At 60.2% G+C, this 57,671-nt stretch carries 51 protein-coding genes, 2 tRNA genes and 1 riboswitch (2 of these 54 running past the window's edge); of the genes, 13 read left to right on the forward strand and 40 right to left on the reverse strand.

Going from position 1 to position 57,671, the window contains the following annotated elements; all coding sequences use genetic code 11:
- On the reverse strand, window positions 1-194 hold the beginning of the coding sequence (gene hflX, locus AC1EJ1_RS06135; RefSeq protein WP_480295537.1) for a GTPase HflX. Its footprint begins 1,345 nt before the window's first position; the window shows 194 of its 1,539 coding nt (coding positions 1-194); its start codon is at window positions 192-194; the stop codon falls past the left edge of the window.
- A gap of 84 nt (window positions 195-278) precedes the next feature.
- On the opposite strand from hflX, the gene AC1EJ1_RS06140 reads away from it, so the two are divergent.
- Window positions 279-893, forward strand: coding sequence for a class I SAM-dependent methyltransferase (locus AC1EJ1_RS06140; RefSeq protein ID WP_092648462.1), 615 nt, complete (start codon window positions 279-281; stop codon window positions 891-893).
- A gap of 23 nt (window positions 894-916) precedes the next feature.
- Here AC1EJ1_RS06140 and miaA read toward each other — a convergent pair whose 3' ends face one another.
- The 21 genes from miaA to rpsO all read right to left on the reverse strand — a co-directional run bounded on the left by miaA (window position 917) and on the right by rpsO (window position 26,672).
- Entirely contained in the window at window positions 917-1,894 is a 978-nt protein-coding gene (gene miaA, locus AC1EJ1_RS06145; protein ID WP_285014603.1) for a tRNA (adenosine(37)-N6)-dimethylallyltransferase MiaA, read from the reverse strand.
- Window positions 1,891-3,039, reverse strand: coding sequence for a hypothetical protein (locus AC1EJ1_RS06150; RefSeq protein WP_058236447.1), 1,149 nt, complete (start codon window positions 3,037-3,039; stop codon window positions 1,891-1,893). Before AC1EJ1_RS06150 ends, miaA begins: the two co-directional genes overlap by 4 nt.
- A gap of 4 nt (window positions 3,040-3,043) precedes the next feature.
- Window positions 3,044-4,597 (reverse strand): tRNA (N6-isopentenyl adenosine(37)-C2)-methylthiotransferase MiaB, encoded by a 1,554-nt coding sequence (miaB, locus tag AC1EJ1_RS06155; protein ID WP_285014601.1) that lies wholly within the window; start codon window positions 4,595-4,597, stop codon window positions 3,044-3,046.
- Window positions 4,598-4,624: 27 nt separating this feature from the next.
- Window positions 4,625-5,131 (reverse strand): CinA family protein, encoded by a 507-nt coding sequence (locus AC1EJ1_RS06160; RefSeq protein ID WP_480295538.1) that lies wholly within the window; start codon window positions 5,129-5,131, stop codon window positions 4,625-4,627.
- Window positions 5,121-5,747: a regulatory protein RecX gene (locus AC1EJ1_RS06165; RefSeq protein ID WP_480294006.1), complete on the reverse strand. Its 627-nt coding sequence runs from the start codon at window positions 5,745-5,747 to the stop codon at window positions 5,121-5,123. Before AC1EJ1_RS06165 ends, AC1EJ1_RS06160 begins: the two co-directional genes overlap by 11 nt.
- A gap of 11 nt (window positions 5,748-5,758) precedes the next feature.
- On the reverse strand, window positions 5,759-6,868 hold the full coding sequence (gene recA / locus AC1EJ1_RS06170; protein WP_058236443.1) for a recombinase RecA: 1,110 nt from the start codon (window positions 6,866-6,868) through the stop codon (window positions 5,759-5,761).
- A gap of 271 nt (window positions 6,869-7,139) precedes the next feature.
- Entirely contained in the window at window positions 7,140-7,361 is a 222-nt protein-coding gene (locus AC1EJ1_RS06175; RefSeq protein WP_480295539.1) for a DUF3046 domain-containing protein, read from the reverse strand.
- Window positions 7,362-7,375: 14 nt separating this feature from the next.
- Window positions 7,376-7,687 (reverse strand): helix-turn-helix domain-containing protein, encoded by a 312-nt coding sequence (locus AC1EJ1_RS06180; protein WP_058236441.1) that lies wholly within the window; start codon window positions 7,685-7,687, stop codon window positions 7,376-7,378.
- 208 nt (window positions 7,688-7,895) lie between these two features.
- On the reverse strand, window positions 7,896-9,680 hold the full coding sequence (locus tag AC1EJ1_RS06185; RefSeq protein WP_480295540.1) for an ABC transporter ATP-binding protein: 1,785 nt from the start codon (window positions 9,678-9,680) through the stop codon (window positions 7,896-7,898).
- 14 nt (window positions 9,681-9,694) lie between these two features.
- Entirely contained in the window at window positions 9,695-10,303 is a 609-nt protein-coding gene (pgsA, locus tag AC1EJ1_RS06190; protein WP_480295541.1) for a CDP-diacylglycerol--glycerol-3-phosphate 3-phosphatidyltransferase, read from the reverse strand.
- Window positions 10,304-10,320: 17 nt separating this feature from the next.
- Window positions 10,321-13,020: a DNA translocase FtsK gene (locus tag AC1EJ1_RS06195; protein ID WP_480295542.1), complete on the reverse strand. Its 2,700-nt coding sequence runs from the start codon at window positions 13,018-13,020 to the stop codon at window positions 10,321-10,323.
- 69 nt (window positions 13,021-13,089) lie between these two features.
- Entirely contained in the window at window positions 13,090-14,034 is a 945-nt protein-coding gene (locus AC1EJ1_RS06200; protein ID WP_285014595.1) for a PfkB family carbohydrate kinase, read from the reverse strand.
- Window positions 14,031-17,417, reverse strand: coding sequence for a bifunctional lysylphosphatidylglycerol synthetase/lysine--tRNA ligase LysX (gene lysX / locus AC1EJ1_RS06205; RefSeq protein ID WP_480295543.1), 3,387 nt, complete (start codon window positions 17,415-17,417; stop codon window positions 14,031-14,033). Before lysX ends, AC1EJ1_RS06200 begins: the two co-directional genes overlap by 4 nt.
- On the reverse strand, window positions 17,414-19,105 hold the full coding sequence (locus AC1EJ1_RS06210; RefSeq protein ID WP_070725933.1) for a ribonuclease J: 1,692 nt from the start codon (window positions 19,103-19,105) through the stop codon (window positions 17,414-17,416). Before AC1EJ1_RS06210 ends, lysX begins: the two co-directional genes overlap by 4 nt.
- A gap of 71 nt (window positions 19,106-19,176) precedes the next feature.
- Window positions 19,177-20,073 carry a 4-hydroxy-tetrahydrodipicolinate synthase gene (gene dapA / locus AC1EJ1_RS06215; RefSeq protein ID WP_480295544.1) on the reverse strand — a complete coding sequence of 299 codons (897 nt, stop codon included), beginning with the start codon at window positions 20,071-20,073 and terminating at the stop codon, window positions 19,177-19,179.
- A 43-nt stretch (window positions 20,074-20,116) separates the two neighbouring features.
- Complete coding sequence (locus AC1EJ1_RS06220; RefSeq protein ID WP_480295545.1) at window positions 20,117-20,773, reverse strand: N-acetyltransferase family protein; 657 nt, start codon at window positions 20,771-20,773, stop codon at window positions 20,117-20,119.
- Window positions 20,770-21,516 (reverse strand): 4-hydroxy-tetrahydrodipicolinate reductase, encoded by a 747-nt coding sequence (dapB, locus tag AC1EJ1_RS06225; RefSeq protein ID WP_480295546.1) that lies wholly within the window; start codon window positions 21,514-21,516, stop codon window positions 20,770-20,772. Before dapB ends, AC1EJ1_RS06220 begins: the two co-directional genes overlap by 4 nt.
- Before the next feature lie 34 nt (window positions 21,517-21,550).
- The gene (locus tag AC1EJ1_RS06230) at window positions 21,551-22,876 is read right to left on the reverse strand and encodes a M16 family metallopeptidase (protein WP_480295613.1); all 1,326 of its coding nucleotides are present in this window, start codon (window positions 22,874-22,876) and stop codon (window positions 21,551-21,553) included.
- A 14-nt stretch (window positions 22,877-22,890) separates the two neighbouring features.
- Window positions 22,891-23,583 carry a hypothetical protein gene (locus tag AC1EJ1_RS06235; protein ID WP_092648454.1) on the reverse strand — a complete coding sequence of 231 codons (693 nt, stop codon included), beginning with the start codon at window positions 23,581-23,583 and terminating at the stop codon, window positions 22,891-22,893.
- A 209-nt stretch (window positions 23,584-23,792) separates the two neighbouring features.
- Complete coding sequence (locus tag AC1EJ1_RS06240) at window positions 23,793-26,213, reverse strand: polyribonucleotide nucleotidyltransferase (protein ID WP_480295547.1); 2,421 nt, start codon at window positions 26,211-26,213, stop codon at window positions 23,793-23,795.
- Between the two features lie 189 nt (window positions 26,214-26,402).
- Entirely contained in the window at window positions 26,403-26,672 is a 270-nt protein-coding gene (gene rpsO / locus AC1EJ1_RS06245; RefSeq protein WP_058236431.1) for a 30S ribosomal protein S15, read from the reverse strand.
- A 230-nt stretch (window positions 26,673-26,902) separates the two neighbouring features.
- On the opposite strand from rpsO, the gene AC1EJ1_RS06250 reads away from it, so the two are divergent.
- The 3 genes from AC1EJ1_RS06250 to AC1EJ1_RS06260 all read left to right on the forward strand — a co-directional run bounded on the left by AC1EJ1_RS06250 (window position 26,903) and on the right by AC1EJ1_RS06260 (window position 30,145).
- Window positions 26,903-27,475 carry a YbaK/EbsC family protein gene (locus AC1EJ1_RS06250; RefSeq protein WP_285014591.1) on the forward strand — a complete coding sequence of 191 codons (573 nt, stop codon included), beginning with the start codon at window positions 26,903-26,905 and terminating at the stop codon, window positions 27,473-27,475.
- Window positions 27,476-27,545: 70 nt separating this feature from the next.
- On the forward strand, window positions 27,546-28,850 hold the full coding sequence (locus AC1EJ1_RS06255; RefSeq protein WP_058236429.1) for a glycoside hydrolase family 1 protein: 1,305 nt from the start codon (window positions 27,546-27,548) through the stop codon (window positions 28,848-28,850).
- Window positions 28,847-30,145, forward strand: coding sequence for an MFS transporter (locus tag AC1EJ1_RS06260; protein ID WP_058236428.1), 1,299 nt, complete (start codon window positions 28,847-28,849; stop codon window positions 30,143-30,145). The genes AC1EJ1_RS06255 and AC1EJ1_RS06260 overlap by 4 nt, the downstream gene beginning before the upstream one ends.
- Window positions 30,146-30,182: 37 nt before the next feature.
- Here AC1EJ1_RS06260 and AC1EJ1_RS06265 read toward each other — a convergent pair whose 3' ends face one another.
- Genes AC1EJ1_RS06265 through rbfA form a run of 3 tightly spaced genes read right to left on the reverse strand, consistent with a single transcriptional unit; the run spans window position 30,183 to window position 32,653 of the window.
- A complete protein-coding gene (locus AC1EJ1_RS06265; RefSeq protein WP_058236427.1) occupies window positions 30,183-31,172 on the reverse strand; it encodes a bifunctional riboflavin kinase/FAD synthetase in 990 nt (329 codons plus the stop codon).
- Between the two features lie 3 nt (window positions 31,173-31,175).
- Window positions 31,176-32,123 (reverse strand): tRNA pseudouridine(55) synthase TruB, encoded by a 948-nt coding sequence (gene truB, locus AC1EJ1_RS06270; RefSeq protein WP_285014585.1) that lies wholly within the window; start codon window positions 32,121-32,123, stop codon window positions 31,176-31,178.
- Window positions 32,124-32,137: 14 nt separating this feature from the next.
- The gene (gene rbfA, locus AC1EJ1_RS06275; RefSeq protein ID WP_092648451.1) at window positions 32,138-32,653 is read right to left on the reverse strand and encodes a 30S ribosome-binding factor RbfA; all 516 of its coding nucleotides are present in this window, start codon (window positions 32,651-32,653) and stop codon (window positions 32,138-32,140) included.
- Between the two features lie 133 nt (window positions 32,654-32,786).
- Here rbfA and AC1EJ1_RS06280 point away from each other — a divergent pair, with 133 nt between their 5' ends.
- The 4 genes from AC1EJ1_RS06280 (at window position 32,787) to AC1EJ1_RS06295 (ending at window position 36,903) form a co-directional block, all read left to right on the forward strand.
- Complete coding sequence (locus tag AC1EJ1_RS06280; RefSeq protein ID WP_285014582.1) at window positions 32,787-34,466, forward strand: class I adenylate-forming enzyme family protein; 1,680 nt, start codon at window positions 32,787-32,789, stop codon at window positions 34,464-34,466.
- Window positions 34,467-34,716: 250 nt separating this feature from the next.
- A complete protein-coding gene (locus AC1EJ1_RS06285; RefSeq protein WP_058236423.1) occupies window positions 34,717-35,061 on the forward strand; it encodes a YbaB/EbfC family nucleoid-associated protein in 345 nt (114 codons plus the stop codon).
- The gene (locus AC1EJ1_RS06290) at window positions 35,058-35,393 is read left to right on the forward strand and encodes a hypothetical protein (RefSeq protein ID WP_058236422.1); all 336 of its coding nucleotides are present in this window, start codon (window positions 35,058-35,060) and stop codon (window positions 35,391-35,393) included. The genes AC1EJ1_RS06285 and AC1EJ1_RS06290 overlap by 4 nt, the downstream gene beginning before the upstream one ends.
- On the forward strand, window positions 35,386-36,903 hold the full coding sequence (locus AC1EJ1_RS06295) for a collagen-like triple helix repeat-containing protein (protein WP_480295548.1): 1,518 nt from the start codon (window positions 35,386-35,388) through the stop codon (window positions 36,901-36,903). The genes AC1EJ1_RS06290 and AC1EJ1_RS06295 overlap by 8 nt, the downstream gene beginning before the upstream one ends.
- 83 nt (window positions 36,904-36,986) lie before the next feature.
- Here the strand turns inward: AC1EJ1_RS06295 and lipA are convergent, their stop codons facing one another.
- Both lipA and lipB read right to left on the reverse strand, forming a co-directional pair.
- On the reverse strand, window positions 36,987-38,102 hold the full coding sequence (gene lipA, locus AC1EJ1_RS06300; protein ID WP_480295549.1) for a lipoyl synthase: 1,116 nt from the start codon (window positions 38,100-38,102) through the stop codon (window positions 36,987-36,989).
- 9 nt (window positions 38,103-38,111) lie between these two features.
- Entirely contained in the window at window positions 38,112-38,777 is a 666-nt protein-coding gene (gene lipB / locus AC1EJ1_RS06305; RefSeq protein WP_480295550.1) for a lipoyl(octanoyl) transferase LipB, read from the reverse strand.
- A 104-nt stretch (window positions 38,778-38,881) separates the two neighbouring features.
- Between lipB and nadE the strand changes: the two genes are divergently transcribed.
- The 3 genes from nadE (at window position 38,882) to AC1EJ1_RS06320 (ending at window position 42,980) form a co-directional block, all read left to right on the forward strand.
- On the forward strand, window positions 38,882-39,721 hold the full coding sequence (gene nadE / locus AC1EJ1_RS06310) for an ammonia-dependent NAD(+) synthetase (RefSeq protein WP_058236854.1): 840 nt from the start codon (window positions 38,882-38,884) through the stop codon (window positions 39,719-39,721).
- Window positions 39,721-40,254: a hypothetical protein gene (locus tag AC1EJ1_RS06315; protein WP_480295551.1), complete on the forward strand. Its 534-nt coding sequence runs from the start codon at window positions 39,721-39,723 to the stop codon at window positions 40,252-40,254. Before nadE ends, AC1EJ1_RS06315 begins: the two co-directional genes overlap by 1 nt.
- Window positions 40,255-40,352: 98 nt before the next feature.
- A complete protein-coding gene (locus tag AC1EJ1_RS06320) occupies window positions 40,353-42,980 on the forward strand; it encodes a choice-of-anchor M domain-containing protein (RefSeq protein WP_480295552.1) in 2,628 nt (875 codons plus the stop codon).
- Here the strand turns inward: AC1EJ1_RS06320 and AC1EJ1_RS06325 are convergent.
- From AC1EJ1_RS06325 to AC1EJ1_RS06370, 10 genes are all read right to left on the reverse strand, one after another.
- On the reverse strand, window positions 42,977-44,704 hold the full coding sequence (locus AC1EJ1_RS06325; protein ID WP_285014569.1) for an FAD-dependent oxidoreductase: 1,728 nt from the start codon (window positions 44,702-44,704) through the stop codon (window positions 42,977-42,979). The genes AC1EJ1_RS06320 and AC1EJ1_RS06325 overlap by 4 nt on opposite strands.
- A gap of 368 nt (window positions 44,705-45,072) precedes the next feature.
- Complete coding sequence (locus AC1EJ1_RS06330) at window positions 45,073-45,981, reverse strand: ABC transporter substrate-binding protein (RefSeq protein ID WP_092648444.1); 909 nt, start codon at window positions 45,979-45,981, stop codon at window positions 45,073-45,075.
- A 2-nt stretch (window positions 45,982-45,983) separates the two neighbouring features.
- Window positions 45,984-46,724 (reverse strand): ABC transporter ATP-binding protein, encoded by a 741-nt coding sequence (locus AC1EJ1_RS06335; RefSeq protein WP_480295553.1) that lies wholly within the window; start codon window positions 46,722-46,724, stop codon window positions 45,984-45,986.
- Window positions 46,708-47,520, reverse strand: coding sequence for an ABC transporter permease (locus tag AC1EJ1_RS06340; RefSeq protein WP_058236414.1), 813 nt, complete (start codon window positions 47,518-47,520; stop codon window positions 46,708-46,710). The genes AC1EJ1_RS06335 and AC1EJ1_RS06340 overlap by 17 nt, the downstream gene beginning before the upstream one ends.
- Before the next feature lie 3 nt (window positions 47,521-47,523).
- Window positions 47,524-48,591 carry an ABC transporter substrate-binding protein gene (locus AC1EJ1_RS06345; RefSeq protein ID WP_083314392.1) on the reverse strand — a complete coding sequence of 356 codons (1,068 nt, stop codon included), beginning with the start codon at window positions 48,589-48,591 and terminating at the stop codon, window positions 47,524-47,526.
- The gene (locus AC1EJ1_RS06350) at window positions 48,588-49,742 is read right to left on the reverse strand and encodes a phosphotransferase enzyme family protein (protein ID WP_480295554.1); all 1,155 of its coding nucleotides are present in this window, start codon (window positions 49,740-49,742) and stop codon (window positions 48,588-48,590) included. Before AC1EJ1_RS06350 ends, AC1EJ1_RS06345 begins: the two co-directional genes overlap by 4 nt.
- Before the next feature lie 24 nt (window positions 49,743-49,766).
- Window positions 49,767-49,872: riboswitch (TPP riboswitch) on the reverse strand.
- Window positions 49,873-49,970: 98 nt separating this feature from the next.
- Complete coding sequence (gene infB, locus AC1EJ1_RS06355) at window positions 49,971-52,868, reverse strand: translation initiation factor IF-2 (RefSeq protein WP_480295555.1); 2,898 nt, start codon at window positions 52,866-52,868, stop codon at window positions 49,971-49,973.
- Window positions 52,869-52,978: 110 nt separating this feature from the next.
- A complete protein-coding gene (locus AC1EJ1_RS06360; RefSeq protein WP_074026152.1) occupies window positions 52,979-53,293 on the reverse strand; it encodes a YlxR family protein in 315 nt (104 codons plus the stop codon).
- Window positions 53,294-53,313: 20 nt separating this feature from the next.
- Window positions 53,314-54,465: a transcription termination factor NusA gene (gene nusA, locus AC1EJ1_RS06365; RefSeq protein ID WP_480294023.1), complete on the reverse strand. Its 1,152-nt coding sequence runs from the start codon at window positions 54,463-54,465 to the stop codon at window positions 53,314-53,316.
- Window positions 54,466-54,471: 6 nt separating this feature from the next.
- Window positions 54,472-54,975, reverse strand: coding sequence for a ribosome maturation factor RimP (locus AC1EJ1_RS06370; RefSeq protein WP_285014555.1), 504 nt, complete (start codon window positions 54,973-54,975; stop codon window positions 54,472-54,474).
- A 69-nt stretch (window positions 54,976-55,044) separates the two neighbouring features.
- On the opposite strand from AC1EJ1_RS06370, the gene AC1EJ1_RS06375 reads away from it, so the two are divergent.
- Window positions 55,045-56,175, forward strand: a complete 1,131-nt coding sequence (locus tag AC1EJ1_RS06375; RefSeq protein WP_480295556.1) for a hypothetical protein — start codon at window positions 55,045-55,047, stop codon at window positions 56,173-56,175.
- Window positions 56,176-56,315: 140 nt separating this feature from the next.
- On the opposite strand, the gene AC1EJ1_RS06380 is transcribed toward AC1EJ1_RS06375, so the two are convergent.
- Window positions 56,316-56,389: transfer RNA gene (locus tag AC1EJ1_RS06380), tRNA-Ile, on the reverse strand.
- A gap of 148 nt (window positions 56,390-56,537) precedes the next feature.
- Here AC1EJ1_RS06380 and AC1EJ1_RS06385 point away from each other — a divergent pair.
- Window positions 56,538-56,921: a hypothetical protein gene (locus tag AC1EJ1_RS06385; RefSeq protein ID WP_480294025.1), complete on the forward strand. Its 384-nt coding sequence runs from the start codon at window positions 56,538-56,540 to the stop codon at window positions 56,919-56,921.
- A gap of 113 nt (window positions 56,922-57,034) precedes the next feature.
- Here AC1EJ1_RS06385 and AC1EJ1_RS06390 read toward each other — a convergent pair.
- Both AC1EJ1_RS06390 and AC1EJ1_RS06395 read right to left on the reverse strand, forming a co-directional pair.
- A tRNA-Asn gene (locus AC1EJ1_RS06390) sits at window positions 57,035-57,106 on the reverse strand.
- 170 nt (window positions 57,107-57,276) lie between these two features.
- Window positions 57,277-57,671: the 3' portion of a hypothetical protein gene (locus AC1EJ1_RS06395; RefSeq protein ID WP_480295557.1), read on the reverse strand. The gene runs 109 nt beyond the window's last position; only the last 395 of its 504 coding nucleotides appear in the window; its start codon lies off the right edge, out of view; the stop codon is at window positions 57,277-57,279.

Consider the following 57,671-nt stretch of genomic DNA (forward strand, 5'->3'; position numbering starts at 1 on the left):
ATACCGGCGCGCGCCTCCCGTTCCAGGTCGCCAGCATCGTGCGTCGTGTCCTGAAAGCGCGTGGATGCCAGTGCTGTGCCCTGGCGGGCGAGGATACGCGCCACGACGTCTTCTGCTGCTTTGAACGATTCGTCGTCATGCGCTGAGGTTGAATCACGTGAGTCGGCCACTGATCTCCTTCGTTGCGGGTTCATCCTAGTGTGCCACGAGCAGACCCACCCGCGCAGATGAGACAGCGATGGGTGTGGACACCTGAGTGATCCACTAGGCTGGACATCATGACTGACCAGTACTTCACCAACGCTGCTCCTGCCGAAGAATCTGAACTGCGCCGCATTGACGTGGCGCTGCGCGGACACGATTTTCGCGCCTGGGTCAGTGATCATGTTTTTTCTGCCAACCGTCTGGACCTGGGGACACGCCAGCTTTTGGCAGAAGCTCCCACGCCGCCTTCGTCAGGAACGTTTGTGGATGTCGGGTGCGGATGGGGGCCGATCGCGCTGGCGATGGCGCTGGAGTCGCCCGAGGCTCAGGTGTGGGCAGTCGATGTGACAGACAGGGCGCTCGATTTGACGCGCCGCAACGCCACAGCCGCGGGAGTGTCCAATATCACGGCGTACCGTGCGCCCGCTGCCCTGGCCAAAGCTCACTCCGAGAACGTGCGTTTCGACCTGATCTGGTCAAACCCTCCGGTGCGTATCGGGAAAAAAGCATTGCGTGAATTGCTGACTCAATGGCTCAACCTGCTGGCCGATGAGGGTGAGGCGTACCTGGTGGTACAGCGCAACCTTGGCGCAGATTCCCTGATCTCCTGGCTGTGCGAGCAAGGCTGGGATGCCGGCAAGATTGCATCCAAGAAGGGCTACCGCATTATTCGGGTCGCGCGCCGCTAGATCGCGATTCAGGCTGCGCAGCGCTAGAACGATTCGGGCTGTGCATCACTGAGTGCGCGCTCGATCAACTTCAACGCGTTCGCGCGCAGTGCCGCCTCATCGCACCCGTCTGCATCGATCCACATGATGCGTGGGTCCCGTCTGAACCATTTGATCTGTCGCCGTGCAAGCTGACGGGTGGCCAGTGCAACCGACTCAATCGCCTCATCACGACTCATATGACCGTCAAGCACGGACAGAGCCTGCGCATATCCCGTTGCCCGGGATGCCGTCTTGCCCTCGCGCAATCCGAGAGGAATCAGGTGGGCAACCTCGTCAAGCAGGCCCTCGTCAAACATGGCGTGCGTTCTGACCGCGATGCGCTCATCGAGGCGGGCAGGCTCACGCCTCATTCCGAGCATGACCGCCGGCTGGGCGAACTCGTAGCGCGGCAGGCGCGCTGAGAACGGCTCTCCCGTCAGTTCAATCACTTCAAGTGCGCGCACAATTCGGCGCGCGTTATGCGGGTCGATTCGGGACGCAGCAATCGGGTCACGCTCACAGAGCTTGTCCCACAGCCCTTGGACGCCCAGTGGCCCGTCGCCCTCAGCTTCAATGCGGGCGCGTATGTCCGGATCTGTGCCAGGAAAGTCGATGACGTCAAGGAGCGCGCGAACGTACAGTCCCGATCCGCCGGCAACCACGGCGATGCCCGCACGACGATGAATATCCGCGATGTCGCGTCGTCCTTCGCGCTGATAGGCGGCAACACTGGCCTCGTCTGTCACATCCAGGACGTCGATCTGGTGGTGTGTGATCCCTCGGCGTTCCTCCAGTGGTGTTTTGGCCGTGCCGATATCCATTCCTCGGTACAGCTGCATCGCGTCCGCGCTGACCAATTCGGCCTCACCGGATGTTCCCAGCAATGCCGGCAGATCCTGCGCAATGGTAAGGGCGAGGTCGGACTTTCCTGAGGCTGTGGGGCCGACGACGGCGATAATCGGAGTGTGGTCAGAGGTCACAGGTTCTGATCACCCAGCGGTTTGTACCAGTCCACGTCAATGGCAACGGCGCGAGCGTCAAAGTTGCGGTTGAGCGCCAATACTGCGCGGTTGGTCACGGCATTCGATGTCACGATGTGACAGATGTCGGGGCGTTCACGTTCCAGTGCCTGAGCATTGACAAGCTTGATCCACGCTGACAGTTTCCTGCCCCGGTATTGCGGGTCGATCAGCGTTGTTTCCTGGTAAGCGTAGCCGGATGTGTCGTCACGATACGTCAGCGTTGTCCAACCAACCAGTGGTCCTCCGGCTGGTCGAATTGCGGTCGTCATCCACTTGGTGCCGGCGCGGTAGAGTCCGTCCTCCATCAGTCGGATACGCTGTTCGTCCCAGATTGCGCTTTGATCAGTGGGTAGCGCGCCTGAAGGGATGTCACGCGCGCACATTTCGTAGAGGCGCACCATCTGCCTGGCGAGCGCGGGCCGAGTGAAGGGTCCTGTCCACGTCACTGTTTCAAAACCGTCAGGCGCGACCGGTGCGGCTTCACGGATACGTTGGGCAGGAAGAACATTCACCCATTCACCGCACACAGGCTCATAGCCCCCGGCTCGCAGTGCCCGAGTGTCGGCATCCTCATCAAAATTGACGAGGGTGTCCGGCCGATCCGGGTGATATCCACTGACGTCAGCGATAGCTTCGGAATCCTCGATCTTGTGCCACGAGGTCGACACAACCCATGTGTCGATACCGGTGCGCCCATAGCGCCGCGCTTTTTCTTCACATCGGGCGCGAAGTGCCTGAGCAATCGCCTCATTGTGGGAATCTGCCAGATAGATGTCATACGTTGCCAGATGGGTGTTCTCCAGCAGCGGTAGCTCCAGATAGGCAAAGCCGATCACGCTGGCTCGATCGACGTCGACGGGCTGGGAACCTGCGCAGGCAACGATAAAGAGCTGAGCGCACGAATGACGAGCCGTGGAGAGCTGTTGGGCGGTCAGCGCCCACACAGATGTGCCAAAGATTCGCTGCGAATGTTGCTCCGTGAGAGCCGCCAACCGGCAGTAGAGATCAGCGTGCGGGTGTTCATTGTTGAACGGACGGCTGATTTGGGGGCGCACCTCAATAAGCGTGACGTCCTGGACGGCGTCAACGTCGCTTTGCTTCATGCATTCATGATCTCACGCGCAGCGTCGGCATTCCAAGAGTTACGCGTGGATCGGATGCCTCGTTGTGTGCACGCTGAACCTCCTGCCATGCGTCCCCTGCACGGGTACGGCGAACGTCGAAAAGTCCCCCGGTCAGGGCCGAGTCAGCGAGCAGATGGTGAGGCGCACCGTGCGTGACCGTTGCGCGCACCATATCGCCGGGTCGTGGCCTGTCCGCTTCTACAAGAGTGTCGGGCAGGGCGACATGTACCAGTCGGTTATCACGCGCACGCCCCGTGATGCGTTGAGTGGCACCGTCTTTGCGGCCTTGTCCTTCGCTGACGAGGACTTCGACGGCAGTGTCTTCGAGCTTCTCATTGTCCTGCGCGCAGATCTTATCTTGCAGGGCGATAAGACGGCTGTAGCGTTCGGAGGCGACCGCGGGGTCAACCTGGTCGTCGCGATCGGCTGCGGGCGTGCCGGGGCGCGGTGAGTACAGGAAGGTGAAAGCAGATGCGAAGCGTGCTTCTTCGACGACTTCGAGGGTCTGCTCGAAATCTTTTTCCGTTTCGCCGGGGAAGCCGACGATGATGTCGGTCGTAATAGCCGCGTCGGGCATTGCTGCGCGAACGCGTTCCAAAATGCCCATGAATTTCTTGCGACGGTACGAGCGGCGCATCTGGCGCAGCACCGTGTCTGAGCCTGACTGCAATGGCATGTGCAGGGATGGCATGACGGTGGGTGTCTGAGCCATCGCCTCGATGACGTCATCAGTGAAAGCTGCCGGGTGAGGGGAGGTGAAGCGTACGCGCTCAATTCCATCGACTGCGCCGACTGTGCGCAGCAGATCAGCGAAGGCTCCTCTGTGACCGAATCCCACACCGTAGGAGTTGACATTTTGCCCCAGCAGCGTCACTTCGATAGCGCCTTGTGCGACAACTGCTTCGACTTCCTGGAGGATCTCACCTGGCCTGCGGTCGCGTTCCTTTCCGCGCAGATGCGGCACGATGCAGAATGTGCAGGTGTTATTGCATCCGACAGAGATCGACACCCATGCCGCATACACGGATTCGCGGTGTGTGGGCAGCGTCGATGGAAAAACCTTCAGCGATTCTTCGATCTCAACTGCTGCTTCCTGGTTGTGTTCAGCGCGCCGCAACAGTGCGGGCAGAACATCGATGTTGTGTGTGCCGAAAACGGCGTCGACCCAAGGTGCGCGTTCCACAATACCGCCGCGCATTTGCTGAGCCAGGCACCCGCCCACTGCGATCTGCATGCCGGGGCGTTCACGTTTGACCTGGGCGAGCTGGCCAAGATTTCCGAACAGACGAGTCGCAGCGTTTTCTCTGACCGAGCAGGTATTGATGACCACCACGTCAGCGCCCATGTCGCCGGCATCAGTGGCACGTGCTGCAGCTTCGGGTACTTGCGAGACGGGAACCAGTCCATACTCTTCCAGTAGTCCCGCCATGCGTTCTGAATCATGCTCGTTCATCTGGCATCCGAGTGTGCGCACCGCGTAGGTACGTGGCAGTGCAGACGGTGCGGCTGGCGCGGAAAGATCGGTCAAAGAAGTCATCGTCTGAAGATTCTACTCAACAATGCCTTACTCCACCCTGTTGGGTTCGTCATGCCCGCGTGTGACCACGTCACTCACCAGCGTGATTGCAGCGTCCACAGCCGCGGTGCGCACCTGTGTGCGTGAGCGGTCAGTGAAGTGATATTCACGCTGCGTGAAGCCTTCTGGAGTCACACAGGCGATGAGGACGGTTCCTGCTTCGTGCCCGTCTGCCGGACCTGGGCCGGCCACGCCTGTGGTGGAGATACCGATATCGGCACCCATCAGGGTGCGTACCCCCTGAGCCATCTGAATGGCCACGTCCGCATCTACCGGACCGGTTCGTGCCAGGTGTGCCCGATCGACACCCAGAATGTCAGCCTTCAGCTCAGTGGCATAGGTACACACGCCTCCGCGCACCGCATCGGATGCGCCTGCAATGTTGACCAGTGTCGAGCACAGGAGCCCACCTGTCAGGGATTCAGCTGTCGCAATCGTCAGGTGTGAGTCGATAAGGTCGTGCACCAGGCGAAAAGTCGCATCATCAGATGTCATCGTCCGATTCTCTACTCCACTCATTCAACGCGGCGCCGACAACGCTGACGCACACGTGAGCCGCATATCCTTTGCGCGCCAGCATACCCGTCAGCCTGCGAAAGGCTTTATCGCGTTCAGCGCCGTCGAGCCCTCGTGACAGCACCGACCGTTTCTTCGCGTCGACAAGTTGTCGAGCCCGCGCCTGTTCATCCTCATGAGAAATCTCGCTCAGGGCCTCGTTAATCAGCTCCAGCGCAACTCCGCGTTTCGCCAGATCTGCTGCCAGGGCGCGTCCTGCTTTGCCGCCCAGCGAGAAGCGATCCTTGACGAACATGGCGGCAAACGCGCGATCATCAACCAGTCCAACGCGTTCGAGCCGATCCAGTACGTCATCGGCAACATCACTGGAAAAGCCACGCGACGTGATGGCCGTGTGCAGTTCGGCGCGTGATCGCGCCCTGGCGTCCAGCTGACGCAGTGCCACCTCACGTGCCGCTTCAATCGCGGCTGTCCCCGTTAAAGAAGCGTTGCGTTCGCGAATTCGCGCCATGCGTTGCGCAGCCGAATCCGCGGTTGCACGCCGACGCTGGTCACCCAGCTCAGGATGGTCTTCGGGATCCGAGTAGTTGACCACGTGCACACACCTTAGAATCCTGCATCTTCGGAGGGGTCAACGGCCGGCTCTGCTGTCTCCGAAGCCTCCTCGGACTGTGTTGATTCTTCTTCGGGAGATGCTTCGATGCCAACGGCCTGCAGGATCTTGTGTTCGATCTCGTCGGCAAGTTCAGCATTGTCAACAAGGAACTGGCGGGCGTTCTCCTTGCCCTGGCCCAGCTGATCATCTCCGTAGGTAAACCAGGAACCTGACTTGCGCACGATGCCGCTTTCCACGCCCATGTCAATCAGGGAGCCTTCACGTGAGATTCCCTTACCGTAGACGATGTCGAACTCCGCCTGCTTGAACGGCGGCGCCATCTTGTTCTTGACGACTTTGGCGCGGGTGCGGTTGCCGACGGGTTGATCGCCATTTTTGAGAGTCTGGATGCGACGCACGTCGATGCGAACTGAAGCGTAGAACTTCAGTGCCTTGCCACCCGTTGTTGTCTCGGGAGATCCGAAGAACACACCGATCTTTTCACGCAGCTGGTTAATGAAGATCGCAGTTGTCCCTGTGGCCGACAGGACGCCTGCGATCTTGCGCAGCGCCTGACTCATCAGACGGGCCTGCAGGCCGACGTGCGAGTCACCCATTTCGCCTTCGATTTCCGCCTTGGGAACGAGCGCGGCCACCGAGTCAATGACGATGATGTCAATGCCGCCCGAGCGGATCAGCATGTCGGCAATTTCCAGTGCCTGTTCACCGGTGTCGGGCTGTGAAACCAGCAGGGAGTCAGTGTCCACGCCCAAAGCACGCGCATACTCCGGGTCAAGTGCGTGCTCAGCGTCGATGAACGCAGCGTTTCCACCCGCTTTTTGTGCGTTGGCAACGGCGTGCAGAGCAACGGTGGTTTTACCGGAAGATTCTGGTCCATAGATTTCAACGACTCGACCGCGCGGCAAACCGCCGATGCCCAGTGCGATGTCGAGGGCCAGCGAACCTGTGGGAATGACGCGTACGGGCGGGCGCGCATCGTCGCCCAGTCGCATCACAGATCCTTTTCCGAACTGCTTATCGATCTGCGCGAGTGCCACTTCCAGTGCTTTGTCGCGATCTGTGGTCGCTTGCTGCGCACGCGGGGCTGTTTTCCTGGCCATCGTGTTTCTCCTCGTCGTTGCGGGCTCTCCGCCCAATGGATCAGTCCTGGTCTCGGAATGCGGTCCCCTCGCCGGGGTGCATGAGTGACGATATGCCCGACCATAGGCATTTGGGATTCGTCGCGAGCAATCTGTGGAAAGCTGGAGCGAATCGGGCCACCTGTGGATACAGTAGTGGAACACGTGTTCGATTGTGAAACGACACGCTGATGTCACAAACGTGAGCCGCCTCGCCCGTCAATCCTCGCGCAGGCAACCGTTCGGCTCGCCTTCAGCGCTTCTTCTTCGGGCGCCTGTGCACCCAGCGGGCTTCTTCGCCTTTTCCGGTTTCATCGACGAGGGCGTCCCATATCACCTCAACGTCAACACCGGCATCCATCGCCTCACGGCCGCTCATTTTCAGCGGGACGAGGTAGAGGTCCTGAAACAGGGAACGCCCCAACGCAGGTCCATAGATCTGGTCAAGGGCGTTCCAGAATTCTGATTTGAGCACGAAGCTGAACCGTTCTAGCTCAACAGCGCAACCGACATCAAATCATCGGGTACCGTATCGGGCACCGTTGTGCTTTCAATGATCGCCATGCGATCTGACACGGTGCGCAGGACGACCCACAGCGGGACGCCTAGTGCTCCGGTAATGGCTTGCAGCAGTTCAGAGGAGGCTTCTTTCTGTCCCCTCTCAACTTCGGACAGATATCCCAGCGACACCTGTGCCTGAGATGAAACTTCGCGTAAGGTCCGGCCCTGGTCCTGACGCAGTGAGCGCAGCACGTCGCCAATCTCGGTGCGAAGCAGTGGTGCTGTTGCAGTTGTCGTCATGTTCTGACTGTATCCTCTCGTTGAACTCACATGCATCCTATGTTCACCAACTGGGAAGTTACTGAACACCAGCTTGCAATGCGCAGGATCATTTCCTTGTCTGATCATTTCAACGCCCTTGACGATGTCTTTATTCCCGGCAGTTGACAGATCCCTAATGTGGGGTACGTCTCGATTCGGGGAGTTGGTACTCCCCTGGCCGGCAGCGTCAGTGCGTGATTTCAAATTGTTTGAGCAGTGTGCGGCTGGCGTGCGAGTCTGTGGCCTGCAGCGCCAGGAGCTGCGCGTAGATTCCGCCACTGCGCGCCAGTTCAGCAGGCGACCCGACCTCATCGATCGTCCCGTTCTTCAAGGTGACGATTCGATCCACCGTTGCGATCGTGGACAGCCTGTGCGCGATGATGATCGTCGTGCGCCCATGCATGAGTTCGTCGAGGCCTGCCTGAACCTGCCGTTCAGCTTTGGTGTCCAGGGCTGAGGTTGCCTCATCGAGCACGAGGATCGGCGCGTCCTTGAGCATGGCGCGAGCAACGGAGATGCGCTGTTTTTGCCCACCTGACAGTTTGATGCCGCGCTCACCGATCTGCGTGTCGAAGCGGTCGGGAAGGCGCTCAATGAACGACAGGGCGTTCGCGCGACGCGCCACCTCGACAATCTCGTCGTCCGTAGCGTCGGGTTTGCCGTAGGTGATGTTGTCACGAATCGTGCCGGAAAACAGGCTTGCGTCCTGGAAGACAACACCGATCTGATCGCGCAACGCCTGAGTCGGCACCTGCGTCACGTCATGTCCGCGCACCCTCAGCACGCCTGAATCAGGCGTGTACAGCTTCATCAGCAGGTTGATCATCGTGGTCTTGCCACCACCTGACTCACCCACAAACGCGATGCGTTCACCTTTGCGAATAGCGAGGGAAATATCGCGCAGGACTGCCTCGTCGGTGTAACCAAAGTTGACGTGAGAGTACTCGACGTATGGATCCTCGCTGGACCAGTCGATTGTCTCGTGCACGGCGGTCAGCGGCTCGTCGGGTTCTGACATGACTTTGAAGTACTCGTTGGAGCCGGTGATCGCCTTTTGCAGGGTATCCACGTAGTAGCTCATCGACGTGACAGGCTGCTTGGCCATGTTGATCAGTTGGATCAGCAGCACCATTGATCCCACGGAGAAGGCGCCGCGAGCAGTTTGGATGAAGATAATCAGGTAGACCGCGAAGAACACCAGGTCCAGGCACACGCGACGAATAATATCCATGCGGTGCCAGTAGGCAGACTGGGAGCGCGTGATGCTGATTGCGTCGTCGTAGTGCCCGTCGAAGGCGTCCAGTTCGGAACGCTCGCGCGTATAGGACTTCACGACGCGAAGCTGGCCGATGACTTCAGCAAAACGGCCACCCGAGATGTCGTAGTGCTCGTTCTTCTGATGCTCCCACACTTGCCATTTCACCGAGGTTAAAGCTGTGAGCCAGACGAACAGCGGGTAGATGATGAACAGGCACAACGCCAGCCACGGCGAATGCAGGCCAGCCACCACCAGCACCGTGACGACGGTGAGGATCGTGGTGAAAAACGAATTGGCGAATACCTGCAGGAAGTCAGCCACCGAGGTAATTGAACGGTTCAGGCGCGAAATAATCGTGCCGGTCAGCTCGGAATCAAAATAGCGCTGCGGCAGGCGCAGCAGTTTCGAAAAATAGTTGTGCGACAGGATCGCGCGGATTCTCGTGCTCATCTGGTCACCCATATAGCCGGTGACGTTCGTGATCAACGAGTTCAGCACCATGAGTGCGAGCAGTCCAACGGCCAGCCACACCAGGGTGGTGATCGTCGCGTTCGTCTTGCCGCCGATCATGTCCACGACGATCTGCGTGCCCTGCGCGATGACGAAGGGGCTGAGCAGGGAGGTCACCGTCGTGACGATGGCGCCGATGATAATGCCGACGTAGAGCGGCCACAGTGAGCGGGCGTTTGACAGGATTCGCCAGATATTCTTCATGTCTGAGATGACACCTAATGTTTGCCGAACAGTTTGATGCTTTCGATCACGTAGCCGGCTCCACTCCACAATGTGGCGATCAGAGTCAGTGCTGCAACGACGTCCATAAACCATGATCCCGGCATAACGATGTTCGAAAAAGTGGACCAGGGCAGCAGCAGGATGAAGATCAGGAACATTTGCAACAAGGTCTTGAACTTGCCTGCAAGCGATGCAGCAACGACAACTGAGCGTTTGAGCAGGCATGCACGCAACACCGTCACGCCTAGTTCTCTTGCCGCAATGACGATGGTGAACCACCACGGGAGGTAACCCACGATGCTCAGCATGATGAAGGCGCTCAAGGTCAGTGCCTTGTCGGCAATCGGATCCATGATCCGGCCGAAATCGGTAATGAGGTCCTGCGAGCGGGCGATGTGCCCATCGAGCTGGTCGGTGACGCCGGCAATCACGAACACGCTGACCGCCCACCAGTGCAGGTTCCAGTCATGCTGCAGCATCAAGATGATGAGGATGGGGACCATGATGAGGCGAAAAACAGTCAGGATGTTGGGAACATTGACCCAGGAGCGCTTCGGCCCCTCATCCAACATCGAGACGTTTTCCGGTGCTGACTTCATCATGATGAATCCTATCGTGTTCAGCGACCAGTCAGTTGCCAGGCGTCTTCATTTGGACCTGACCCGTCGTCATAGTCCTTCTCATCGACCCAGTCATCAGGTGCGCCGATGCTGGTCAGGTCCCGGTGAGGGTGGGCGAACGGCCCTGCATGTGAGTCATGACCCATTGAGTCGCCGTACGCGTCAGGTGCGTGATCAGCGGACGAGGGCGCGCCGTGGTAGCCGCCCTGACTGGAAGCCGGATCGGCAGGTTGTTCCGGTTCGGAAGCATGTACGGAATCCGTTTCCCCGCGCAGCATTGCCAGCACGTCCGGCAAGGACTCAGGTGGAACCAGCACTTCGCGCGCCTTGGATCCTTCGGACGGGCCGACAATTTCGCGCGATTCCAGCAGATCCATCAATCGTCCTGCGCGCGCGAACCCGATGCGCAGTTTGCGCTGCAGCATGGAGGTGGAGCCCAGCTGTGTGGAAATCACCAGTTCGGCTGCCTGCAGCAGATCCTCAAGATCATCACCAATATCCTCAGCAACCTTCGGTTTCTTCGCAGGTGCCGTGACGTCTTGACGGTACTGCACTTCCATCTGCTCCTTCACATGCGTGACAACAGCATGGATTTCAGATTCAGTGACCCACGAGCTCTGAACGCGCAAAGGTTTCGCCGCACCCGCCGGCAGATACAGGCCGTCACCTTGACCGATCAGCTTTTCAGCACCGGTCTGGTCCAAAATCACGCGCGAGTCAGTTTGCGAGGCTGTTGCGAACGCGAGACGAGAGGGAACATTAGCTTTAATGCCGCCGGTGACCACGTCCACCGACGGGCGCTGGGTGGCCAGCACCAGGTGAATGCCGGCCGCACGTGCCAGCTGTGTAATGCGCTGAATGGACGCTTCCACGTCACGAGGCGCCACCATCATCAGGTCCGCCAGCTCATCGACCACGACCAGCAGGTACGGGTAGGGCTTGAGCGTGCGATCCAGTCCCGGCAGCGCGTGCACCTGCCCGGACAGCACGGCCTTGTTGAAGTCGTCAATATGACGGAACTTGTATGTGTGCAGGTCGTCGTAACGCCTGGTCATCTCTTCAACAACCCATTCAAGCGCTTCGGCGGCTTTCTTCGGATCCGTGATGATCGGTGCGATCAGGTGCGGTATTCCGTCATAGACCGTCAGTTCCACACGCTTGGGGTCCACCAGAATCATGCGTACCTGCTGCGGAGTGGCGCGCATCATGATGGACGTGATCATCGAGTTGATGAAGCTTGACTTACCCGAACCGGTCTGGCCTGCAACCAGCAGGTGCGGTGTCTTGGCCAGGTTGGTGACAACGTAGCCACCCTCGACGTCCTTACCCACACCGACCATAAGCGGGTGGTGATTGCGTTTGGCGACACCGGAGCGTAGCACGTCACCCAATGCGACCGTCTCGCGGTCAGGGTTCGGGATCTCCACACCGATGGCGGACTTGCCGGGAATCGGTGAAATGATGCGCACGTCTGCTGTTGCCACAGCGTAGGCAATGTTCTTCGACAGGTTCGTGATGCGTTCGACCTTGACGCCCGGACCCAGCTCGACGACGTATCGAGTCACCGTGGGGCCGCGCGAAAAGCCTGTCACTGTGGCGTCGACGTTAAATTCGGTCAATACGCGCTGCAGGGCCTCGATGATCTGATCGTTCGCGGCAGAACGCGTCTTGTGCGGCGCTCCGCGGACCAGAAGGGATTCGTCAGGCAGCGTATAGGAAATCGACTCGTCGAGCTCGGGCTGGAAGGAACTGGCAGGCGGCTCGGTCGTGGGCGGTGCGGCCAGTATGGAGGTCTCCTCCCCTGCTCCCGTATCTGCCTGCGGCAGAACCTGGGTTGCTGCTTCTGGTTCGTGGTCTGACGAGGGGGGCGCCGTTTCCTCGATGTCCTGGTGTTCTGACACATTCGGGACGGCGTGTGCGCTCTCGTGTGCACGGCGGAATGCTTCATCCGCGTCGTAGGAATCCAGCTGAGCGGTGGCCGCAAGCTCGTCCTCGTCACTATCGACATCGTCTGCATCAATGCGTTCACGCTGGTCCTGGCGTGACAGGATGCGCCACCATGAGCGCAGCACTGCGGGAATGTCACTGATCCGCGTGCGGGTGGCGAGCAGAAGTGAGTACAGGGCGAGCAGCACCAAAATGGGGATTGCGCCCCAGGGTGACAGCAGCTGAGCCAGCGGGCGTCCGATGAACCAGCCGGCAAGCCCTCCGGCTGCTTCGATCCGGTCGAAGGAATCGATGTTCGGGTTTCCCGCGGTGATGTGGGTGATGCCCGCGATCGACATGGCCATGCCGATTCCACCTGCAATGTGGTGTGGCAGCGCGTGCTGGCCGGAGCGCGCCTTGATGAGCTCGATCGACAGGGCGACGAACACGATCGGCACCAGAACGGAGAACAGTCCGACCAGGCCGGCTACCGCGTGATGCACGATCATTCCTGCGGTTCCGGAAATGCCGAACCATTCACGCAGGGCGATGATAATGGCCAGCCCACACAAGATGAATGCCAACGCGTCGCGTTTAAGCTGAGGGTCCGTAGCGCGCCACTGCTCGTGTGCGCTGCGAACCGCGTGGCCTGTTGCCGACGCTGCCCGCGCCAGGCCGCCTGGGCGTGCCGGAGCGTTCTCGGCGCGTGCAGAGGAGCGCCCCGAGGTTCGAGAGCTGCGAGTACGCGAAGATGATGCAGATTTTTTGGCCATGATACTTCGACGCTACCGCGAACGCTTTCCGATCCGTTTCAGACGCGCCGACTGACGCGCCAGATCGCCTTACATGGAGTATTTCACGCGTTTTTCCCGCAGGACTTCCTCGATCTGACTGCGCGTGGGCACCGGCAGTGCCGATTCATGTGAAATGGTCACCGCTGCCGCGGCGTTGGCAATGCGGCATGCTTCGATCAGGTCGTGCCCCTCCAGCAGTGCGGCCGACATGATCGCGATATGCGTATCGCCCACACCGACCGTGTCAACGGTAATGGAATCGAATGCGGGAATCTGTACGCGCGGCGAGTTCTCATCGACCTGCACTTCACACCCCATCACACCCAGGCGACGCACGATTGCGGCGTCGGGGCGTATGACATGTCGAATCGCAGTGCCAGGCTCAGTAGTTGCCAGAATCCGGCTCAACGTGGAGGCCTGGCGGATATTCATGGTCAGAACATCCACACGTTTCAGCAGTCGGCGCCACGCCCACACTGGTACCTGCTCCACAGCCGGTGACACGGAGACAACCAGCGTGACATCATCGGGCAGGTCTGCTCCCCATCCGGACAGGACGCGCGCACTGGACTCGTTGACCAGGTCAGCGCCACCGATATGGACAAGGTCCCCCTCGTGCAGCTCAATACGGTCGAGGGCGGCGCGCGATGGCTCAGATTCAACGCCTGACGTAGCGACGGACGTGGTCGAGCCGTCGTTTTCCACCAGCATGATGGCAGCGCCGATGTCGCCCACCAGTTCATCAGTCACGATCTGGACGCCAGCGTGGGCAAGCTGGCGGCGCACGGTGAAGGAGTTCGGTCCGGTTCCCAGTGGTGAGGCCAGCAGCGCGGGGATCCCGTAGGCTGCCACGGCTGACAGCGTGGTGAAACCACCTCCCGGTCGTGACATGGCGCTGTCTGCCCGCACGGATGTTCCCCGCTCGGGGATGTGATCAACGTGCAGCGGGAGCGACAGCACGATGGAATCTGTCGAGATGAAACGACCGGTCATGCCATTACCGTACCTTCTGTTCCTGCGTGAGTCATAGGACGCACATATGGGAACGCCAGAATCTGACGAATCGTGCTGCCGGTCAACAACATGACCAACCGATCCATTCCGATTCCCACACCTCCGGTCGGCACCAATCCCAGGTCGAGGTCATCGAGAAATGCCGTGTCGATGCTCATTGCCTCAGGGTCTCCCGCTGCTGCCGCCAGCGACTGTTCAACGAAACGTTCGCGCTGGTCAATAGGGTCTGTCAGCTCTGTGTAGGCCGTGCCTAACTCCATGCCAAAAGCCACCAGGTCCCACCGTTCGGCAAGACGGGGGTCGTCGCGATGTTTGCGGGTCAGTGGCGAAGAGGATGCTGGGAAGTCGCGGTAGAACGTCGGCTGAACCGTTTGCGCTTCAACTAGGTCATCGTAGAGTACCGCGATCAGTGCTCCGTGGTCGACAACGGGTGGTACGTCAATGCCGTGCGCGTGACAGAGGCCGATCAGCTCATCATCGTCCGAATCCGGTGTCACTGTGGTGTTCGTGGCAGCACTGATCGCCTCATGGACACCAATCACAGGCCACTCACCTGACAGGTCGTATTCGACCATGTCTACACCGTCGTAGCGGCACACCGTCTGCAATCCCTCGGTACCGAATGACCCTGCCGGCCGCAGACATACGCATTGTCCGTTGACTTCCAGGGCGCAGCGTTGGATGAGTTCCTGGGCCAGATGACGCATCGTTGTGTAGTCGCCGCCCGCTCGGTAGGCCTCCAGGGAGGTGAACTCGGGATTATGGGTCATGTCCGCCCCCTCGTTCCTGAAGGAGCGTCCCATTTCGAAAATGGCGTCCATACCCGCCACAGCCAGTCGCTTCAAGTACAGTTCGGGAGCTATCCGCAAGAATACGTTGGAACCATAGGCATTCAGGTGTGTAATAAATGGCCGAGCGTTCGCCCCGCCCTTAATCGGATGCAGGATTGGCGTTTCCACTTCGGTAAATCCGTTGTGCGCCAGCACAGCGCGCGTAGTGGCCATCACGCGCGAGCGTTTGCGCAGAAGATCCACCGCAGTGGAGTCTGTCAACAGATGTGTCACACGCTGGCGGGAGCGGGTCTGAGCATCCAGCGTCGTGCCGTGGGCAGGCAGAGGACGCAGCGATTTTGCCGCCATCGTCCACGTTGCCACCCGCACCGTCGGCTCGCCAAAGCGTGTACGACCTGGGTGCCCTGTTACTGCCACCGAGTCTCCGATGTCACACAGGCCCCACAGTTCGAACACTGCCGGTTCCGTCGTGGATTGTTCCAGCATGATCTGAATCGTCTGCCCGCCTCGGTCAAGGTCGGCGAAGATGATGCCGCCATGATCTCGGATGGCACGGATGCGCCCACCGGTAGTGACCTCGTCAGGGGACCAGGTATCATCGGCACACTGCCGCGCTTGAGCGCGCACCTGATCAGGGAGAAGCCCCAGCGACAGTGACGGAGGCCACGGTTCCATGCCGCTTTGGCGCAGACGCTCAGCCTTGGAGCGGCGGACGCGTTCTTGCTCCGTGAGTGCACGCTGCGGCACAACAGCCTGATGGGCTTCCTGCTCGATGGCGTGCACTGCCCTGCGGTGTTCGTCATCAATGCCCCATGACTGTCCATGGTCAATGTCAGCCCATACGGGCAGGAAACCCTCTAGTCCACCGGCTGCAGCCAGAACATGTGTGATTTCTGCGAACGTGCGATAGCACATATAACGAGGAAACCACTCGGGGCGGTAGCGGGAATTGGATTCATACAGGGACTCGAGCTGCCACCATTTGGATGCGGCGCGCATGATGCGCCGGAGCAGCCGGGCACGCCACGTGGCATCAACCGCCTCGCCCTCGCGAAAAATACGACGGAACATCGCAAAGTTCAATGAGATCGCGTTGATCGGCCCGTCAGCGCAGTCCGTTATCAGGGCGACAATCATGGCTTCAATGATGCCGTTTGTCGCTGTAGCTGATCGACGCATCAGGTTCAGTGACAGCCCCGTATTGCCCCACGGCACGAATGTCAGAATTGCTTCGATAGTGCCGTCACCTGCGCGGGCAACGACTACTCGTGTGCGTGAATCCACCGGGTCGAACATGCGGTCCAGCGCCATGGAAAAGCCGCGTTCGTCGCCTCTGCGATACTCGTTGGCGACCCGTTCCAGGCAGCAGCGTTCCTCGGCGTCGATCTCTCCGAGTTGGCGGATCGAAATATCGATACCGGCGCGTGCCACTCGGCGAACCGCATGGGCAAGGTCTTTCATGTAGGGATCACGCAATTCGAAGTCGCGGACGTGGACGATTGCTTCATCCCCCATGGCTCGCACGGCAAACCCCTGCTGTCGGTAGGCACGCGCTCCTGATTCGGAGGCAGAAAGAACGGCCGGAATCCATCCGAAGCGGGCGCAGCGCAGGCGCCACTGCGCGATCGCGTTCTGCCATGATTGGGGATCACCCAGCGGGTCGCCGGCAGCCATGCAGACACCAAACAGAACCGAATAGGATACGCCGGCACGTTGATCTGTTGACAGCACCAGGGACCGGTCACCACGGGTTGCGAAGTACCCGAGCGAATCTGTTCCCCAACGGGCCAGCAGTTCGCGCGTTTTCAGGTCATCTCCGCAAGTGCGTCCCGGCGTTTTCTGCCCGCGCAGGAAGTAGGCCAGTGCCAACAGATAGATCAGCGCTGACCATAAAGACAACGCCAGTGCAAGGGGGCGCGGCCCTATCGGCTCGCTACCGTCGGTCAGTGTCAGCGACACGAAGCCCAGAGAGCGTGAAATCACCCATCCGGGTCCAGCAGTGGTATGCGACCACGGTCCCCACGTCACCAGCACAATTCCCCACACGATCGAAGTGCCGATCCCTGTGATCAGAATGACCAAGGCACCGACGAGGGACCCGCGCACAATGTGCGAGGGAAACGAGGCCCGATAGTGCAACAGCGCCACCATCACGATGAGCGCCACGAGCGGCGAGATCAGTAAGGACGGCATATCCAGCCACACAGCGCTACCGTCCGCAACGAAAAGGATGATGAACAACACGGACGTGAGGGCGCCAATGATCTGGAAAAAGGCGATGGCCCATAGTACGACGCGTTTTCGTCGCGATGCGGCCAGCGCGATTGACCCACACACTACTGCTTCGAACAGGCCGGCACCCGACGGCAAGTTCAACGCGCTCGTGATCAACATGCCGATTTCAACGACGCGCGGAGCGATCAGGTGGATCAGCACCGACAGGAGGGACCAGATCATCGTAATGGCGTAAATGTCCGAGACGATGGTCGGTATTCTCAGCGCGCGGGCGGTGGCCTGCTCGCTGGCTGGTGGAAGCGGACTGCGTTTCGATGTGGACGGTGTTACGTTCACTGCTCGACCACGACAGGCACAATCATCGGGCGGCGACGCAGCTTGCGCGCCACCCACCTGCCCAGAACGCGCCGCATGGCCTGCTGCAGTTTGTAGGGATCCTGTCCTCCTGGCGCTGCTGCCTGGCGCAGTGCGTCATCCACATCAGGCAGGATCTCGTCGAAAACAGAATCGTCCTCAGCCATGCCGATCGCGCGGATCGTCGGCGGTGCGAGCACCATCCCTGAATCATGTTCCACCACGGCGTACACGCTGATGAACCCTTCGGCTCCCAGCGTGCGACGCGTCTCGAGTTCGTCGTCGGAAATTTCACCGATCGAGCGTCCGTCGACGTAGATGTATTCACATGGAACCGCGCCCACAACGCGCGCTTTCCCATCGATCAGGTCAACGACCACGCCGTCTTCAGCCAGCACGACATTTTCCGGGGAGACACCTGTCTTGACGGCCAGCTGTCCGTTGGCCACCAGGTGGCGGATCTCGCCGTGAATCGGCATGACGTTGGCTGGCTGCACGAGGTTGTAAGCGTAGATGAGTTCACCGGCAGAGGCGTGACCGGACACGTGAACCTTCGCATTGGCCTGGTGCACGACTTTTGCGCCCAGTCGAGTCAGGTCGTTGATGACCCGATAGACCGAGTTTTCATTGCCCGGGATCAGTGAGGAAGCGAACACCACAGTGTCGCCCGGTTCGATCGTGACGAATCGGTGCGATCCTACGCTCATGCGTGACAGCGCGGCCATCGGTTCGCCCTGCGAGCCGGTCGCCATGTAGACGCGCTGCTCTGGAGGCAGCTCCCCTATCATCGAGCGTTCGATCAGGACACCCTCGGGAATTGACAGGTAGCCTTTTTCTTCCGCGATGCGCATATTGCGTTCCATTGACCGTCCCACGAGGGCAACCCTGCGTCCACTGCGCGCCGCCGCATTGATGACCTGTTGGACGCGGTGCACGTGCGAGGCGAAGGAGGCCACGATGATCTGGCCGGTCGCATCTGAGAAAACCTGGTTGAGGACGGGGCCGATTTCGCGTTCAGGAGTGATGAATCCTGGCACCTCGGCGTTTGTGGAGTCCACCATGAACAGGTCGACGCCTTCTTCGCCGAACCGGGCGAATGAACGCAGGTCGGTCAGGCGGTGGTCGAGGGGCAACTGGTCCATCTTGAAGTCGCCGGTCATCAGAACTTTGCCGGCGGGAGTGCGCACGAACACTGCGAGCGCATCCGGAATGGAGTGCGTCACCGCAATAAATTCCAGGCTGAACGGGCCGACCTCGGCAGTGTCATGTTCATCTACGACGTTCAGGGGTGGGTTCTCCAGGCGGTGTTCGCGCAGCTTGGGCTCAACGAACGACAATGTCAGGTCCGACCCATAGATCGGGATGTCAGAGCGCAGTTTGAGCAGGTAGGGGACGGCGCCGATGTGATCTTCGTGGCCGTGGGTCAGTACCATCGCCTCCACATCGTCGAGGCGCTCCTCAATCCACGAGAAGTCAGGCAGAATCAGGTCAACACCTGGCTGACTTTCTTCGGGGAAGAGAACGCCGCAGTCGACGATGAGCAGCTTTCCGTCATATTCGAGGACGGTCATGTTGCGGCCGACCTCACCGAGACCACCGAGGGGCACGATCCGCAGGGCGCCCGCGGGTAGGGGTGCCGGTTCGGTTAAGTTTTCGTACAGGGACTTCATGGGGCAAGTGTCTCACGCATTGGACCGCGCTGAAAGCGGCGGCGCGCGTCCAGATGTTTTCCCACGCTATTTCACAGCAGGTTCATGCGTTCCATGACGTGACGCAGGCGCGTGAGCTCCTCATCAGATGCCGGCACGAGCGGCAGGCGGACGGCCGGTGTGTCGATGATTCCCTGCAGTGCCAGTGCGGCCTTCGCCATCACTGTCCCTTGTCCGCCTCCCATGATGGCGTCGACCAGTGGGCGCAGTTCGAAGTGGATTTCGCGCGCTTCCCACACCTGGTTGTCATCCAGCAAATCAATCATCCGGCGGTATTGAGCGGCGGCAACGTGGGCAACCACTGAGATCAGTCCTGATGCGCCGGCCACCAGCCAGTTGAAGTTCTCACCGTCATCGCCTGAGTAGTATTCCAACCCTGTGCGATGCATACGTGCCGATCCTCGTTCCACCTGACCGGTCGCATCCTTCACGCCTTTAATGCGGTCGTATTGGGCCAGCTCATCGAACGTCTCGTCGCTGAACGCCAGGCCGGTGCGCCCCGGAATGTCGTAGAGCATGATCGGCAGGTCGGTCGCGTCCATGATGGCGCGCACGTGCGCAATCAGTCCAGCCTGGGAAGGTCGGTTGTAGTACGGGGAGACGACCAGCAGACAGTCAGCTCCGCATGCCTGCGCTCCTTCCGCGATGCGCACGGCGTGAGCAGTGTCGTTCGAGCATGCGCCGCACATGATGTGAGCGCGCTGCCCCACAGCTTCCTTGACAGCTCTGGTCAGTTCGTCTTTTTCAGGTTGGTGGGTGGTCGGTGATTCACCCGTCGTACCCGACAGAAGGATCGTGTCGCATCCGTCGTCGACCAGTTTGGTGGCGAGCTTGGCTGCTGCCTCGGCATCAAGTGAGCCATCCTGGTGAAAAGGGGTCACCAGTGCGGGCGCGAGGGATCCGAAAATGCGTGACGGAAGATGTTTCATGTTTCACAGTCTAGGAGATGGCGTCACGAGGGGCCGCGTTGTTTCAGTTGGTGGATTCTGCAGGGTGGTCGCACCCTTCAGGGCCGCGAGCACCGGCACTGTCTGCTTGCGCATTCGGCCTGCCACCGCCACCTGATCCCGCGGAGTCGAGTCCTGCCCACCACAGGTGCTGCGTCATCGGCGTTCCTGCCACATCGAGCCGTCTGAGCAGCCCTGCCGGCGCAAAACCTGCTGACTGGAAGAATCTGACGCGCGCTTCATCGTTGGGGCTGATCCACACCTGGAGACTGCGGGCAGACAGCCCCGCTTCCCGCGCGGTATCCACAATTGCTGCCAGCATGCGGGAGGCGTGTCCAGAGCGCCTGAATCTCTCGTCCACGTCGAGGGCGGCCAGCTCAAGGCCGTCTGGGATATCAGGTGCCTTCGCATGGTCAATGTGATGGGACGGTGCCGGCTGCGCGACCACGAACCCGACAACGCAGCTGCCGTGCAGCGCCACCATTGTGGAGCATCCCGGCGGTGGTGTGCGTGAGAGCGTGTCATTCCAGGCGCGCTGCACCTCCATAGGCGAAACGTCGACGGATGCTCCCCCTACGGCGCGAGCAACGCTGCGTAGGGATGCGACCTGAATGGCAGCAATGTCGGCTGCATCCGGGGCGGTTGCGGGGCGTACTGAGACGCGGCTATCAGCGTTGCTCATAGTGTCATGAGCTGATCGACACCGACGGTCAAACCGGGCTGTTCGTGCACGTGACGGATAGCGAACAGGACGCCGGGCATGAACGATGCGCGATCGAAGGAATCGGTGCGAATGACGAGCTGCTCGCCTTTGTTGCCCAGCAGGATTTCTTCATGTGCGACCAGTCCACGCAGCCGCACGGCGTGCACGGGGACACCGTCAATGACGCCGCCGCGAGTTCCTTCAGGGTCGGTGCGGGTCGCATCGGGCATCGGATCGCATCCTGCTTCGCGGCGGGCACGGGCAATGCATTCAGCTGTGGCGCGAGCCGTGCCCGAGGGTGCGTCCAGCTTGTTCGGATGGTGCATCTCGATCACTTCAGCCGATTCGAAGTACGGCGCGGCCATTTCGGCAAATTTCATCGCCAGAATTGCTGACATCGCAAAGTTCGGCGCGATGATGACGGATCTACCTGCGCGTTCGGCGTGCTCCGCGACGCGCCCGCGAGACTCATCGGTCCAGCCCGTTGTCCCCACCACGACGTTTACGCCGCAGTCCAGCAACGCATGCACATTATCTTCTGTCACGGCCGGAGCGGTGAAATCAACAGCGACCGTCGCCTGGTTGAGTGTGTCAGTGGCGATCTGGTCATCGACATCGATGCGCGCGACAACCTCCATGTCTGGTGCTGCGCTGACGGCCTCAACGACGGTCGCACCCATGCGTCCTCGAGCACCAACGACTGCAACTCGCAGTGTGTTCATCTCTCCTCCTTCGCCGCGGTGGCCTGCGGCTGTCTTAGCTGCGCGCGTTCGGCAGCACGACCGCGCGGCCCTGCTCGGCGTTGAGCAGCTCAGCTGCCAGCGCTCGCACGTCTTCCTGGGTGACTGCGTTGATGCGGGCCAAGCCCTGATCGACCGTGAAATACGTGCCGGTCAGCTCGGCGTTACTCAGCCGGCCCATCCGTGACAGGTTATCTTCCAGCCCCAGGGCGATCGCGCCGCGCACGTGTCCACGTACCCGAACGATCTCTTCCTCGGTCGGCCCGTCAGAAGCCAGAGCCTGCAGTTGTTCGTTCATGAGCTGTTCAACCTGCTCCACGTGTGCGGGCGACGTACCGGCATACATCCCGAATGCGCCGGCATTCGAGTAGCGCATGTTGAAGGCATATGTCGTGTAAGCCAGGCCGCGTTTTTCACGGATCTCCTGGAACAGGCGTGACGACATCGACCCGCCCAGGATAGACAGCAGTACTGACATCGCAGGGATGCGGTCATCACCGACCTGCAGCGCAGGGCATCCGACGATCACATGAGCCTGTTCGACGTCGCGGTGACGTTCCTGGACAGTGGGTTGTGCCAGCTGTGCCGGTGTTGTGTCACGCCTGGGAGCAGGTCCGAGGCCTCCCTCGTCCCCATGCCACCCTGCCCGGTCGAGCGAAGCAGCGACGAGGTCGACGATGTGGTCGTGTTCAACGTTTCCGGCAACGGAGACGATGAGGCGGTCTGGACCGTAATGGGACTGGTAGTGCTCCCACACGTCGTCACGGCTGACGGCTCGGATTGCTTCAGGAGTTCCGCCGACCGGTTTGCCCAGCGTTGTGTCACCGAAAACAGCGGCAGCGAATGCTTCGTGGACTGCATCGAGCGGTGAGTCCTTCGCCATCGCCAGTTCGTCAAGGATCACGCCTTTTTCCACGTCGAAAGCGTCGGGCACCAGCGATGAGGAGGTCACCATGTCGGTGAGGACACTTAGCGCCATATCCACATCCGCGTCACGCACCCGCGCATAGTACTGCGTGTGTTCCTTGTCGGTTTCCGCGTTTGTTTCACCGCCGACCGCGTCGAATGCGACCGCAATATCGAGCGCACTCATCGTTGGTGTGCCTTTGAACAGCAGGTGCTCCAGGAAGTGTGTGGCTCCAGCGTGAACAGGGCTTTCGTCGCGCGAGCCGACCGGCACACACAGCCCGATTGCCGCTGAGCGCGTGGCGGGGACGTGCTGAGTGATGATTCTGACGCCGCGTGGCAGGATCGTGCGCGTCACCGTCGTTTCATCATCGCTGACGGTCATTGACGAGGCCGCTGCCTGCGCGCCGCCGAGTGGAAGATCGATACCAGTTATGGTTGGTGCGGTCACTAACGAGATTCCTTTGGTGCATTCGTTGATGTGCCATTTGACGCGGATGGCGTAATTGACGAGTCGGGCAGGTCAAGCGGGTCGGTACCCTGGCGCGCCTGCTTCGACGTCATCTTGGAGCCTTCAGTTGCGGAGGCGCCGACAGGTGCGATGTCTTGTGGCGGATCGCTTTCCAGGCTCGAGCGGGATTTGTGCGGAGCCGTTGTGCGTGTTTTGGCGCTTGCCGTCTTGTCGTTGCGACTGGCTGAGGTGTCAGCGTTGGACTCCTTGGCGCTGGTGCCCAGGTGCTTTTCCGACGGGATGCCGCCGGTGAGTGCGATGATCAGAGCGATCAGAAGTGCGAGAGCCATGATGGCGAAGAACCACGTCATCCATCCGAATCCCACTTCAATGCCCCATGCAGATGTTGCGGCGCTTGCGATTCCGACGATCACGGCGGCGGCAACCGTCATGCACAATGCCCACATATAGAAGCTGCGTGGTGACTGGCGGGTGATAGCGCGCGCAAAGCCGAGAACTGTGGCAACCAACAGAGCTGGGCAGGCGATGACAATGATGCTGCCGACCGTCATCGGTGCGACGTAGCCGGGGTCTGCGGTTTCAATGCCGCCGGTGGACATCAGTATCAGCCATGCCAGCGTATCCAAGACAAAAAGGGCGCCGAATAAGACCGGATCCGTGAAGCGCTTCATGAGCTGTCCTTTCGTTGGTTCGCAGCTGTGTTGCACGCGTCAGACTTAGCTTATGCCATTGAGCCGCGGCGCACCTGCCTGTGACCATACCGGCGTTGTTCGAGGCAGGCCTTCGGCCAGCCCACGAAGAAGGCGCGGCACCCTCAGTCGGGTGCCGCGCCTTGCCGAGTCAGCATCACTCAGCGTTCAGACTTATTCAGCGTTCTCACTTACTCAGCATCGTCGGAGGAGTCAGTGGAATCTGACTGATCCTTCGAGTCTGCGTCGTGAGAGCCGCCCTCGTCGTTGTGATGACGACGGGTGCGGGTGCGCTGGCGACGCTCTCCACGGCCGCGTCCGCGACCGCGTCCGGAGCGCTCTGAACGATCATCCTGGTCCTTGTCGGACTGTCCGGACTTGTCCTTACGCGGTTCCGGCTCGAATTCAGCGGCCTCTCCGTCAACGACGGCATGCAGAGACAGCTTGCCACGGTCACCGATTTCAGCGATCTCAACCTCGATCTGCTGGCCCACCTGCAGCACATCATCGACAGATTCGATGCGCTTGCCACCGACCAGGCGACGAACCTGCGAAATGTGCAGCAAACCGTCCTTGCCTGGCGTCAGGGAGACGAATGCGCCGAAGGATGTCGTCTTGACGACGGTGCCGACGAAGCGCTCACCCACCTCAGGCATCTGCGGGTTTGCGATCTGGTTGACCATGGTGCGTGCCGCTTCTGCAGATGCACCATCGGAAGAAGAGATGAACACTGTGCCGTCATCTTCGATGACAACTTCAGCGCCTGTCTCGTCCTGAATCTGGTTGATCATCTTGCCCTTGGGTCCAATGACCTCACCGATCTTGTCGACCGGAACCTGGACGGTGATGATGCGAGGCGCGTTGGCGGACATCTCATCGGGGCCGTCGATCGCGTCGTGGATCAGCTTGAGGATCGCCAGGCGGGCATCGCGAGCCTGTGCGAGCGCGGAACGCAGGAGCTGTGAATCAATGCCGTCCAGCTTGGTGTCCAGCTGCAGAGCGGTGATGAATTCGCTGGTGCCCGCGACCTTGAAGTCCATGTCGCCGAAGCCGTCTTCTGCGCCGAGGATGTCGGTCAGGGTCACGGCCTTCTGCTCACCGTCAATTTCGCCGGTCATCAGGCCCATTGCGATACCGGCGACGGGTGCGCGCAGCGGCACGCCAGCCTGCAGCAGTGACAACGTTGAGGCACACACCGATCCCATTGAGGTGGAGCCGTTCGAGCCCAATGCCTCGGAGACCTGACGGATGGCGTAGGGGAATTCTTCGCGCGCGGGCAGAACCGGCTTGAGTGCGCGTTCAGCCAGGTCACCGTGACCGATTTCGCGGCGCTTCGGGGATCCGACGCGGCCGGTGTCACCGGTGGAGAATGGCGGGAAGTTGTACTGGTGCATGTAGCGCTTGGAGGTAATCGGGCTCAGGTTGTCGAGCTGCTGCTCCATGCGCAGCATGGCCAGCGTGGTCACACCCAGGATCTGAGTTTCGCCGCGCTGGAAGAGTGCTGAACCGTGGACGCGAGGCAGAAGACCGACCTCAGCGAACAGGGAGCGGATCTCGCGCGGATTACGGCCATCCATGCGGATGCCTTCACGCAGTGTGCGCTCACGAATCGTCTTCTTCTCCAAGGCGCGGAATGCAGCCTTGAGGTCCTTCTCGCCTTCAGGGAACTGTTCCTCAAGTGCTGCCAGAGCCTCGTCGCGCACAGCGTCAACGGCCTCGTCGCGGGCAAGCTTGCCTTCAGTCTTGAGGGCCTCGGCCAGCTTGTCACCCACCTGCTTTTCGAGGGCGTCGTACTCTTCGTCGGTGTAATCAAGGAAGAGCTCAAATTCGCCTGTTTCCTTGGAGGCCTTCTCCGCCACCTTCATCTGTGCTTCGCACAGCGCGCGAATGAATGGCTTAGCGGCTTCCAGGCCGTCGGCAACGACATCTTCAGTCGGCGCGGTGGCACCGTTTTGGATGAGTTCCCATTCGTTCTCGCCGCCGCCGGCTTCCACCATCATGATGGCCACGTCATCCGTGCCGTCCTCGTTGGTGACGATGCGGCCGGCGACCACGATGTTGAACACGGAGCGCTGCAGCTCGGACCAACGCGGGAATGCGACCCACTGGTCATCGATCAGAGCCAGGCGCGTACCACCGATCGGGCCAGTGAAGGGCAGGCCCGCGATCTGGGTGGACATCGACGCCGCGTTAATGGCGAGGACGTCGTATGCGTCATCGGGGTGAACCGCAAGAACGGTCTCAATGATCTGGACTTCGTTGCGCAGGCCCTTGACAAATCCGGGGCGCAGCGGGCGGTCGATGAGACGTGCAGCCAGGATCGCTTCAGTTCCGGCGCGGCCTTCGCGACGGAAGAATGATCCGGGGATGCGGCCAGCAGCGTAGGAACGCTCTTCCACGTCAACGGTCAACGGGAAGAAGTCGAACTGATCTTTGGGATTTTTCCCTGCAGTCGTGGTGGACAGGACGACTGTTTCGTCGTCGAGGTATGCCAGCGTTGAGCCGGCAGCTTGTTGCGCAAGCAGTCCGGTTTCAAAACGGACGGTGCGCTTACCGAATTTGCCATTGTCGATAATGGCTTCGGCAGCGGTGATTTCTTCGCCTTCCATCATGGGCGTAATACTCCATTTCTTGTTCTGGTCATGCGCCCGACGTCGGCCTTCGATCGAAGCCCACGGACCGGCATTTTCTGTTCATGCGTTCCGTAAGCCACTGTCGAAAACCGCTCGTTCAAGGCGCGCATTGTCGAGTCGGGATAGCAAAAGCGGCCCGGTTCCAGGTGGAGCCGGGCCGAGCTTTACTCAGCGACGCAAGCCAAGGCGGTCGATCAGTGAACGGTAGCGTTCAATATCGATGTCCGACAGGTATCCGAGGAGCCTGCGGCGACGACCAACCAGCAGCATCAATCCACGACGTGAGTGGTGATCGTGCGGGTGCGACTTGAAGTGCTCCGTCAGATCCTTGATTCGCTGGCTCAGCAGAGCAATCTGCACCTCGGGAGAGCCTGTGTCGCCCTCATGAGTTGCGTACTCAGCAATGATCTGGTCTTTAACATCTTTACTCAGCGGCACGTGTTCTCCTCAAATGTCTCGCTGCGCGGAGCATCGAAGCTTGTCTTCGTGCAATCCATCCCGCGGCCGATCTAACGGCGAATACAGGCTAACACGCCCCGCCCTCACTTCAGCCTGATCAGGGCGAAAATCACGCTGCGAGCGCGGTGAGATGGCGCACGTTCAGCTTTAATGTCTCATCATAAGAAATTCAGGTGGCGCCTGTTGATCAGGCAGGCTGAAATAACCATATGAGTATTGAATTGGATGGAACAGCGACATGGCTCCCTGCCCTCGAGCATCTCGATCTTCTCGCGGATCCTACCGCGAAGGCACTTCAGGAACTGGCCAAGCGTGAGCCGGAGCTGACTGCGCAGGCCCTGGTAGCCGACATTGATCCAGACTACGCCGATACCGAGGCGATGACTGAGCACTACCAGATGAATCTGGCTTTGTCGTGTAACTGCGTCCTCATTGCTGGCAAGCGCAACGGTGATGAACGCGTGGCTGCCGCTGTCGTGCGCGCAACGACGCGAGCCGACGTCAACCATGTCATCAAGAAGACACTGGACGTGCGCAAGTGCTCGTTTTGGCCGCAGGACAAAGCAGTGGAAGCCTCCGGCATGGAATATGGCGGCATCACACCTGTGGGCGTGCCGCCACAGTGGCGCCTGCTGTTGGATCCGCGCGTGACAGTCGACATGTGTGTCATCGGGTCAGGTCTGCGTCGCTCCAAGTTGGCGGTGCCCGGCGAGTTGCTGGCGGCCCTGCCCGGTGCCGAGGTGATCGAGGGACTCGCACAGCCGGTCAGCGAACAGGCCTGACGAGGCTCACATCCCATGCTGCTGTGAGCGACCACTCACATACGTGCTGTCGCCCTGCTAGCATCACGGTATGGATCCCGACGACGTGACCTTACCGACCAGCCTGCATCTGGGCGTCGCCACGTCCTCCCTTCAGATCGAGGGCGGCGACACCCACAACGACTGGCATGACTGGGCTCAAAAGCCCGGCACTATCCGCGACAACTCCGACCCCGCTACTGCGGTCGACCACTGGCAGCATTGGCGCGAGGACATCGAACTGATGCGCAACCTTGGCATTCGCGACTACCGAATGTCCCTGGAGTGGGCGCGCATCGAACCCGAAGAAGGTGTTTTCGACACTGACGCCATTGCCCATTACCGACACGAGCTCGAAGCACTCGTCGAAGCAGGGATCCGACCCCTCGTGACGCTGCACCACTTCTCTAATCCGCGCTGGTTTGCCCAGCGAGGTGAATTCACCCGCCACGAGAACATCACCTGCTTCATGCGTTTCGTCTACCGGGTAGTACGCGAATTTCGCAACCTCGTCACCGACTGGGTGACGATCAACGAACCCAATGTCTATGTCACGCAGGCGCACCTGTTCCAGGAAGGTCCCCCGGCAGATGTATCGTGGCGCAGCGTGCGCGCCTGCCTGCGCCACCTCGCTCAGGCTCACTGCCGCGCCTACATGCTGATCCACCGGCTGCAACCAGAAGCGAAGGTCGGTTTCGCGCACCACATGCGTGTTTTTGTGCCGCGCGTCGCCTCGAACCCGTCGCACAGGGTACTCACCCGCGTTGCCCGCTATGCGTTCCAGGACGCCATCGCACAGGCAATGCTGGTCGGTGAGTTTCCGGTCGCCCTCGGCACAAGTGGCGGAGTAAAACCGGGGCGCTACTACGACTTCCTGGGCATCAACTACTATTCGCGCAGCGCGATCGACAAGCTCGAAGATGGCACCATACCCGGTACCCCTGTCAACGACCTGGGCTGGGAGGTCTACTCTGACGGCATCGTGGAGGTGACACGCGAACTGGCTGAGCGCTACAACGCACCCGTATGGATCACTGAAAACGGTACGTGCGACAACGGCGATGCAAACGCCGATGAATCATTCCGCTGCCGCTTCATCTGGGATCACCTGAATGCACTGGCGCACAGTGGCCTGCCCGTCGAGCGCTACTACCACTGGTGCTTTACCGACAACTGGGAGTGGAGCGAGGGAATGACAGCGCGCTTCGGCCTGGTCAGTGTGGATCCTGCCACCGGTCAGCGCACGTGCAAACCCTCCGCCCTCATGTACCGCGACATCATTCGCGAAGGCGCACTGACACCGGATCTTTACGACACCTACGTTGCCGGCCAGCGTTACCGGGAGGATCCGCAATGAGCACCGCATCTGACCAGACCCACCACCACGATCACTTCGTTGATCCTCATGCGCGACCACCCGTCACCAAAGGCTGGATCGGTCGCTACGGATTGGCTTACCTGGGCATCAACCTGGCGTGGGCGGGCCCCAGCCAGCTCCTCATCGCCAAGCAGGTCCTTGACTTCTTCGGAGACAACGGCAAAGAGCAGTACCTTGCGCTGATCATGGCGGTCGGCGGTGCGGCCTCCATTATCGCCACCGCATTGTGGGGATTTGTCACCGACTGGACGCGTTCGCGTTTTGGGCGTCGATCCCCGTGGGTGCTGATTGGCGCGGTAACATCAGCTGCCTTGCTGGTGTGGATGGGCGGGGCATCCTCGTTCGTCAGTTTGCTGATCGCGTGGACGCTGTTCCAGATCATGATCGCAAGCGCCGTGGGAGCGAGCCAGGCGATGGCACCCGACCGTGTTCCGACCAACCAGTACGGCACGGTTTCAGGCGTCATGGGTCTGACGTACACACTCGCCCTAGTCCTCGGCACGGCAATCGGCACGGTCTTCGATGTCGCGCCGGCCTACTGGATTTCCGCGGCAGTCGTGGTGGTCCTGGTCGTACAGTTCCTGGTTTTCTACCGCGAGGTCCCCACTGGCGAGGGCGTCTTCGCGATCTCACCGACCACACCTGCCGCGACCGATGACAGTGATGAGGATGTGAAGAAACCCGTCGGCGCTCAGGCGAATGCCGACCGTCCATATGCAGACTTTATCTGGGTGTTCATTGCGCGCATGGCTGTGACCCTGGGGAACGTGACGGCACTGTTCTACCTGTTCTACTACCTGAGAGATCGCATCAAGCTGGACGATCCGGATACGGGCGTGCTGATCCTGACCGGAATCTATGCGCTGGCCGTGGTGGTGTGCGCCGTGGTGGCCGGGTCGATTTCTGACAAGATGCACCGGCGCCTGATTTTCGTGGCCGGATCATCCGTTGGGGTTGCGGCCGCCTGCTTGATCATGGCGTGGGCGCACGCGTTCTGGGTGGTCATTATTGCCGCACTGGTACTCGGCATTTCGTGGGGCGTGTACATGGCGGTCGATCAGGCGCTGATCAACGAGGTACTGCCAATCCCCGCGCAACGCGGACGCGATGTCGGAATCATGAATATCGCGGTTGTCACGCCAAATGCGCTGGCACCGGTCGTGGCAGCGGGAGCCTTGTCATTCCTGGGCGGCTATGCGGGCCTGTATATCCTGTCCGGAGTGCTCGCACTGACCGGCGCACTCGTGATTTATCGGGTGAAGAACGTGGCGTGAGCAGCTTGCCCGGTGCCGAGCAGATGTCTGCTCTCAGTCAGTTGGCCGTCACGGCATCAGGATCCACGCGTCCTGACACGCCGATCCCCAGCACCAATGCTGTTTGCCGCAGATCATCATCCATCTGAGCCGTCAGAGCATCGACCGAGTCGAACGCCTGCATCGCACGGATGCGTTCCACGAAATGCACCGCGATGCGCTCGCCATACAGGTTCAGGTCGGCGCGCCCCAGCACGTGCGCTTCAACGGTGCGCTTATCTCCACCGAACTGCGGGTTGGTGCCCACTGAAATCGCTGCCGGATAGAACTCACGCGCCGTCGTATTCGGCACCGAGCGCACGACCCATCCGGCATACACACCGTCCGCAGGCACCACACCGTCGATCCCCTCGGACAGATTGGCAGTCGGAAAACCGAGTTTGCGTCCGCGTTTGAATCCGTGCTGAACAACGCCACGCACTCGGTGCTGTCGGCCCAAAACATATGCCGCCTGAGCAACGTCACCCTCGTCAAGTAGTTCACGAACCCAGGACGACGACCAGCGCCGACCTTGCGGGCTGATGATGTCAGCGACCATCACCACATCAAAGCCGTATTCTCTGCCCAGTTCACGCAAGGTTTCGACCGTGCCGGCGTTGTCTTTGCCGAAGCGGAAATCCTCACCAACCACAACTTCCACAGCACCCAGTACCTCAACGAGCGTGAGCTGGACGAACTCGCGCGCCGTCAGCGAATAGAAGGAGCGGTCATAGTGGATGACAAGCGTGTGATCAAGGCCGGCAGCATCCATCGCGCTCAGGCGATCTTCCAGTGGGCTGATCAGCTGCATATGCGAGTCGGGCTGGTGGACTTGCCGGGGGTGCGGGTCAAAGGTGCAGGCCACTGCCGCCACCCCACGTTTGCGCGCACGGTCCACGCAGGCGGAGATCACACGCCGATGACCGCGGTGCATACCATCGAAGTTGCCGATGGTCACCACGGAGGCGAAATCTCGTGGCACTTGGTCAATTGACGTCCACACCTGCATGTCTTACCACACCCTTATCGTGCGCAGAGCACCGTTTTGTACCTTCACCAGGCCTAAAGGCCGGCCTTCACAATACACGCCGATCGGCTGGTCCACATTCATATCAGCCAGCTGCGCGCCGCTGCGTTCAGGCGGATTCCCGTGAGCAAAGCGCGCGGCCTCCTCCTGAGAAATCTCAAGGGTGTCAAAGAGTCTGCTGACGGCCTCACCAATGGGAATGATCGGCACGTCGGCTCCTTCAGCGGTCAGCGCTTCAAGCCGATCCAGTGGCGCAGCATCGTCCAGAGTGAATGCCCCGGCCTGCAGCCGGCGCAAAGCAGTCAGGTGTGCAGCTGTGCCGAGCTGTTCGGCAATGTCGCGGGCAATGGCTCGCACGTAGGTGCCGGCCGAACATTCAACGTGAATATCACAGTCCACCACCGGCACGCCTGCCTCCGCTGCGGTCGGGCGGAGCGGACCAGTCAGGTCAATCGCGCTGATATGAACCTCGCGCGGAGGGATGTGGACGTCTTCTCCTTCGCGCACCAGGGCGTGCGCACGCTTCCCACCGATCTTGATGGCAGAGACGGCAGAGGGCACCTGCCACCCGCGTTCACGCACCACACGGGCAGCGTCGGCCACCTGATCGACTGTTACATCGCTGGCTCCTGGGCACTCCGTGACCTGCCCATCTGCGTCCTCGCTGGTTGTCCCGATTCCCAGACGCATGGTGGCGTCATAGATCTTCGTACTGGCGCTCAGGTAGGTGAGCAGCCGCGTCGCTTTGCCGATACCGATCACCAGCACACCGGTCGCCATCGGGTCGAGCGTACCGGCGTGCCCGACTTTACGGGTGTGCGCCAGTCGTCGCACACGGCTCACCACGTCGTGACTGGTCATCCCTTGGGGCTTGTCAACGATCAGAATTCCCGAGGGTGGCTGTGGCTTCTGCTTCGAATCGGTAGGTGTCATGGATCTGGGCGGGCCTATATTTCGTCGGTGTCGGCGTCGGCCTCGTCGATGTCTGATTGATCGACGTATGTGTCGTCAGCGCCTCCCTCGTCGGCGTATTCCTCGTCGTCTTCTTCGGGATGACGGTAGGGGTCTGCCTCACCGGCATAACTGGCACCTTGAGCACCGCGCGCGATCTCCTCATCACGCGCACGAGCCTTGCCCAATGCATCTTCAATGGAGGCGGCCGTCTCTGGAAGCGCGTCGAGGATGAATTCGAGCGTCGGGGTCAATCGAATGCCCAATGCCTTGCCCACTTCGGAGCGAATCAGCCCCTTGGCGGATTCGAAAGCGCGCGCCGTTGCTGCGCGTTCCTCGTCATCACCCAGGACGGTGTAGAACACGGAGGCGTGCTGCAAGTCTCCTGTGACGCGCACATCTGTAATGGTCACGAACCCCAGGCGCGGATCCTTGATGCGTCGGCCCAGCAAGCGTGCGACCGTCTGATGAATCCGGTCCTCCACCTTATGTACTCGCGATTCATCTGCCATGGTGATGCCTCCTGTGCTGGTAAACAAACGTTGCGACCCTCTATCGTACGTGTCTGCGCCGTCGTGTTCCTAGTGATCGTGTCCATCACCTCATGTTCACCGTCAGCACATCGGTGGCTGCATAATAGGAGCCGTGATCACTGAGCCGCACGCAGATTTTTCCGCCATCCATTTCCTCGCGCTGTCCGCTGCGCGCCATGCCGGGCGCGACAATCTCATCGAGCTGCATCTGGATCCTGCAGCGCACACCTACTCGGAAGCCTCGCGCCGCACCCTGGCTCACAGCCTCGACGACGCGCTGCGCGCTGCTCAGGTCTTACTGGACTGGAATGTCGGACCCACCTGCCGCGTCATTATCATGGCGCCGAACTGCGCCTGGCATATGCTCGTGCACGTGGCCTGCTCCGCAATAGGAGCCATCACTGTGCCGCTCGATCAGCACCTGCAGGCCGGGGAATTAGCCGCCATCCTGGTCAACTGCGAGCCGGATGTCATCATCTGCGGGGATGCTCAGATTGACCGCGTTGAGCGCGCGACCACCTTGAATATCGACACCGACAACGCTTCCCACCCGGCCCGCCAGCCACGCGTCGTGACAGTTGACCAGTGGAGTCGCGCGGTTGCTGAGACCTCTCCCCTGCCGCTTGCTGATGTGGCGGCACTGCCTGCGGACACGGTCGGCGCAATTTTGTACACCTCGGGAACGGCCGCTCATCCCAAGGGCGTCACACTCACCCATGAGAACCTGTGGTGGGGCACGCGCAATTTCCGCGACGTCTTCGAATATGGTCCACGCACCGTCGAAGCCGTCAGCGTTCCCCTGTCCCATATCGGTGGTTTCAACGGCACCACGCTGGACCTAGCGGTCTCGGGCGGAACGGTGATCATCGTGGATGCGTTCCATCCGGCTGCACTGGTCGAAGCCCTGGGCAGCTACCAGGTGGAGATGATGTTCGCCGTTCCCACGATGTACCGCATGATGTGTCAGGTTCCCACTTTCACCTCGGATGGGTTGCCCTCATTCACGCGCCCTTTGATCGGTGGCGCACCCGTACCGGCTGACCTTGCCGCCATGTTGCGCGAACGAGGCCTTGAACCGTTCAGCGTATGGGGGATGACTGAGCAGGCAGCGTCAGGTACGTGCCTAGTTCCCGGTCTTCCAGCCGACCGCTCCACAACCAGCGGTTTTCCTTTCCCGCACACACGTATCGGTATCGAGATGGTGGATGGGCTGGACGCACACGCTGTCCCAGTTGAAGGTACCCGGGCGGGCGAGTCCCCCTCGTCAGTTGCGAGCGTTCTGCCGCCCAGCTCGCGCGAGGGAGACATCCGTGCGAACACTATTGGTGAACTCATCTGCACCGGCCCATCCGTCACCCACGGGTACTGGAATGACGAGGAACTCAACGCGGCATCGTTGAGGGGCCCGTGGCTGCGCACCGGCGACTTGGGTTTCATTGACGAGGACGGCTTCGTTCACATCGTGGGGCGCAAAGTGGCCACGGTGAACACAGGCGGCGAAAAGGTGCTCCCTCACGAGGTTGAACAGGTGCTCACGCGCATGGACGGAGTCCGATCCGCGCATGTGGTGGGTGTGCCCGATGTGAAGTGGGGCGAAGCTGTCAGCGCGGTACTGGTCATGGATGAGGGGTGCGAAGCGCCATCGCTTCACGATGTACGTGAGTTTGCCGGTCGATATCTTGCGCGCTTCAAAGTGCCTCAGCGCCTGGCGGTAGTTGAGTCACTGCCGGTATCGTCCAACGGCAAGGTCACCGTCTGCGCGCTTCGCGCAGTGTTCGCACCAGGTGACTAGCAGGGCGGTGTGTGTACCGGAAGTGTGTGTACCAGACATGTGCGTGTACGGGGCACATTGGCATTGAATCCAATGAACGGGTGAATGTGCGCGCATACGCACGCGTCGCGTTCTGTCGCAGTGTGGACGCGTATCGGTAAAAGAACATTGCATGACGGTGCAGCGGCCGGTGTACAGAGCAAATGTAAATTTGCGGAAATTTGCTGTCAGGTATGGACAAAGGTCCTGTTTTCCGTTTACATTCCTAGGTGTGGACGAAATTGCACAAGCGCAAGAGCGGGTCAAGCGTCAAGTGGCCCAAGCTCAACAGCACGCAGAAACCGCAACAGAATTTCGTCGCCGAGCAGAGCAAGTGACCGGACAGGGCACCAGTCGCGACCGTCTCGTGCGAATCACGGTGAATTTTCAAGGTCATCTCAGAAGTACAGATATCGATAGTCATGCCCAGGGCGTGCCAGCCGATCACATCGCCTACGACGTGATGGAGGCTTACAACGCGGCGCGCACGGACCTTCGCGGTCAGGTGCACACGATCGCGGGCGAACTGTTTGGTGAGGATTCTCCGATTGTCTCAAGATTGATAGGTGAAATGTGAGCGACCTCGAGATCAGAACAGACGAACTGTCCCAGCACAAAGCACACGTAGCACAGGTGGCCAGCGCTGTTGACCTGGCTAAGCAGGCCTCATATGAAGCGGGTATAGGCGGCACCGCTTTTGGGCTTCTCTGCACCCCGATCTTGCTGCCTCCGTTGTTGATCATGGAAAGCGCAGCGCGCCGAACCATGCAAAGCGCAACCGACGCCTTGGAGAGGACGTCCAGGCAGCTCGGACTGACCACTGAAGACTTCAACTCTCAGGAAGCGGACCTGACACGCGGGTTCAAAGCTGAGGTAAACGTATGGGGTAAGCGAGGTCGCCATGAGTAATTCTTTGGTTGCTGAACGCCAGGAATCCACAGGGCAGCTGGCCGGTACGCTGCTGATCGAAGATGGTGAGGCCCTCGTCAAGGCCTTTGAATCGAAGGACTGGGTCAGTGGCGGCGTCGCACTCTTTTCAACCGCGCTGGATATCGGTGCCTCGGTCCTCGACCCGCTGGGCACACTGATTGCGATGGGTCTGGGGTGGCTCATCGAGCATGTTCACCCTCTGGACGAATGGCTCGATGCGTTCACCGGTGATGCCGACCAGGTGGCCGCCTACAGCGCGACGTGGAAAAACATTCACGCTCAGCTCGCTGAAGCCGGTACGCTTCTGCAGAACCACACCCGCGTCGACCTGTCCGATATGCGCGGTGAGACCATTCAGGCGCTGAATGCCCTCGAAGGCGACATCGCCAAGACCGTTGAGAAAGCCGGACGTTGGGCAGATGCAATGGGCACGGCACTGGAAGTAGCCGCGTCCCTCGTCCAGATCGTTCATGACCTGGTCCGCGACGCGCTCTCACAGATCATCGGCGCTTTTGCTTCAGCAGTGATCGAAGCAGTCGCGACCGCTGGTTTGGCACTGCCGGCGATCATCCAGCAAGTCACCGCCAAAGTATCCAGCCTGGCCACTCGCATCAGCGAAACGATCAACAAGGTGATCGAGTCGATCGGCAACCTCAAAGGCCTCCTGGGTCAGCTTGCGGGCCTGTTCGACAAAGTGAGCGGCATGCTCAATCAGTTCCTGGCCACCCCCGGTGGTCAGATTCTGAAAGATGTCGGCACCAAGCTTCTCACCACTGGTGGAAACGCGCTGCTCAACAAGATCACGGGTGGCTCACAGGGTGGCGGCCTCTTTGGTTCTCAGCGTCAGATGATGGATCCTGCGGCGTACGGTCGAGGCACCTCGTTGAACCGAGGTTCAGGATATTACGGTGGCGGAGCATATGGCGGCTTGGGTTACTCAGACTACTATGGCACCCACTACGCCTCAGCTTTGCCGAGTTCCTATCACGCAGGCTCCTACGGCATGCCAGGCTCCTATGACGTGTCGGGCGCTCATAGCGCGTCTGATGTGAGAATGAGCCACTCTGCTGCCTTCGCGGGTATCCGGCACAACGGTGATATCACTCCTGACTCACGCATCCCGGTGGCTCCGGCAGGTGCAGAAGCTGTCCACGCGTCTTCATCTGCTCCCACGCAGTCGGGCCGTCTGGGCTTCCACGCCACTGAATCGTCAGCCGCGTCCTCTGCCTCCTTGGCAGCTCGTGGTGGCGCCGCGGCGACTGGACGCGGCTTCATGGTTCCGCCGATGGCGATGGCAGGCGCCGGTGGTTCGATGGCGGCAGCAGCCTCGTCCGGATCTGGTTTCAGGGGAGCGCATGCGTCCCGGCAGATTATCAACGAGGAGAATTTTCAGTCATTGTTCGACACCGAGCCAGAAGCTCCTGCTTCGAACGTGCCAGTCATCACTGGTAGCCATCACACTGAACACGCTTTCTCGCCGAGGTCATAACTTCTGGTCGCCAACGCACAACGCGCGCCTTGACTGGCTCATCAGCCAGCTTCAAGGCGCGCGTTGTGTAATGTATGAGGTTCCTAGAGGGCCGAAACCGGAAGCGGACGTCCTACCAACGACCCGCTGGCAGGGATCGCAGGTTCGGCCGACGTTGAGTGAGCACACTCTGCCGGAGACATCCGTCCCACAACAGCTGAGGCTTCCTGACGCGCCGCACCAGCGGAGGCCAGTTCAACGAGGCCAGCATATTCGGACGGGATTTCCCGACCCAGGTTCTTCATCGCTTCGCCCCACAATTTGCCTGAACGGTAGGAGGAACGCACGAGCGGCCCTGACATACAGGCGGGGAATCCCATCGCATACGCCACGTCACGCAGTCGCACGAATTCCTGAGGTTTGACCCATCGGTCAATGGGATGGTGCAATGCCGAGGGGCGAAGGTATTGCGTAATGGTCAAGATGTCACACCCCGCGTCCAGCAGGTCACGCATGGTGGATTCGATTTCTTCGGTCGTCTCCCCCATGCCCAAAATCAGGTTCGATTTTGTGACGAGGCCAGCCTCCTTCGCTGCGTTGATGACACTCAGCGAACGGTCGTAACGAAACGCCGGCCGGATTGTCTTCATCAGGCGTGGAACCGTTTCCAGATTATGAGCGAACACCTGGGGCCCGGATTCGAATATCTGTGCAAGGGCATGCGGATCGCCTTTGAAGTCATCGACCAGCAATTCGACACCGGTACCAGGCTGCATGGCATGGATCTGTCGGCACGATTCTGCGTAGAGCCACGAGGCTCCGTCTTCAAGGTCGTCTCTACTGACGCCTGTGATCGTCACATAGCGCAGTCCGAGTTCTTTAACCGACTCAGCCAGGCGCTTGGGCTCATCCCGGTCGTATTCAGTTGGCCGTCCGGTGGCAATATCGCAGAAGTCGCATCGACGCGTACACAGCGCTCCACCAATCAGGAAGGAAGCCTCACGGTCCTCCCAACATTCGTAGATATTCGGGCAGTTAGCTTCTGCGCAGACGGTGTGCAGTCCGCCGCGATGAACCAGCTGCTGCATATCCTGATATCCCGGCCCATTGGAAACGCGCGTCTTCAGCCATGTGGGACGTTGCTTTTCGATAGGCGTCTGCGAGTTGCGCTCTTCGACGCGTCGGAGCTTGCGGCCTTCAGGTTCTGGCAGTGTCGACAACGCTGGTCCTCACTTCGTTGCAGCTAGTTCAGATTCGTGTGCAGAGTATGTCAGTGGCTCCAGGTGGGCTGTCAGGGACGCGATGAGCGGGTCAGCCGCATCGGCAACGCTGACACCATCGACGCCTTCCCCAACGAGGGAGGCGACACCGCAGTCGTGCAACCCACAGGGAATGATACCTGTGAAGGCGCGCGAAAAGTCAGGATTGACGTTCAGAGCAAGACCATGCATCGTTGCGCCCTGAGCCACTTTGAGTCCGATGGCGCAGAGTTTGCGATCAGGGTCACACAACCACACACCGGCTTTGCCCTCAATGCGAACAACCGGCAGGTGCCATGTAGTGCGGACAGCCTCGATGACTGCCGCTTCGACGGCGCGAATGTATCCAATCGTTTCCGTTGGATCTGCCAGGCGAATAATCGGGTAGATCACCAGCTGCCCGGGCCCGTGCCACGTTACCGATCCTCCACGGTCAACCGAAATGACCGGCAGGTCAGCATCGACGATATCTTCAGGCTTCGTGCGCCTCCCAGCCGTGTAGGTCGGTTCGAACTGAGCAACAATGAGCGTGTCATCGCAATGGCTCACCTTCACGTCATCGAAGGTCTCACGCTGGATTCGGTCACCTTCCATGTACGGGATCAGTCCGCGATCCAAGAGGTTCTTTACCTGCATGCTTCTACTCTACGCTGGCGAAACTTATCGCCCCACCCGAGCAAGCGTGAGATACGCCGATGTTGGCAGTACTGCGAGCGCCCTCAGTTCGCTACGATTCAGATATGACTGATCATGAACGCCAACGCGCGATTATGGAAGAACTGGAAGTTGTCGAAGATTTCGATGCGGCTCACGAGGTCGAGCGTCGAATCACGTTCCTGGCCGAATATCTCAAGGAAACTGGCCTGAAGGGCTATGTCCTGGGCATTTCGGGCGGAGTAGATTCTACCGTTGCCGGTCGCCTGTCTCAGCTGGCGTGCGAAAAAGTGCGCGAGGATGGTGGTGACGCCACATTCGTCGCGATGCGCCTTCCATACCAGGTCCAGGCTGACGAGGACGACGCGCAAGATGCCCTGTCGTTTATCGATGCTGATCAGGTTCTGACAGTCAACATCGGAGCGTCGACCGATGCCATGTGGCAGGCAGTGAGTGAAGCAGATGATGATCATGTCGATTCCTACACGGAGTTTGTCAAGGGCAACGTGAAGGCTCGCGAACGCATGATCGCGCAGTTCACAGTTGCCGGTGCTCGCGGAATGCTCGTCGTCGGCACTGATCAGGCTGCGGAAGCCCTCGTCGGGTTCTACACGAAGTTTGGTGATGGTGCTGCTGACGTGACACCGCTGACTGGACTGCCCAAGCGCCGCGTGCGGGAGCTGGGCCGCTATCTGGGCGCTCCGGCGACACTGACTGACAAGGTTCCTACCGCGGATCTGGAATCTGATAAGCCGCTGCGTCCTGATGAAGTTGCTCTGGGCGTCACGTATGAGGCCATTGACGACTACCTTGAGGGCCGCGAGGTGAGCGAAGAAGATGAGCAGACCATCGTCAGGTGGCACTCGCGCACCGCTCACAAGCGTGCACTGCCTTTGACACCTGGCCGTTGGGAGAAGACGCACTGATGGCACGACGCTCGCGTCAGCCTTCACCTGTCACATGGGTGTTAGCTGGTCTCGCGTGGGGCGCGCAGCTTGCAGCACTCTATGTCCCTGATCCGCGAGCTGTGACACGGTCGAATTGCGGCGCCAGCGGAATCGGCGTCACTGACGCTGATGACACCGACGGCAATGGCACCAATTACCTCAGCGATACCGGCACCAGCGCGACCTGTGCCACTGGCGGAAGCTGCGCCACCGATGACACCAGCGACACCGACAGTGACGATCACGACAGCATCGCAGATGCCATGTTGAAATCAATGCCGCGTGGTGCCGACAAGTTTGTGCACGCTGTGCTGTTTGCCGCAGGCACTGCCAGCCTCATTGCTGTGGGAGTGCCGTGGTATGTGGCCGCTGCGGGCCAATGCGCGCACGGATGGATCTCCGAAAAACTTCAGGCTCATATTCCGGGTCGCGGTGCCGATTCGGTAGATGTGGTGGCCGATGCGGCGGGCGTCGCGGTGGGGACAGCACTGGGCGTGATCGCTACCCGTTGACGACAAGGAGTCACAATGGGCAGCTCTCATCTTATTGATAAGTATTCTCACTTGCACTAGTGTGGTGGTAACTTCACCGCCTACGAAAGGTGCACACCGTGCCCGCCATCTCCCGCCAACGATTCTTCCGATATGCCGGCGCCACCCTCGTCACTGCAATCATGGCCATCGGCGCCGCACTGTCGACAACTCCGCCCACCCATGCTGCGCCCGATGACGGGAAAACCGTGGCAACGCTCGGACATATCGATGCGCCGAAAACGTATTGGGAAGGCGGAACCTTCGTCCTCAAGAACGAGGCGCATGGGAAGGTCTATCCGCTTGAGCAGACCGTGAACTGGGTCGGCAAGGGGTACAACGACACAACCCAGGCTCAGCAGTTTATCTACCACGTTCCTGATGATCCCGAGGTGAGATTCCTGCGAGACACCAGTGCCACGTGGTACATGGCTCCGCAGCTTCCGGGATGGAATCAGGCTCCGATCTGGGCAGGATTCGGTGCCGACGCAGACATTCCGATCGAACAGTTCGCTGGTCGCACTTTCACCCTCGACCTGGTTGATTTTGATGGACCTGGTCGCATGGAGCTGATGAATTACACGACGTTGGGGCCGTTGAAGATTCTGACGCGCTTGATCTCCAGCCATAATCCGGATCTGCGCTCGACATGGTTGACTGCAGGATCGCACACGCACAATATGACGCTGTTTTCCAAACCCGGGCGCTACACGGCGACATATCGAGTCACCGCACGCTCAGCTGACGGCACCCTGATCGCGTCAAGAAAGTACCCGCACGTGTGGCAGGTCGGCGGCAGCCAACCTGGAAGCACACCCTCTGCTTCGCTGTCCGATCAGTTTGCCGCGGCATCTGATGCTCCACCGCAGGCCGGTGCCTACTCCTTGACCGTTCGCCCCCACCACGGGCGAGACAATGATGGTGATGATCAGCTGACGGATCTGGTGGCGAGCGTGCCTGAAGGTGCCAGCGGAACAGTGACCTTCTTGATCGACGGCTATTTCCTGGCGGAAGTACCTGTTAAAGACGGGCGTGCAACGTGGCCTGAAATGCTGGGGAACACCACCAGCTCCCTCCAAGCCGTTTTTATTCCCGCAGATGGCACACACGCCAGGTGGGTCTCACCCGAAGTGTCTTACTCGACAGGCGATGCTGCGGCAACGGTATCGTCTCCCGCAAGCGCTCAGGGGCTGCCGCAGCCCGCTTCACACGATCCGGCGCCTGCATTTTCGACCGACGCGTATACGCCCACTGACTTGGGATTCACTCTCACGCTCACCCCGGAAGACGGGGAGACATTCAGCACGACTATAAGGTTCAATGACCCGAAGATCCGTGCGACGATCCGTGGCGGATATTACGAGGCTGGCGCGAATAATCCCACCTGCGGTCTTGAGCCTTCGGAGATGGTCTCAGGGTCGAAGGGTGCAGCCACCGCTTCCATCACCTATATGCAGTCAGACTGCGATGGAATGTCACTGAGATTCACGGTGCTCCCTCACGCTCTGATCGGAGCGCTACCGACCGAGGTCACGATCCCCACACCGATCAATACTGCTCAACCACTGACGTATTCAGGCACGCTGACAGCTGCTTCTCCTGCAGCACCTGCCGATCCAGATTCCGATCCGTCCGACGCAGCCGGTACGGATGGAAAGCCAGGCGGATCCGAGACAGGGACCGAGCCTGGCCCGAATCCCGGTACGAAGCCAGGCACCGCTCCCGGAACCGATAGCGACTCGCCGCACACACAGGCTGACCCGCGTCTGATCCTGAGCGATGGCCACGTGGATATTCAGGCCCGCCTGGAGGCAAATGGCCGTCTGGGGATCGCATTGAAGGATGACACCAGGCAGCATGCACATTCATCGCAGGTTCGCGAACTATCGTCAGTCGCCTTCGCACTGGATGACAATACGCGTCGGTCCACTCCGCGCACTCCGTCAGGCGCGACGAACGGCCCCAATTTCCTTCCCACACCTCCAGGCAAGTACTACCTGCTGGACCAGGAACAGCGCCAGGGCGCGTTGTGGCCAGGCTGGTCGACGACCGAGGTTGACGCTGAGCGTGCCGAGTCACTGACTTTACACCTTGAGCCGCGCTCCATTCCCAAAGGCGCCTCATACCACGTCTTTACCCTAGGAACCTTCGGTGAGACCACCGAATTGATAAATTCAACCCGCGAGCTGACCAGCATCACCATGCCGGCGAACATTCACGCACATGCGGCGTGGGCATTCACCCAGCCTGGCGTGTATCTGCTCGATGCGTCCTACAGCGGGACGATCGATGGCGCGCCCGCATCATCAGGCAAGCAGTGTCTGACCGTACTTGTCGGTCACCAGGCAATCCTTGATCACAGGTCAGGAAAGACGCCCTCGTGCGCTGACACGCCCACCGCAGGCACTCCCACGCCAGATACTCCCGCTGGCGGGGCTCCCTCCACCGAGGCCCAGCCGACAGACTCTGGCGAGACAAAAACTGACAATGCAGATGCAGGTACCACACCGCAGGACGCGGCTGGCGCGCAGAGCACGGGCGAGCAGCATGCCTCCGCCTCGGCTTCAGGTGCCCCGTTGGCATCAGTTACGCCACTGGGCACGCAGCGCCTTGCCAGCAGCGGCACCCATGGAGGAATGGTCGCAGGCGCACTCATACTGGCCGCGCTCGGGTGTGCGTGCGTGGCCAGGCACCCTCGCTGTTCTTAGTGAGCAACCATATTGCGGCCGGCCTTTTCTGCGATCGTACGCGCGGCAACATACCCGAAGACCAGGGCGGCCCCAATCGACGTGCCGCCGGCAGTGTAGGTGTGCCCAACAATGGATTTGGTGGTATTGCCGGCCGCATACAGACCGTCAATGACACTGCCGTCCTCGCGCGTGACCTGCGCTTGCGGATTAATCACCAGGCCGCCCGACGTTCCAATGTCACCGGGGTAGACCTGCGTGGCGTAGAACGGGCCTTTCTCCACTGTGCCGAGCGACGGGTTCGGCTCATGGTAGCGGTCACCGTAGAAACGATCGTGTTCGTTTTCGCCGCGGTGGAAATCCTCGTCGATGCCTGTGCGCGCAAAATCGTTGAACCGCTCGAGGGTGAGGCGCAGCTGCTCGACCGGCACGTTGATCTTCTGCGCCAGCTCGTCCACGCTGTCTGCCTGTACCATCGCCCCTGATTCGAAGTATTCCCTGGGCAGGGGCACGACCGGCATGTGTCCGTAGCCGAACACGTATTTCGAGCGGAACTGATGATCGAAGATCAGCCAGGCGGGAAGGTTTTCAGCGTCTCCCTCGCCCTTGCCGAAATGCCCACCATACAGGCCCTGGCCAGCGGTGCAGTATGGCAGCGCTTCGTTCATGAAGCGCTTGCCCTGGCCGTTGACGATCACGGTGTGTGGCAGGGACCGGTCCGGGACGATAAAGCGTTCCTCATCTTCAATGACGATCGGCGTCCACGCGGATGAACGCGGCAACTGGATAACAGGTGACCAGATCGCATCAGCCATATTGTCGATCGCAGCGCCGTGTTGCAGGCCGACCTGAATACCGTCGCCCGTGTTCGTTTCCGCGCCGACAGTCCACGTGCCATTAATCGGGTGGCGCTGGTATTTCTGACGCATCTGCGCGTTTCGCTCGAACCCGCCGCACGCCAGGATGACGCCCTTGGCAGCGCGGATACGTGACTCCTTGCCTTCGTGCGTCACGACGATGCCGCGCACCGCGTCATCCTCCACAATGAGGTCCTTCAACGCGGTGTTCATGGCAATTTCGACACCTGCGCGCAGGCATCCTTCCATGAGGGCGCCGGTCAGTCCCATTCCCATTGTGCGCGGTGTGCGCCGGGCAAAGAGATGCTTGATGTTGCGTGCAGTCAGTCGGGCCAGTCGCGCCCACGGCTTCCAGCTTGACGCAAAGAGCAGGATGTCGGCGGAGTCGAACGAATTCAGATCCAGCGGAACAGCCGGTTTGAAATAGGCCTCCATCTGGTTCTTTTTCCATTTGCCCAGTTTGTTCGAGTCGAAGGCACCGGCCTCCACGCCGCGTCCTTGCGGCTGAGCTCCCGGAGCGTCGAGCCAGTAATCGGGGTAGCCTTCCATGTTGCGCCACACCAGCCCGGGGCAGTTTGCAGTCAGGAAATCCATCGCGCGCGTACCGTTGGTCAGGAACGAATCAATCATTTCGTCACTGGTGCAGTCTCCAACCGTCGCCTTCATGTAGGTGCGACCCATTTCCATATTGTCGTTGCCGCCGACGCGTTGAAGTTGTTTGTTACCCGGCACCCACACCATGCCGGCCGACTTAGCGGTGGACCCGCCCCATTTGTCGCCTTTTTCGATCATCAGTGTGCGCAGCCCGTTTTTTGCCGCCGTCAGTGACGCGCTCAGGCCGGCTGCACCCGACCCTACGACAACGACATCGAATTCTGTTCGCTTCATTGCTGGCCTTTCATGTGTCGTTCGGACGAGGGATCACGCTTCACCATTGCCAGTGAGTGCCCACTCGTTTCACACTTACCGCTACTGTACGGCATTGAAGCGACGAACGTGCCGGATCGCACTCTCCCTCTTGTCACAAACGACATTCACATTCATGCAATCTTCTGTTCGTCCTCGTGGGTTCCACTTTCGTCGCTTTGAAGGGCTTTCTGTTTTCGCCGCTGTCCGTTTTGTCTCGTTCCTCTTTGTCATCTCACCCGTCAGCGCAGTGAGATTCGGCGGGGTTTTCTTCTCTTACACGATCTGGGGTGAGGTCGGGCAGATTCTCCCGGCCTCACCCCAGCGTTCACGTACTGCGGGCAGTTGTCTTACTGCAGGTAGTCGTTCGTCCACGCGCCATCAATGTCATCCATCGTCGCGGTGGTGAACCCGTTATCAACCATCCACTGGGTGTAGGAGCGGATGACCCCCTCGTCCATCTGCCCCCACTGTCCACTGGGCGCGTGCCACGTGGGCGCCATAAAGGCCAGGGAAGCTTTGAGGGTGTCTTCTTCGCTGGCGCACATGGTGCTGGCAATCAGCTGGATCGTCTCATCCTGATTGTCGCGCGCAAAGTCGTATCCCTTGCCGGTGGCCTGCAGGAAGCTGCGCACCGTGTCGCCATGCTCACGCAGGTAGGACTCTTCGACGCATAGGAAGTAGGCATGGTGTGGCGTGACCTCAATGTCGTCGAAGGAGATCTGAACGACCTGACCAAAGTCTTCCGACCCCTGGTAGGCTTCCCAGCCAAGCACGTTGAAGATCGCGTCATAATGACCTTTTTCGACTGCGCGGATGTCCGGCTCGAACACGCCAGGATCTTCCACGATGACCTTCGAGTAGTCTCCCCCGTCCTTTTCGACAGCTTCCTTGACCATTTCAGTCAGGCGTCCCACCGGTGGGATCGACACATGCTTGCCTTCCAGGTCACGGAAGCGGGTGATGCCCTTGGACTTCAACGTAATGACGCCGCCAAGCTGGTTCTGATTGAATGTGGCGACCGCAACAAAGGGGTGATCAGTCTTCCGGGTTTCGAGCAGCTCGCCCAAGCGGATCGAGGCGAACTGGAATTCGCCGCGGGCGGTCAGTTCAGCGGGCGTGCCACGGTCAAAACCGTCCCAGGAGATGTCGACGTCCAGATCCTGGTCGGCATACAAGCCTTTCTTGCGTGCCACGAACAGGCCGGCGTGGTTGGGCCACGTCACGACGTATTCCAGACGAATTCTGACGAGGTTCATTGCTACCTTCTTTCTGCCCCTTGTTCGAGGGCGACTCTGATACTGGTGAGTGCGTGTAAGAACCGGGGATCTGTGCGCAGATTGGGATCGGTGCGGTCAGGCAGATCAATGGGGTAATCTGCGACAATGCGACCCGGCCGAGCGGACATGACAAGAACCCTGTCAGCAAGGGTAATGGCCTCTTCCACATCGTGCGTGACCAGCAGGATCGACAGTGCGCGCTGGCGGGCGGCGCTGACCAACCAACGTTGAATGCCGGCGCGCGTCATGGAATCAAGGGCGCCGAACGGCTCATCCAGTGCGATCAATGTGGGTTCAGCGAGCATCGTCCTCAGAAATGCCACACGCGAGCGCATTCCGCCAGAGAGCTGGTCCGGATAGGCGTGTGCGAATTCGTCGAGCTCGAACTGAGCGAGAAGGTCGAGGGCGGCCTGCCGTGCCGTGGCCGGGGGTAGTTTGTGGATGAACAGCGGCAATGCGACGTTGTCAACAACAGTGCGCCACTGAAACAGACCGTCGTTTTGCGGCATCAGTGCGACGTGCGGGTTATCCACCTGCCATTCGAGCTGGCCGCTCGTGGCGTGATCCAGGCCGGACACGATACGCAGCAGCGTGGACTTGCCACATCCTGATGGCCCGACGATTGCCACAGTCTGATGTGGGTACAGAGTGGCTGAAATGCGATCGAGGGCCAGAGTGGGCGGGACCTGGAATTGTTTACTGACGTCATTGATGTGAAGCATGTGTCACCGCTTTCCAGGGAAACGCAATGCGTTCGGCCAGAGCAACAACGCCGTACAGCACCAGTGTCATCGCTGTCAGCACTGCTGCGCCGACAAAGACCAGCTCGGTGCGAAACGAGGATTGCGCGGTCAGCAGGTAGATTCCCAAGCCATTGCGCGCTCCGACAAACTCAGCAGTCGCTGCCGTTGCCGGCCCGTAGGTGACGGTGATACGTAGCCCGGACATGAACACTGCGGCCGCAGCGGGCATGCGCACATGCGTGAGTATCCACCATTTCGATGCGCCCAAGGTCGTGGCCACGTCAATCTGGTCTCTGCTGGGCGATGCCAGTCCGCGCGCCAGCGGCACCACGATCGGGAAAAGCCCGAACAATCCGACCAGCAGTACTTTCGACGTGATACCGAAGCCGAACCAGATAATGAGCAGCGGCGCAATAGCGACGACCGGAATGGTCTGCGAGATGATGAGAACAGGGATGGCGACACGACCGATCGGGCGAATCGCAAAGATGATGAAAGCCAGGCTCACACCGCACACGAGTGCAAGCACCGTTCCCAGGCCAACTTCAAGGGCGGTGATCCTGGTGGCTTCCCAGACATTGGGCGCATCATCAAAGCCGGCGTGGATAATCGTCGAGGGCGCCGGCATAAGGCGTTCGTTGACGTTGAACGCGCGCACCGCCACCTCCCACGCGCACAGGAGCAACACCACAAACATCAGTGCGGGCATGAAACTGCCCCGGTGGTGTTGGTCGCGCTCACGTGCAGAGACGGCGGTGCGGTACCTCGCGGGCATCTGTTACTTCACGAACTCATTGGTGACGATGTCGTCAGCTGCGATCGGTTCGGTGACCGCAGTCCCCTTCTCGTCATACACGAGGCCCTGTTCGACAATGAATGCCAGGTAGGTGTTCCAGCGATCAATGTCGGCAAAGCCCACACCGCCCTTTGAATCAGGCCAATACTGTGTGGAGAGTATTTCCTGGCTGCGGGTGACCAGTTCGGGATCAAGTTTGGCCTGTGGGTTGGCATCGACCAGAATTTTCGCCGCTTCGTCGGGGTTATCCTTGGCGAACTCGTAGCCCTTTTGTGCTGCCTGCACGAACGCGCGGACAAGGTCGGGATCCGATTCGATCAAGTCGTTGCGCGTCGAAATGCCGATCATTGCCGGAGTGGTGGGAACGTCGTAGTCGGCGGGCTGGAACATATGCAGCTTGGTGCCCGACAGTTCTGCCTCAATTGCCTCCCACGTGCTGAGAACCTCAGCAAAATCCGCCTGGCCTGATTCCAGAGCCGCCATCGCCTGCGCGCCCACAATGACGCGGTCAAATTCGCCTGTTCCGCCATCGTGCTGAATCATCATCTGGGTGGAGATATGGGCCGAATCGCCCGAGTAGTCTGCAATTGTCTTGCCGTCCAGATCTTTTGGACGGGTGATCCCCGAATCTTCCAGAACTCCCACGCCATAGGAGGACTTTTGCTGAATATTCAGCACCATCGTCAGCCCGAGGTTGGCGGCGTGAGCCGATGCCAGTGCATCTGCTCCCGAGATTCCAAAATCAGCGCCCTTCGCGCTGAGGACAGCGTCAACACCTGACTTGGAGAAGCCCATGATGTCCACATTCAATCCGGCGTCCGCGAAGTAGCCTTTTTCCTGGGCGACGAACAGTCCAGTGTGATTCGTGTTCGGTGTCCAGTCCAAGATGACGGACACATCACGCATCTGTCCAGAGGCCTGCGAAGCCGACTGGCCGGTGGCGTCGGCGCCTGACTGGTCAGCTGAGGACATATCCGACGATCCGCCTGATGAGCATGCGCCCAGCATGGCGACGCTGAGGAGGAGGGGCAAAAGCCTGGTTGTTTTCATGATCTCTCGATTGCTAGTTGGGTAACTGTGCGGATAAATTGAGTGCCGGATTCAGTGGTGAACCACCGGTGATGAGCATCCATCCCGATCGTGTACGCCCAATCCGACGTACGCCCCGGTATCGGGGCACGCTGGTCATACTCGATAACAGCGAGTTCAAACTCGGTGTTCGACACTGCCACCATCGGCGCGAGCATGCGAGCCTCCTCGCGCATCAGTGGGTACTGACTGACATACCCGTCCAGAAGGTCGCGCACCACCTGGGGACGCCACGCATTTTCGATACCTTCAGTGATGGTCAGCCAGTCGATCGCGTGACGTTCAATGAGCTGTGCCAGATCGAACAGCGACGGGTTGGCGTATGCCAGCCCAAAATCAAAGACACTGGTGATGACGGGACCCTGCCTGGTGTCCTTCCACATCGTGTTGGACACGTGCAGGTCCCCGTGTGTCCAGTAACGAGGGCGCTCCCGCAGCGGCTCAAGGGCCCGCGCAAAAGGAGCGACAACTGCCAGGTCACCAGCCAGGTCACGGCCGGTTCTGGACACATAGTTGGCAACGATGGGGTGCGCTTCGCACCAGGCTTCAAGACGGTCAAACGGATCACCCAGCATGAGGTCCATGCGCGACTGGTAAGGATTGGGCGGTGCGACCACTGCCGGAATCTTTTCAGAGGCGCGACGAAGCTGCCCCGCCACTCGGCCGATTTCCACGCTCTCTTCGCGTGTGCACGGCGGCATCCAGCTGGTCGTCGCACGGTAACGGTCTTCACCCGGCGCGCATTCGCTCACTTCCCAGACCCATCCGCCCATCGTCAGACATGTTCTGCCGGTATCGAAGGTGAAGAAGCGCGGCGTCGGGAAGGCGCCTGCGGCAAGCCGGTTCACGTAGTCATGTTTGACACACAGGTCGTATTCGCTGATCAGGTGGGGCGCATAGCGTTTGATGAAGACGCGTGTTCCACATGCCAGCTGGGCGATACACGCCGAGGCCATTGGACGCGCCGAGTGAGTGAGGACCTGCGGGCACTGGGCGGAAGCACCCGCCAGATGCGGCATATCCACCAGGCGCTCTTCCAGCGCCGCCACATCCTGATCTGAGATCAGTGGCCACACATTGTTAATGATGTCGAGTTGTTCGTCTCGATTCATTTGCGGCTCCTCGTGCTCACCAATGCGCACGACTAAACCGCGTTCCTACGCCAGCATGATCTGGTTCAGGTATAACGGTCGGAGAATTTTCCCTCTCAGCCCGCCTGTCCGGGCTCCCGTGCCCCCTCACCATACCATCAGCTGCACGTCATACGTAAAACGAGGGTGCCCCACCCTCACATAGTGGATGGGTCACCCTCGTCAATGGGACAGGAAACACAGTGCGAACTAGTCGCGAGCCTTTTCCTTCATTTCCCACGTTTCGATGATGTCGCCCTCGGCAATGTCCTTGAAGCCCAGGGTGATACCGCATTCGTAGCCTTCGCGAACCTCGGTGACATCGTCCTTTTCGCGGCGCAGCGACGCGATCTCCAAATCGGGAGCAACCACGACACCGTCGCGAACCAGGCGGGCCTTCGAGCCGCGGCGAATGATGCCGTCACGGACAATGGAGCCTGCGATGTTACCGAACTTGCCGGAGCGGAAGACCTGGCGGATCTCAGCCGTGCCCAGCGCGACCTCTTCATAAATCGGCTTGAGCATGCCCTTCAGGGCCGCTTCGATATCGTCGATGGCTGCGTAGATGACCGAGTAGTACTTGATCTCCACGCCTTCCGCGTCGGCCATTTCAGCCACGCGCTCAGCCGGACGCACGTTAAAGCCGATGATGACCGCGTTATCGACGGTGGCCAGGTTGACATCGTTTTGCGTAATGGCTCCGACGCCGCGGTGGATGATCCGCAGGGCAACTTCGTCGCCCACGTCGATACGCAGCAAGGAATCTTCCAGAGCCTCAACGGCACCGGACACGTCACCCTTGATGACAAGGTTGAGGGTGTCAACTTCACCTTCCTTGAGAACCTTATCGAAGTCTTCGAGGGTGACGCGCTTGCGACGCTTGGCCAGCAGTGCTGCGCGCTCGGCAGCTTCTCGCTTGTCAGCGATCTGGCGGGCGGTGCGGTCATCGGATGCCACAAGGAAGGAGTCGCCTGCCCGTGGAACTGATGTCAGGCCGATCACCTGCACCGGTCGTGACGGACCGGCTTCCTGCACATCCTTGCCATACTCGTCGAACATGGCGCGCACGCGTCCGGAGGCGGATCCCACAACGAGGGCGTCTCCCACGCGCAGCGTTCCACGCTGGACCAGCATGGTGGCAACCGCACCACGACCACGGTCAAGATTCGCTTCAATGGCGACGCCTCGCGCCTCGGTGTCAGGGTTTGCCTCCAGGTCAAGTGCGGCATCCGCTGTCAGGAGGACTGCTTCGAGCAGGTCACTGATGCCGGTGCGCTGCTTGGCGGACACGTCCACGAACATGACGTCGCCGCCATATTCTTCAGCCACAAGGTTGTATTCGGTGAGCTGGGAGCGGATCTTATCCGGATTGGCATCTTCCTTATCCACCTTGTTGACGGCCACAACGATCGGCACGTCCGCTGCCTGCGCATGGTTGATCGCTTCAACGGTCTGCGGCATGACGCCGTCATCGGCTGCGACCACCAGGATCGCAATGTCCGTTACCTTGGCGCCACGGGCACGCATAGCGGTGAAGGCTTCGTGACCAGGCGTGTCGATGAATGTGATGGGGCGGTCCTTGCCCTCCATATCCACCGTGACCTGGTAGGCGCCGATGTGCTGGGTGATGCCACCGTGTTCGGTGTCGACGACGTCGGTGTGCCGGATGGCGTCCAGCAGCTTCGTCTTACCGTGGTCGACGTGACCCATGACGGTGACGACCGGTGGGCGCGGCTTGAGGTGCTCTTCATCATCAAGTTCTTCGGCCTCAAGGTCGATATCGAAGGACTCAAGCAGTTCGCGATCTTCGTCTTCTGGGGAAACGACCTTAACGTTGTAGCCCAGTTCGTCGCCCAGTGTTTCAAAGGTGTCCTGATCCAGTGACTGCGTGGCTGTTGCCATTTCACCGAGGTGGAACAGAACAGTCACCAATGCTGCCGGATTGACGTCGATCTTTTCGGCAAGATCAGCCAGGGATGCGCCCTGACGGATGCGAATCTCCTGGCCATTTCCGCGAGGAATCTTCACGCCGCCGATTGTCGGTGCACTCTGCTCTTCGTATTCCTGCCGCCTTGCACGCTTGGACTTGCGTCCGCGACGCGAGCCGCTTCCACGGCCGAATGCGCCCGGTGTGGAGCCGCGACCACCGCGACCGCCACGGGGACGGCCACCGCTCGGGGGCGCAAATGCACCTGCGTGTGCGCCGACTCCTGGGCTGTTGTGACGTGAATTGTTGGAACGTCCACGTCCGCCACGTGACGGGCGGTCAGGCTTGGCGAACCGTGCCTGATCGGGCATCATCATCGGGTTTGGATGGTTGCCGCCGCGTGAACGGTTCGGGCGTTCAGCGCGGTGCTCGCCACCGCTGGAGCGGTTCGTGTGCGCAGCGCCACCTTGTGTGCCGCGACCACCGGGCCTGTTGGTGCGCTGGCCACCGCGTGTTCCACCAGGTCGAGGCATACCTTGCGTGGATGCGAAGGGATTGTTGCCTGGGCGTGGCCCAGCAGGGCGCGGGCCGGGACGAGGTCCTGGGCGCGGTGCCGACTGGCGGCCATGAGCCTTGGAATCTGAAGCCGATGCTTTCTTGGCGGATTGGGGGCCGGGCTTGGGACCAGATTCTCCCGACGACGCCGGTGCCGATGCGTGAGCATCGCCTGATTCCTGAGTATCGCGAGGTCCCGGTTTCGCCGCTGCAGCTGCCTTCTTGTCAGCTGCGTGCGCTACCGGTCCTGGCTTTGGTGCTCGCGTCTTGGCCGGTTTCTTTTCTGACTTTCCGGTCGGCGCATCATCACTGGCCGCACTGCTTTCTGGCTGTGCCAGGTCGGCAGGTGTGGACGCAGTGGACGACTTCCTGGTCGACTTACGAGACGCAGTAGTTGTCTTCGCAGCCGTTTTCCTTGTTTTCTTGGGTGCCTTCGCCTTCTCGGATTCTTCTGTGTCCTGAGGCGCAAGGGAGGCGTAGTGTTCACGCACGGCTCGAACCACTGGCGGTTCCAGAGCCGAGCTTGATGCCTTGACGAACTCTCCGCTATCGCGCAGGTACGCCAAGAGTTCTTTGCTGGCAATGCCGAGCTCTTTGGCGAGCTCGTGTACACGCAACTTTGCCACAATTCTCCTGTCCGGATCCGTCTCCGAACTGGAGACGGGACTTATCGTTCTTGCTGGCAGCTCATCGCTGGGTACTCATCGGGTGCCCATCAGCTTCCAACCCGCTTCCATTACTCGATGTCCAACGCACGGTGCGTTGCTGACAATGTGATCGTGTCGATCAGGTGATCCCACTGGTCCTCCCCCACGGTGTGAGGCAGGCGTAATGCATGTTCGAGGGCTCGCCGTCGGCGGGCCTTCTCCATGCATGTCGCATGTGCGTGAATCCACGCACCACGACCTGGCAGGATGCCTTTTGGATCCACCTGTGCGGATCCGTCGTGAGTCGCCACCATTCGAACCATGCTCGAGGGGGCGCCTCGCTGCCGGCAGCCAATACATGTGCGAATCGGGCCTGAATGGTCATGCGTCTCCACCGCACACATACTAGTCCAGCTCAACCAGTCTAACTGAGGTCGGCGTCCGTATTGGAATCTGTATGTGAGCGACTGGTCACGTCGTCCTCGTCCTCGTCCTCGGCAGTGATGTCGAGTGCGTCGGTGCCGCTACCATCTGACACGCTGGCAGCCTCGTCACCTCCATAGGGCATGTCAGGCATCGATGAGCGTGACGCCTCCATCTTTCCGTCCGCATCCGTGTCGGAGTGAATATCAATGTGGAAACCTGTCAGACGCGCAGCCAGTCGAGCGTTTTGTCCCTCTTTGCCGATTGCCAGTGAGAGCTGGAAGTCAGGCACAACGGCGGTGGCGGTGTGATTTTCAACCGAGTGCACGACCACTCGGCTCACGCGCGCCGGAGACAGCGCGTTGGACACGAAACGAGCAGGATCTGCCGACCAGTCAACGATGTCGATCTTTTCACCACCCAGCTCAGTCATCACCGAGCGTACACGCGACCCCATCGGCCCAATGCATGCTCCCTTGGCGTTGACACCTTCACGTGTTGCTGCAACGGCGATCTTCGTGCGGTGGCCCGCTTCGCGCGCAACGGCCTTGATCTCCACCAGACCCTGCTGGATCTCAGGAACCTCGCGTTCGAACAGGCCGAGCACCAAGCCGGGGTGGGTTCGTGACAGGACGATTCGCGCACCACGCTCGGTGCGTTCAACCGACACGACGTAGGCGCGGATCCGCTCATTGTGATGGTATTCCTCGCCCGGAACCTTTTCTGAATCCGGCAGCACGGCCTCGAAGTCGTCCGATAGTTTCACCAGCGTCAGGTGGCGTTCACGTGCCTGCTGGACAAGGCCGGTGACGATCTGCCCGGTCTTGGATGCAAAGTCGCCCAGAACTTTCTGATCGTCGGCGTCTCGCAGCCGCTGCATGATCACCGAGCGCGCAGTTGCCTGTGCGATGCGCCCAAAGTTGGAGGGGGTGTCATCGAATTCACCGATCGGGTTGCCGTCGTCGTCTTCTTCGGTCGCCATGACGGTGACCCGCCCTGAACGCTTGTCGATCTCAATGCGAGCTTTGCGGATAGCGCCCGGGATGTTGTGATACGCCTTGAGCAGCGCCTCTTCGATCGCGTCCACAAGAGTATTGAGATCTACACCTTTTTCCTGCTCCACCATTCGGAGCGCTGTCATGTCAATTTCCATGATCCCTCACTTGTCTGACTTACCCGTGCCAAGCTCGACGCGCGGACGCGCCTTCTTGATCGTGTCGTATTCAATGGTAACCGGCTCACCATCGACCACCAGAATGACCTGCTGATCAGCCACTTCGGACAGTCTCCCCTCAACGGTGTTCCCGTCGCGAAGCTTGACGCGGATGAGCCGTCCGATCTGTCTGCGCCAGTGTCGCGGCTGCGTGAGTTCACGCTCGGCTCCCGGTGTGGACACTTCCAGAATGTATTCACTGTCAATCGGGTCGGCCTCGTCCATCGCCAAGGAAATGGCTCGTGAGACCTGCGCGAGTGTGTCGGAGTCAACTGACTCGTAGGAGTCTGCAGACGTGTCCTCACCGTAATCCACGCTGATGCGCACAATCGGACGCGCCTGGGGGCCGACGACCTCGATCTGATCGATGATGAGTCCGCACGTGGCGACGACGGGCTCCAGTATGCGCCTGATCAGATCCTGATCTACTGGCTGAGCGGGTTGTGCCACAGTTTCTTCCTTCCGAACGACACGCCAATATTCACTAGTTTAGCCACATGCGCGTGCGATGATGACACCGTGAAGTTTTCGTCCCGGCCCGGTCGCCGCCCATTTTCCTCCGTGGCGAGGGCGGCGTGCGCAAGCGCCGCGATAGCTGCCATCGCCGTGACACTCACGGGCTGCGGGGGTCACCTGGAATCGGCGCAGGGCTCACTGCCTGAGCTGACAGCGCCCCAGCTGGTGCGCGATCGTGCTGTTCGCGCGGATTGGGCAATTGCCGCTCGTGCCGACGAGCTCGCTGATCTGGCCGGACAGTGTGAGCCGTGCCAGAAGGCGTGGCGCGATGTGGCCGACCGTGCCGAGCAGCGAGTCGAGTCACTGGGAGGCGTATGGGATCCGTGGCCTGATGGTGCCCCTGAAGGCGCTGACTTGCCCGATCCGATCGCTGAGGCTCCCGTTGCAGCGGATGCATTCGTCGCCTGGATGGCGGCCTGTGCTGTACGCGACTTGTCATCCGTCGCTGATCCTGCCCTGCTCAGTGATGCCGATGCGCGCATACTTTCCAGGGTCGCGGCGGCGCGCCTGGCGGATGCGACCACGCTCGGTGCGGTTGTGGGCGTTGATTACGGTGAGGGCGCATCAAGCGTGCTGGCACTGGCGAACCGGATTGCGGCTCGGACTTTCGGGGATTCTGCGGGCGGGTCTGCTCGTGATGGCGTGATGCGCGCGGCTCAGGGAATTTTGGATGCCCAGGAGGTTGCGCCTGTCGACACAGGCACCGTCCTCTTTGCGCACCTGGCACCCGCTGACCAGGGCATGCACAGCGATCAACGCGACTTCACTGAAGATGCTGACGTGTCCTATGCGGTGCGCGTATGGGACTGCGTCGGTCAGACTCTTCCTGCCCTCCAGGTGGAGGGCGAGGGGATCGCTGACGCATCTGCCACGGTGGATCGATTGTTGGAACGCACGCGAGTTGTCCTCAACGCTGGCGTGGACGATACGCGCGAGTTCCGGTGCCATCTGGAAGAGTCGTCACCTCAGTCACTGGATGCGTTGATGCTGGCAACGGATCTGACTCTGGTTGATTCCGCCGATGCGGATGTGCGCGCTCTGGGGGTGCGCAGCCTGGCCGCTGACATTGTGGCAGGAGCCGCATCGGGCAGTGCTGACATGTCAGACGCCCTCGATGCAGCCTTAAAGCAGTAACGTTTCTGTCCCTCACGTACTGCGGTGTGCGTGATACCTGCCCGCGCATTGTTCGCCTGTCATGCGCGGCGTCCAGTTGGGGGCCTAGTATGCGTATCCCATCACCGTCTGGGCAGGCGCTTGTCGTTGTGATTCTGCGGTGCCCCGACCGGGGCTCGAACCCGGGACAAACGGATTATGAGTCCGCTGCTCTAACCGACTGAGCTATCAGGGCAGATCTAGCCTAACCGCTTTAAGGCTTCGAAAGCGAATCGCGCCTGAACGCAAATGCCAGTGGTGTGGGTCATACTGTGCACCACGATGACAGGAACACAAAACGGACCAGTCGCTGCCTTACCCCAATCATCCAGAGGAGTCTACTCATGAACCAGTTCACTGACGTTCACGCACTAGCTGTCAAGCTCTACGATGCCCTCGGCGCGTTCCGTGAGAACGCCGACGAAGATGAGGCCACATTGTGGATGCTGTACCAAACCTTAGCCGGGTGGCTGGCGAGCATGCTGCGCCATAAGGCTGCTGACGACCAGGTCGAACAGACACTTGCAGCGATCGCGCTGCGAGACGCACTACGAGAGTTCACGTTCGCAAGCTGCCTGGCATATGGCCAACTGATGAAAGTGATCCGCGAAAGCGGTGAGGACCTGAATGATCTCGACACATCGGAGTTTGCTAGTCTTCACGACATCATCGAGGAATGCCTGACCGAAAGTAGGCTGACGCTGGGAGATCGCCTCACGAACAATTAAGCAATGATTGTCCGGGGAGCGTTCGGGGACGTGGCCTACGCGAGAGTAAGGCGAGGAGCCACTGTTCGGCCAATTGGAGCACGTCGATTGGCCCAAGTCAAGGCAATAAAAAGCTCCCGCGACTGGATTCGAACCAGTAACCGTCCGATTAACAGTCGGATGCTCTGCCGTTGAGCTACGCGGGATCAACGCATTGAAGTCTAGCGACTGATGACCAAAAGGGGCAACTTGAAAGAGGTGGTGTATCCCTCACTTTGCTGCACGTGCCAATACAGCACTGCTCACGCGCCAACGGCCAGGGTGAGTGGCTCAGGCTCACACTCGCACGCTCATGTGAGGCCGCTGCTCGGTCTCGCTAGTCGAGGCCGACACCTTCACGCACATCCCGTTCAAGCGCGTCCGCCTGATGCGCTTCCTCACCGGTTAGCGGCCCATCCGACACGAGTGTGGAGAACAACTGCCCATCAGCAGCTCGACGGATTGCAGCAGTCACTGTCGCACCCGAATCAACCGTCACCGAACGTTGAGTCACGATCGACTGCGACACAGCTTCACTCATAAGCGCCATAAAACGCTCTGGGTCCTCACTGATCGTGACACCCGTGAACGGTTCGCGGTCGGGATCGACCCACGTGACGCTCAACGTCCGCTTCTCAGCGTTCCAGCGCGCATGCTGAACTTCGTACCACATGGCAGCGAGGTGGACACCCTCGTCACTGGCGACGAAAAATGCGTACTTGCCGGCGATGA

Source organism: Pauljensenia sp. C0170B4 (assembly GCF_056590235.1).

Bases quoted from the DNA above. Each gene is read 5' to 3' on its own strand.
- AC1EJ1_RS06180 (WP_058236441.1), bottom strand. From the start codon at position 7,687: ATGACGACAACTGCAACAGCACCACTGCTTCGCACCGAGATTGGCGAC.
- AC1EJ1_RS06150 (WP_058236447.1), bottom strand. From the start codon at position 3,039: ATGAAGCAAAGCGACGTTGACGCCGTCCAGGACGTCACGCTTATTGAG.
- AC1EJ1_RS06385 (WP_480294025.1), top strand. From the start codon at position 56,538: ATGAACCAGTTCACTGACGTTCACGCACTAGCTGTCAAGCTCTACGAT.
- rbfA (WP_092648451.1), bottom strand. From the start codon at position 32,653: ATGGCAGATGAATCGCGAGTACATAAGGTGGAGGACCGGATTCATCAG.
- AC1EJ1_RS06240 (WP_480295547.1), bottom strand. From the start codon at position 26,213: ATGATGGAAGGCGAAGAAATCACCGCTGCCGAAGCCATTATCGACAAT.
- dapB (WP_480295546.1), bottom strand. From the start codon at position 21,516: ATGAACACACTGCGAGTTGCAGTCGTTGGTGCTCGAGGACGCATGGGT.
- AC1EJ1_RS06360 (WP_074026152.1), bottom strand. From the start codon at position 53,293: ATGTGTGCGGTGGAGACGCATGACCATTCAGGCCCGATTCGCACATGT.
- AC1EJ1_RS06140 (WP_092648462.1), top strand. From the start codon at position 279: ATGACTGACCAGTACTTCACCAACGCTGCTCCTGCCGAAGAATCTGAA.
- AC1EJ1_RS06160 (WP_480295538.1), bottom strand. From the start codon at position 5,131: ATGACATCTGATGATGCGACTTTTCGCCTGGTGCACGACCTTATCGAC.
- AC1EJ1_RS06200 (WP_285014595.1), bottom strand. From the start codon at position 14,034: ATGACCGGTCGTTTCATCTCGACAGATTCCATCGTGCTGTCGCTCCCG.
- AC1EJ1_RS06255 (WP_058236429.1), top strand. From the start codon at position 27,546: ATGGATCCCGACGACGTGACCTTACCGACCAGCCTGCATCTGGGCGTC.
- AC1EJ1_RS06260 (WP_058236428.1), top strand. From the start codon at position 28,847: ATGAGCACCGCATCTGACCAGACCCACCACCACGATCACTTCGTTGAT.
- AC1EJ1_RS06295 (WP_480295548.1), top strand. From the start codon at position 35,386: ATGAGTAATTCTTTGGTTGCTGAACGCCAGGAATCCACAGGGCAGCTG.
- truB (WP_285014585.1), bottom strand. From the start codon at position 32,123: ATGACACCTACCGATTCGAAGCAGAAGCCACAGCCACCCTCGGGAATT.
- AC1EJ1_RS06250 (WP_285014591.1), top strand. From the start codon at position 26,903: ATGAGTATTGAATTGGATGGAACAGCGACATGGCTCCCTGCCCTCGAG.
- AC1EJ1_RS06335 (WP_480295553.1), bottom strand. From the start codon at position 46,724: ATGCTTCACATCAATGACGTCAGTAAACAATTCCAGGTCCCGCCCACT.
- pgsA (WP_480295541.1), bottom strand. From the start codon at position 10,303: ATGATGAAGTCAGCACCGGAAAACGTCTCGATGTTGGATGAGGGGCCG.
- AC1EJ1_RS06340 (WP_058236414.1), bottom strand. From the start codon at position 47,520: ATGCCCGCGAGGTACCGCACCGCCGTCTCTGCACGTGAGCGCGACCAA.
- AC1EJ1_RS06345 (WP_083314392.1), bottom strand. From the start codon at position 48,591: ATGAAAACAACCAGGCTTTTGCCCCTCCTCCTCAGCGTCGCCATGCTG.
- AC1EJ1_RS06350 (WP_480295554.1), bottom strand. From the start codon at position 49,742: ATGAATCGAGACGAACAACTCGACATCATTAACAATGTGTGGCCACTG.
- AC1EJ1_RS06265 (WP_058236427.1), bottom strand. From the start codon at position 31,172: ATGCAGGTGTGGACGTCAATTGACCAAGTGCCACGAGATTTCGCCTCC.
- nadE (WP_058236854.1), top strand. From the start codon at position 38,882: ATGACTGATCATGAACGCCAACGCGCGATTATGGAAGAACTGGAAGTT.
- miaB (WP_285014601.1), bottom strand. From the start codon at position 4,597: ATGACTTCTTTGACCGATCTTTCCGCGCCAGCCGCACCGTCTGCACTG.
- dapA (WP_480295544.1), bottom strand. From the start codon at position 20,073: ATGAAACATCTTCCGTCACGCATTTTCGGATCCCTCGCGCCCGCACTG.
- AC1EJ1_RS06195 (WP_480295542.1), bottom strand. From the start codon at position 13,020: ATGGCCAAAAAATCTGCATCATCTTCGCGTACTCGCAGCTCTCGAACC.
- lipB (WP_480295550.1), bottom strand. From the start codon at position 38,777: ATGCAGGTAAAGAACCTCTTGGATCGCGGACTGATCCCGTACATGGAA.
- nusA (WP_480294023.1), bottom strand. From the start codon at position 54,465: ATGGAAATTGACATGACAGCGCTCCGAATGGTGGAGCAGGAAAAAGGT.
- recA (WP_058236443.1), bottom strand. From the start codon at position 6,868: ATGGCCAGGAAAACAGCCCCGCGTGCGCAGCAAGCGACCACAGATCGC.
- AC1EJ1_RS06220 (WP_480295545.1), bottom strand. From the start codon at position 20,773: ATGAGCAACGCTGATAGCCGCGTCTCAGTACGCCCCGCAACCGCCCCG.
- AC1EJ1_RS06315 (WP_480295551.1), top strand. From the start codon at position 39,721: ATGGCACGACGCTCGCGTCAGCCTTCACCTGTCACATGGGTGTTAGCT.
- AC1EJ1_RS06235 (WP_092648454.1), bottom strand. From the start codon at position 23,583: ATGAAGCGCTTCACGGATCCGGTCTTATTCGGCGCCCTTTTTGTCTTG.
- AC1EJ1_RS06210 (WP_070725933.1), bottom strand. From the start codon at position 19,105: ATGAAGTCCCTGTACGAAAACTTAACCGAACCGGCACCCCTACCCGCG.
- AC1EJ1_RS06325 (WP_285014569.1), bottom strand. From the start codon at position 44,704: ATGAAGCGAACAGAATTCGATGTCGTTGTCGTAGGGTCGGGTGCAGCC.
- AC1EJ1_RS06330 (WP_092648444.1), bottom strand. From the start codon at position 45,981: ATGAACCTCGTCAGAATTCGTCTGGAATACGTCGTGACGTGGCCCAAC.
- AC1EJ1_RS06185 (WP_480295540.1), bottom strand. From the start codon at position 9,680: ATGAAGAATATCTGGCGAATCCTGTCAAACGCCCGCTCACTGTGGCCG.